This window comes from Ruegeria marisflavi, assembly GCF_025673445.1.
GTDB lineage: Bacteria > Pseudomonadota > Alphaproteobacteria > Rhodobacterales > Rhodobacteraceae > Ruegeria_B > Ruegeria_B marisflavi.
Map to the genome: position 1 here is coordinate 278066 of NZ_JAOVQN010000001.1, position 57168 is coordinate 335233.

General features: G+C 63.8%; 52 protein-coding genes (2 of these 52 only partly in view). 20 read left to right on the forward strand and 32 right to left on the reverse strand.

Going from position 1 to position 57168, the window contains the following annotated elements; translation table 11 throughout:
* The 3 genes from flhA to OEZ49_RS01350 form a co-directional block, all read right to left on the reverse strand.
* Positions 1–210, reverse strand: the 5' end (the start) of a protein-coding gene (gene flhA / locus OEZ49_RS01340; protein ID WP_397545641.1) for a flagellar biosynthesis protein FlhA. Its footprint begins 1863 nt before the window's first position; 210 of the gene's 2073 nt are visible here — the first part of the coding sequence; the start codon lies at positions 208–210; its stop codon lies off the left edge, out of view.
* A gap of 25 nt (positions 211–235) precedes the next feature.
* On the reverse strand, positions 236–952 hold the full coding sequence (locus OEZ49_RS01345) for a transglycosylase SLT domain-containing protein (protein ID WP_263386642.1): 717 nt from the start codon (positions 950–952) through the stop codon (positions 236–238).
* A 61-nt stretch (positions 953–1013) separates the two neighbouring features.
* Positions 1014–1637 carry a TetR/AcrR family transcriptional regulator gene (locus tag OEZ49_RS01350; protein ID WP_263386643.1) on the reverse strand — a complete coding sequence of 208 codons (624 nt, stop codon included), beginning with the start codon at positions 1635–1637 and terminating at the stop codon, positions 1014–1016.
* Between the two features lie 104 nt (positions 1638–1741).
* Here OEZ49_RS01350 and OEZ49_RS01355 point away from each other — a divergent pair, with 104 nt between their 5' ends.
* Genes OEZ49_RS01355 through OEZ49_RS01370 form a run of 4 tightly spaced genes read left to right on the forward strand, consistent with a single transcriptional unit; the run spans position 1742 to position 8074 of the window.
* Entirely contained in the window at positions 1742–3310 is a 1569-nt protein-coding gene (locus OEZ49_RS01355) for a trimethylamine methyltransferase family protein (protein WP_263386644.1), read from the forward strand.
* A gap of 9 nt (positions 3311–3319) precedes the next feature.
* Positions 3320–5365, forward strand: a complete 2046-nt coding sequence (locus tag OEZ49_RS01360; protein ID WP_263386645.1) for an NADH:flavin oxidoreductase — start codon at positions 3320–3322, stop codon at positions 5363–5365.
* A gap of 1 nt (position 5366) precedes the next feature.
* Entirely contained in the window at positions 5367–6098 is a 732-nt protein-coding gene (locus OEZ49_RS01365; protein ID WP_263386646.1) for an NAD(P)-binding domain-containing protein, read from the forward strand.
* Positions 6095–8074 (forward strand): oxidoreductase, encoded by a 1980-nt coding sequence (locus OEZ49_RS01370; RefSeq protein WP_263386647.1) that lies wholly within the window; start codon positions 6095–6097, stop codon positions 8072–8074. Before OEZ49_RS01365 ends, OEZ49_RS01370 begins: the two co-directional genes overlap by 4 nt.
* Positions 8075–8083: 9 nt before the next feature.
* On the opposite strand, the gene OEZ49_RS01375 is transcribed toward OEZ49_RS01370, so the two are convergent.
* From OEZ49_RS01375 to OEZ49_RS01405, 7 genes are all read right to left on the reverse strand, one after another.
* On the reverse strand, positions 8084–9208 hold the full coding sequence (locus tag OEZ49_RS01375; RefSeq protein WP_263386648.1) for an LptF/LptG family permease: 1125 nt from the start codon (positions 9206–9208) through the stop codon (positions 8084–8086).
* An 86-nt stretch (positions 9209–9294) separates the two neighbouring features.
* Positions 9295–10719 carry an amidase gene (locus OEZ49_RS01380; protein ID WP_263386649.1) on the reverse strand — a complete coding sequence of 475 codons (1425 nt, stop codon included), beginning with the start codon at positions 10717–10719 and terminating at the stop codon, positions 9295–9297.
* A gap of 11 nt (positions 10720–10730) precedes the next feature.
* Positions 10731–11942 carry a serine hydrolase domain-containing protein gene (locus OEZ49_RS01385; RefSeq protein ID WP_263386650.1) on the reverse strand — a complete coding sequence of 404 codons (1212 nt, stop codon included), beginning with the start codon at positions 11940–11942 and terminating at the stop codon, positions 10731–10733.
* An 84-nt stretch (positions 11943–12026) separates the two neighbouring features.
* A complete protein-coding gene (locus OEZ49_RS01390; RefSeq protein WP_263386651.1) occupies positions 12027–13049 on the reverse strand; it encodes an ABC transporter substrate-binding protein in 1023 nt (340 codons plus the stop codon).
* Between the two features lie 65 nt (positions 13050–13114).
* Positions 13115–13939 (reverse strand): ABC transporter permease, encoded by an 825-nt coding sequence (locus OEZ49_RS01395; protein WP_263386652.1) that lies wholly within the window; start codon positions 13937–13939, stop codon positions 13115–13117.
* Positions 13932–14864: an ABC transporter permease gene (locus OEZ49_RS01400; protein WP_397545642.1), complete on the reverse strand. Its 933-nt coding sequence runs from the start codon at positions 14862–14864 to the stop codon at positions 13932–13934. The genes OEZ49_RS01395 and OEZ49_RS01400 overlap by 8 nt, the downstream gene beginning before the upstream one ends.
* A 4-nt stretch (positions 14865–14868) precedes the next feature.
* Entirely contained in the window at positions 14869–15930 is a 1062-nt protein-coding gene (locus tag OEZ49_RS01405) for an ABC transporter ATP-binding protein (RefSeq protein WP_263386653.1), read from the reverse strand.
* Positions 15931–16048: 118 nt separating this feature from the next.
* Here OEZ49_RS01405 and OEZ49_RS01410 point away from each other — a divergent pair, with 118 nt between their 5' ends.
* On the forward strand, positions 16049–16762 hold the full coding sequence (locus tag OEZ49_RS01410) for a TetR/AcrR family transcriptional regulator (RefSeq protein ID WP_263386654.1): 714 nt from the start codon (positions 16049–16051) through the stop codon (positions 16760–16762).
* Positions 16759–18423: an amidohydrolase gene (locus OEZ49_RS01415; protein ID WP_263386655.1), complete on the forward strand. Its 1665-nt coding sequence runs from the start codon at positions 16759–16761 to the stop codon at positions 18421–18423. Before OEZ49_RS01410 ends, OEZ49_RS01415 begins: the two co-directional genes overlap by 4 nt.
* A 2-nt stretch (positions 18424–18425) precedes the next feature.
* Here the strand turns inward: OEZ49_RS01415 and OEZ49_RS01420 are convergent, their stop codons facing one another.
* On the reverse strand, positions 18426–19142 hold the full coding sequence (locus OEZ49_RS01420; RefSeq protein ID WP_263386656.1) for a type 1 glutamine amidotransferase: 717 nt from the start codon (positions 19140–19142) through the stop codon (positions 18426–18428).
* Positions 19143–19261: 119 nt separating this feature from the next.
* Here OEZ49_RS01420 and smpB point away from each other — a divergent pair, with 119 nt between their 5' ends.
* On the forward strand, positions 19262–19738 hold the full coding sequence (smpB, locus tag OEZ49_RS01425; RefSeq protein ID WP_164130809.1) for an SsrA-binding protein SmpB: 477 nt from the start codon (positions 19262–19264) through the stop codon (positions 19736–19738).
* Positions 19739–19934: 196 nt separating this feature from the next.
* Here smpB and OEZ49_RS01430 read toward each other — a convergent pair whose 3' ends face one another.
* From OEZ49_RS01430 to OEZ49_RS01450, 5 genes are all read right to left on the reverse strand, one after another.
* The gene (locus OEZ49_RS01430; RefSeq protein WP_263386657.1) at positions 19935–21803 is read right to left on the reverse strand and encodes an adenylate/guanylate cyclase domain-containing protein; all 1869 of its coding nucleotides are present in this window, start codon (positions 21801–21803) and stop codon (positions 19935–19937) included.
* Between the two features lie 71 nt (positions 21804–21874).
* A complete protein-coding gene (locus OEZ49_RS01435) occupies positions 21875–22225 on the reverse strand; it encodes a DUF2794 domain-containing protein (protein ID WP_164130813.1) in 351 nt (116 codons plus the stop codon).
* Between the two features lie 30 nt (positions 22226–22255).
* Positions 22256–22744, reverse strand: coding sequence for a hypothetical protein (locus OEZ49_RS01440; RefSeq protein ID WP_263386658.1), 489 nt, complete (start codon positions 22742–22744; stop codon positions 22256–22258).
* Positions 22729–23424 (reverse strand): ArsR/SmtB family transcription factor, encoded by a 696-nt coding sequence (locus OEZ49_RS01445; protein ID WP_203583099.1) that lies wholly within the window; start codon positions 23422–23424, stop codon positions 22729–22731. Before OEZ49_RS01445 ends, OEZ49_RS01440 begins: the two co-directional genes overlap by 16 nt.
* A gap of 64 nt (positions 23425–23488) precedes the next feature.
* Positions 23489–25141: a DNA polymerase Y family protein gene (locus tag OEZ49_RS01450; protein ID WP_263386659.1), complete on the reverse strand. Its 1653-nt coding sequence runs from the start codon at positions 25139–25141 to the stop codon at positions 23489–23491.
* Between the two features lie 60 nt (positions 25142–25201).
* Between OEZ49_RS01450 and OEZ49_RS01455 the strand changes: the two genes are divergently transcribed.
* The 3 genes from OEZ49_RS01455 to OEZ49_RS01465 all read left to right on the forward strand — a co-directional run bounded on the left by OEZ49_RS01455 (position 25202) and on the right by OEZ49_RS01465 (position 29297).
* Entirely contained in the window at positions 25202–25654 is a 453-nt protein-coding gene (locus OEZ49_RS01455; RefSeq protein ID WP_263386660.1) for a c-type cytochrome, read from the forward strand.
* Positions 25655–25736: 82 nt separating this feature from the next.
* Entirely contained in the window at positions 25737–28631 is a 2895-nt protein-coding gene (locus tag OEZ49_RS01460) for an error-prone DNA polymerase (RefSeq protein WP_263386661.1), read from the forward strand.
* A 120-nt stretch (positions 28632–28751) separates the two neighbouring features.
* The gene (locus tag OEZ49_RS01465) at positions 28752–29297 is read left to right on the forward strand and encodes a hypothetical protein (protein WP_263386662.1); all 546 of its coding nucleotides are present in this window, start codon (positions 28752–28754) and stop codon (positions 29295–29297) included.
* Positions 29298–29449: 152 nt separating this feature from the next.
* Here the strand turns inward: OEZ49_RS01465 and OEZ49_RS01470 are convergent, their stop codons facing one another.
* Both OEZ49_RS01470 and OEZ49_RS01475 read right to left on the reverse strand, forming a co-directional pair.
* Entirely contained in the window at positions 29450–30313 is an 864-nt protein-coding gene (locus OEZ49_RS01470) for a DMT family transporter (protein WP_263386663.1), read from the reverse strand.
* Positions 30314–30316: 3 nt separating this feature from the next.
* A complete protein-coding gene (locus tag OEZ49_RS01475; protein ID WP_263386664.1) occupies positions 30317–31102 on the reverse strand; it encodes a phosphodiesterase in 786 nt (261 codons plus the stop codon).
* 313 nt (positions 31103–31415) lie between these two features.
* Here OEZ49_RS01475 and gpmI point away from each other — a divergent pair, with 313 nt between their 5' ends.
* From gpmI to OEZ49_RS01490, 3 genes are read left to right on the forward strand one after another with little or no spacing between them, the layout of a single operon-like run.
* Positions 31416–32933 carry a 2,3-bisphosphoglycerate-independent phosphoglycerate mutase gene (gene gpmI, locus OEZ49_RS01480; protein ID WP_263386665.1) on the forward strand — a complete coding sequence of 506 codons (1518 nt, stop codon included), beginning with the start codon at positions 31416–31418 and terminating at the stop codon, positions 32931–32933.
* Positions 32930–34066 carry a murein hydrolase activator EnvC family protein gene (locus tag OEZ49_RS01485; protein WP_263386666.1) on the forward strand — a complete coding sequence of 379 codons (1137 nt, stop codon included), beginning with the start codon at positions 32930–32932 and terminating at the stop codon, positions 34064–34066. The genes gpmI and OEZ49_RS01485 overlap by 4 nt, the downstream gene beginning before the upstream one ends.
* Positions 34067–34072: 6 nt before the next feature.
* Positions 34073–35404 carry a S41 family peptidase gene (locus OEZ49_RS01490; protein ID WP_263386667.1) on the forward strand — a complete coding sequence of 444 codons (1332 nt, stop codon included), beginning with the start codon at positions 34073–34075 and terminating at the stop codon, positions 35402–35404.
* A 76-nt stretch (positions 35405–35480) separates the two neighbouring features.
* On the opposite strand, the gene OEZ49_RS01495 is transcribed toward OEZ49_RS01490, so the two are convergent.
* Positions 35481–35858 carry a hypothetical protein gene (locus tag OEZ49_RS01495; RefSeq protein ID WP_263386668.1) on the reverse strand — a complete coding sequence of 126 codons (378 nt, stop codon included), beginning with the start codon at positions 35856–35858 and terminating at the stop codon, positions 35481–35483.
* Between the two features lie 13 nt (positions 35859–35871).
* Complete coding sequence (locus OEZ49_RS01500) at positions 35872–36633, reverse strand: DUF6478 family protein (RefSeq protein WP_263386669.1); 762 nt, start codon at positions 36631–36633, stop codon at positions 35872–35874.
* A gap of 272 nt (positions 36634–36905) precedes the next feature.
* Between OEZ49_RS01500 and OEZ49_RS01505 the strand changes: the two genes are divergently transcribed.
* Genes OEZ49_RS01505 through OEZ49_RS01520 form a run of 4 tightly spaced genes read left to right on the forward strand, consistent with a single transcriptional unit; the run spans position 36906 to position 43194 of the window.
* The gene (locus OEZ49_RS01505) at positions 36906–40022 is read left to right on the forward strand and encodes an ABC transporter transmembrane domain-containing protein (RefSeq protein WP_263386670.1); all 3117 of its coding nucleotides are present in this window, start codon (positions 36906–36908) and stop codon (positions 40020–40022) included.
* Entirely contained in the window at positions 40015–40905 is an 891-nt protein-coding gene (locus OEZ49_RS01510; protein ID WP_263386671.1) for a CPBP family intramembrane glutamic endopeptidase, read from the forward strand. The genes OEZ49_RS01505 and OEZ49_RS01510 overlap by 8 nt, the downstream gene beginning before the upstream one ends.
* A 58-nt stretch (positions 40906–40963) precedes the next feature.
* On the forward strand, positions 40964–41923 hold the full coding sequence (gene accD, locus OEZ49_RS01515; RefSeq protein ID WP_263386672.1) for an acetyl-CoA carboxylase, carboxyltransferase subunit beta: 960 nt from the start codon (positions 40964–40966) through the stop codon (positions 41921–41923).
* Positions 41920–43194, forward strand: a complete 1275-nt coding sequence (locus OEZ49_RS01520; RefSeq protein ID WP_263386673.1) for a bifunctional folylpolyglutamate synthase/dihydrofolate synthase — start codon at positions 41920–41922, stop codon at positions 43192–43194. The genes accD and OEZ49_RS01520 overlap by 4 nt, the downstream gene beginning before the upstream one ends.
* A 92-nt stretch (positions 43195–43286) precedes the next feature.
* Here OEZ49_RS01520 and OEZ49_RS01525 read toward each other — a convergent pair whose 3' ends face one another.
* The 4 genes from OEZ49_RS01525 to OEZ49_RS01540 all read right to left on the reverse strand — a co-directional run bounded on the left by OEZ49_RS01525 (position 43287) and on the right by OEZ49_RS01540 (position 46472).
* Entirely contained in the window at positions 43287–43478 is a 192-nt protein-coding gene (locus OEZ49_RS01525; RefSeq protein WP_263386674.1) for a hypothetical protein, read from the reverse strand.
* Positions 43479–43525: 47 nt separating this feature from the next.
* Positions 43526–43705 (reverse strand): hypothetical protein, encoded by a 180-nt coding sequence (locus OEZ49_RS01530; RefSeq protein ID WP_263386675.1) that lies wholly within the window; start codon positions 43703–43705, stop codon positions 43526–43528.
* A 488-nt stretch (positions 43706–44193) separates the two neighbouring features.
* On the reverse strand, positions 44194–45216 hold the full coding sequence (locus OEZ49_RS01535) for an aspartate-semialdehyde dehydrogenase (RefSeq protein WP_263386676.1): 1023 nt from the start codon (positions 45214–45216) through the stop codon (positions 44194–44196).
* 83 nt (positions 45217–45299) lie between these two features.
* Positions 45300–46472, reverse strand: coding sequence for an MFS transporter (locus OEZ49_RS01540; RefSeq protein WP_263386677.1), 1173 nt, complete (start codon positions 46470–46472; stop codon positions 45300–45302).
* Positions 46473–46608: 136 nt separating this feature from the next.
* Here OEZ49_RS01540 and OEZ49_RS01545 point away from each other — a divergent pair, with 136 nt between their 5' ends.
* Positions 46609–47754, forward strand: a complete 1146-nt coding sequence (locus OEZ49_RS01545) for a DUF3095 domain-containing protein (RefSeq protein WP_263386678.1) — start codon at positions 46609–46611, stop codon at positions 47752–47754.
* Here the strand turns inward: OEZ49_RS01545 and OEZ49_RS01550 are convergent.
* From OEZ49_RS01550 to hpaD, 8 genes are all read right to left on the reverse strand, one after another.
* Complete coding sequence (locus OEZ49_RS01550; protein ID WP_263386679.1) at positions 47751–48803, reverse strand: branched-chain amino acid ABC transporter permease; 1053 nt, start codon at positions 48801–48803, stop codon at positions 47751–47753. The genes OEZ49_RS01545 and OEZ49_RS01550 overlap by 4 nt on opposite strands.
* A complete protein-coding gene (locus OEZ49_RS01555) occupies positions 48800–49831 on the reverse strand; it encodes a branched-chain amino acid ABC transporter permease (RefSeq protein WP_263386680.1) in 1032 nt (343 codons plus the stop codon). The genes OEZ49_RS01550 and OEZ49_RS01555 overlap by 4 nt, the downstream gene beginning before the upstream one ends.
* A gap of 60 nt (positions 49832–49891) precedes the next feature.
* Entirely contained in the window at positions 49892–50614 is a 723-nt protein-coding gene (locus OEZ49_RS01560) for an ABC transporter ATP-binding protein (protein ID WP_263386681.1), read from the reverse strand.
* Entirely contained in the window at positions 50607–51371 is a 765-nt protein-coding gene (locus OEZ49_RS01565; RefSeq protein ID WP_263386682.1) for an ABC transporter ATP-binding protein, read from the reverse strand. The genes OEZ49_RS01560 and OEZ49_RS01565 overlap by 8 nt, the downstream gene beginning before the upstream one ends.
* A gap of 72 nt (positions 51372–51443) precedes the next feature.
* Positions 51444–52619 (reverse strand): substrate-binding domain-containing protein, encoded by a 1176-nt coding sequence (locus tag OEZ49_RS01570; RefSeq protein WP_263386683.1) that lies wholly within the window; start codon positions 52617–52619, stop codon positions 51444–51446.
* 147 nt (positions 52620–52766) lie between these two features.
* On the reverse strand, positions 52767–53537 hold the full coding sequence (locus OEZ49_RS01575; RefSeq protein ID WP_263386684.1) for an HpcH/HpaI aldolase/citrate lyase family protein: 771 nt from the start codon (positions 53535–53537) through the stop codon (positions 52767–52769).
* A 63-nt stretch (positions 53538–53600) separates the two neighbouring features.
* Entirely contained in the window at positions 53601–55010 is a 1410-nt protein-coding gene (locus OEZ49_RS01580; protein ID WP_263386685.1) for a pyridoxal phosphate-dependent decarboxylase family protein, read from the reverse strand.
* Positions 55011–55031: 21 nt separating this feature from the next.
* Positions 55032–56012 carry a 3,4-dihydroxyphenylacetate 2,3-dioxygenase gene (hpaD, locus tag OEZ49_RS01585; RefSeq protein WP_263386686.1) on the reverse strand — a complete coding sequence of 327 codons (981 nt, stop codon included), beginning with the start codon at positions 56010–56012 and terminating at the stop codon, positions 55032–55034.
* A 133-nt stretch (positions 56013–56145) separates the two neighbouring features.
* Here hpaD and hpaR point away from each other — a divergent pair, with 133 nt between their 5' ends.
* The gene (hpaR, locus tag OEZ49_RS01590) at positions 56146–56583 is read left to right on the forward strand and encodes a homoprotocatechuate degradation operon regulator HpaR (RefSeq protein ID WP_263386687.1); all 438 of its coding nucleotides are present in this window, start codon (positions 56146–56148) and stop codon (positions 56581–56583) included.
* A gap of 454 nt (positions 56584–57037) precedes the next feature.
* Positions 57038–57168 carry the start of a cupin domain-containing protein gene (locus tag OEZ49_RS01595; protein ID WP_263386688.1) on the forward strand. 904 nt of this gene lie beyond the right edge of the window, so only the first 131 of its 1035 coding nucleotides appear in the window; the start codon lies at positions 57038–57040; its stop codon lies beyond the right edge, outside the window.

Genomic DNA, 57168 nt, shown 5'->3' on the forward strand with positions numbered 1-57168 from the left:
CATCAGCGAGGCCAGCAGGATGGTCGGAAAGGACGAGAAATCCAGCGGCCGCTCGATGAACAGGGTCAGGGTAAAGATTAGGATCGCCAGCGCGAAAGAGGCCGCCAGCCCGATATCCAGCACCCAGGCGGGCATCGGCAGGATCATCATCACGATGATCGCCATCAGCGCCAGCGACAGCAGAACTGTCGGGCTGAACAGCGTTCTCATGTCAATTTTCGGCAAGGCGGCGATCCTAGTTGAACGGGATAAAGGCACGGCCGGCCTGGCCTGTGGCGACAAGCGAGCCCAGGCGCGTTCCGCCCGCAGGCGTCTGGCCGCCAAGGGCGATCAGCGGCCGCGCCCGCGCGGCGGTCAGCGATCCGGTACGGGGTTCCGGGGCGGCATCTTCCAGCCGGACCCGCGTTGTTTCGAAACGGGCGGCATAGGCATCTGCCAGCGACTGGGTGCGCGAATGAAATGCGCCCGCCGCCGCCTTCCACGAACCCAGCTCGCCATAGAGGTCCTTGAGAAAGCGGGCGGCGTAATCGGCGTTGATCTCGGGGTCGAACATATCGTCGATCGAGCGGAAGGCCTGGCTGTGCCAGCGGTAATTGATCTGGAAACAGCCCAAGTCGAAACTGCGCGCGCCCGATTTGAACCGCTCAAAGACATATGTCTGCGCGGCGGTCTGCGAGGGGAACCAGTGACCGACGCCCTCCATGTTGACGGTCCAGGGCCAGGGTTCCAGCGCGCCGCCGCTGCTGCGCCCGGTTTCGACCCGGGTGATCGCGCGCAGTACGTCAAGCGGCACGTCATGCGCGCGCGCCGCGCGCCGGGCCGCCATGTCGCACAGGCCCGAGGTGCCGGGATCGACCGTTGCCGCCGCCGGATCGGCCAGTGCAAGCATCCACAAGACCGCCAGCCGCATCGCGGGCGCAAGAATGGTATTCGAGATGCATTGTCTGGGCATTCTGCCTGTCCGGGATTCTTCCGCTCCCCGGGACGTTATCGGCAGGTCCGTTTACAACGGGTTAGCGCGGGCCGGATTCCGGGTGCCGCGACATGAACCGGTCGATGTCGGTCTCTGACGGGGCAACGCCGGTGAACACCTCGACATAGTCGGGCATATTGGCCAGCCGGGTCTCGGGGTTTTCCTCGATCCGCATCGAGATATAGCCGACCTGAGTGTACATCACCGTCATCGCCCGCACATTGGCCTGCTGAGCGGAATAGCCGAACCGCAGGAACATCGCGGCGACCGCGTTCTGCCGCGCCAGATCGGCCTGGTCGAGCCGCGCCTGAAGCCCGGCGTCGTTGCGCGCCCAGTTGCGAATCGCCAGATCCAGCCGGGCATCGAACAATGCGTCGTCCAGCCAGCAATCGAACAGGTTGAACATCGCCTCGACGATGCTTTCGGCAAAGGCCTCGGTCCGGGCCACCAGATTGCCGGTGTTCTTTTCCTCCCAGCGGCGCACCATCGCCTCCAGCAGGGCCTCACGATCCTTGAAATGCCAATAGAATCCGGTGCGCGCGACGCCCAGTTTCTGCGCCAGCGGCATGATCTTGACCGCTTCGACCCCGCTCTCGGTCAGCAGGTCATAGGCAGCCGTCAGCCAGGCGGCCTCGGTGCTGGAGGGTTTGGGCGCGATTGTCATGGCGCAAGATCTAGCATCCTCGACACTACTGCACAAGTTACTTGACACAAGTGTCGAGTCACGCACAGATAGATCAGTTTCGCTGTTTATCGCAGGTTTCACCCATGACCGATCAGACGCCCCCCAGGTCGCGGCGCGCGCGCCGCAGTTCCGACAAATCCAACCGGTCGGCCGAACCGGGACAGAACCTGCATCTGCGGGTGCCCTATATCACCCGCAAGATCCCGACCTACGATCTGCTGGGCGAAGAAGCGCTGGAGAAAATCGAGGCCACCGCCGACCGTATCCTGGCCGAGATCGGGATCGAGTTGCGCGACGACGAAGAGAGCATGACGCTCTACAAGAAGGCGGGCGCGCAGGTGACCGAACTGCGCGCCAACACCTGGAATGTCCGGTTCGAGCCGGGCATGCTGCGCGAGATTCTGAAAACCGCGCCCGCGCGCTTTACCCAGCATGCCCGCAACCCGGCCAACAATGTCGATATCGGCGGCGACGCGATGGTGTTCGCGCCCGCCTATGGCTCGCCCTTCGTGATGGACATGGACAATGGCCGCCGCTACGGCACCATTCAGGACTTCCGGAACCTGATCAAGCTGGGCCAGTCCTCGCCCTGGCTGCACCATTCCGGCGGCACCATCTGCGAGCCGACGGATATCCCGGTGAACAAGCGGCACCTGGACATGGTCTATGCCCACATGCGCTATTCCGACCGCGCCTTTCTGGGTTCGATCACCGCGCCCGAACGCGCCGCCGACAGTATCGAGATGTGCCGCATCCTGTTCGGGGCGGATTTTGTCGACCGGAACTGCGTCATCATGGGCAATTTCAACACCACCTCGCCGCTGGTGATCGACGGGGTCACGGCGGCGGGCATCCGTACCTATGCGGCGGCGGGGCAGGGGTCGATCCACCTGCCGTTCCTCTTGGGTGGCGCCGTGTCGCCGCTGACCATGGCGGGGGCCGTGGCGCAATGCCTGGCCGAATCCATGGCCTCCTGCGCCATCGCCCAGCTGACCCGCCCGGGGGCGCCGGCCATTCTGGCCGGGTTCCTGTCGTCGATGAGCTTGCGCACGGGCAGCCCCACCTTTGGCACGCCGGAACCGGCGCTGGGTTCGCTGGTGATGGGCCAACTGGCGCGCCGTCTGAACATGCCGCTGCGCTGTGCCGGCAATTTCTCGACCTCCAAGGCACCCGACGGGCAGGCCATGCAGCAGGCGATGATGTCGATGATGTCGGCGGTGCAGGGCGGCGCGAACTACATCCTGCATTCGGCCGGTTTCGTCGATGGTCTGCTCAGCATGTCCTACGAGAAATTCGTGATGGACACCGACATGTGCGGGGCGCTGCATTCCTATCTGGCCGGGATCGAGGTGAACGAGGATACGCTTGGCTTCGACGCGCTGGCGCAGAATGGCCCGGGCGAGCATATGTTCGGCACCGACCACACCCTGCGCCACTATGAAACCGCCTATTGGGATAGCGGGTTGAACGACGACCAGACCCACGAGACCTGGTTCGAACAGGGCAGCGCCGACTATGCCATCCGCGCCAACAAGCGCTGGAAGGATATCCTGAACGCCTATGAGGCACCGGCGATGGACGACGCGACCGACGAGGCGCTGCGCGAGTTCATCGATCGCAAGAAAGCCTCCATGCCCGATGCCTGGTACTGAGGAAACCCCATGTCTCGCGACCCGCTGCTGCAACCCTATCAGCTGAAACACCTGACCCTGAAAAACCGGATCATGACCACCAGTCATGAACCGGCCTATCCCGAGGACGGCCTGCCCAAGGACCGCTATCGCGCCTATCACGTCGAACGCGCCAAGGCGGGCGTGGCGATGACCATGACCGCCGGGTCCGCCTCGGTCAGCCGCGACAGCCCGCCGGTGTTCAACAACATCCTCGTCTGGCGTGACGAAGTGGTGGGCTGGATGAAGAAACTGGCCGACGAATGCCACGACCATGGCTGCGCGGTGATGATCCAGCTCACCCATCTGGGCCGCCGCACCGGCTGGGACAAGGGCGCATGGCTGCCTTCGGTCAGCTCGACATCCGACCGGGAACCGGCGCACCGCAGGTTTCCGAAACTGGCCGAGGAATGGGACATCTCCCGCATCATCGGCGATTTCGCCGATGCCGCCGAAAAGATGAAACTGGCAGGGCTCGACGGGGTCGAGATCATGACCCATGGCCACCTGCTGGACCAGTTCATGTCACCGCTCAGCAACGAGCTCGACGGCCCCTATGGCAAGGCAACGCTGCAAACCCGGATGCAACTGACGCTCGATATCATCGACGCGGTGCGCAAGCGTGTGGGCGACGATTTTATCGTCGGCACCCGCTTTGCCCCCGACGAGGCGCAGACGGGCGGCATCACCGAAGAGATGGGCATGCAGATCGCCCATATGTTCAAGGCGACCGGGCAGCTCGATTATCTCAATATCAACCGGGGCCGGATCCATACCGACCCGGCGATGACCGACATGATCCCGGTACAGGGGATGAAGGCCTCACCGCATCTCGATTTCGCCGGGCGGGTCCGGGCCGAGGTGGGCATGCCCACCTTCCACGCTTCGAAAATCCCCGATGTCGCCACCGCGCGCCATGCCATTGTCACCGGGCAGCTCGACATGGTGGGCATGACCCGTGCCCATATGGCTGATCCCTATCTTGTGCAAAAGATCGTCGAAGGGCGCGAACACGATATCCGCCCCTGTGTCGGCGCCACTTATTGCCTGGACCGGATCTATCAGGCGGGCGAGGCGCTGTGCATCCACAACCCCGCCACCGGGCGCGAACTGACCATGCCGCATCAGATACCGGCGGCGGAGACCCGCAAGCGGGTCGTGATTGTGGGTGCCGGTCCGGCGGGACTCGAGGCCGCCCGCGTTGCCGCCGAGCGCGGCCACCATGTGACCGTGTTCGAGGCCCAGCCCGACCCCGGTGGCCAGATCCGCTTGACCACGCAGAACCCGCGCCGCCGCGAGATGATCGGCATCGTCGACTGGCGCATGGCGCAATGCGCCGCCCGCGATGTCGAGTTCCATTTCAACACCTGGGCCGAGGCGGCGGATGTGACCGCGCTGAACCCCGATGTGGTGATCGTCGCCACTGGCGGCCTGCCCAACACGAAACTCTTCGAATCCGGGCATGAGAACGACCTGCTGGTCAGCGCCTGGGACATGATCTCGGGCGATGTGAAACCAGGGCGCGAGGTGCTGATCTATGACGAAAGCGGCGATCACCCGGGCGTGATGGCGGCCGAGATTGCCGCCAATGCGGGCGCCAAGGTCGAGGTGATGACCCCCGACCGCAGCTTTGCCCCCGATATCATGGGCATGAACCTGGTGCCCTATATGCGCGCGCTTCAGGACAAGGATGTGACCTTTACCGTCACCCGCCGCCTGCTGGACGTGACCCGCGACGGGAACCGGCTGCGGGCGAAAATCGGTACCGATTACAGCAGCTTCACCAAGGACCAGACCTATGACCAGGTGGTGGTGAACTATGGCACCATGCCGATGGCCGACCTCTATTTCGAACTCAGACCGCTGTCGCGCAACGGCGGCGAGGTCGACTATCAGGCGCTGATCGACGGGCATCCGCAGAGGATCGAAACCAATCCCGATGGTGCGTTCCAGCTGTTCCGCATCGGCGACGCGGTCAGCGCCCGCAACACCCATGCCGCGATCTATGACGCGCTGAGGCTGGTGAAGGATATCTGACATGCGCATCGGGGTGATCGGAACCGGAACCATCGCAACCGCCGTCGTCCACGGCATCGCGGGCGACGGGCATGCGATCACCGTATCCGACCGCAGCGCGGCCAATGCGCAGGCACTGGCCGCCGCTTACCCCAATGTCCGGGTCGCCTCCAATCAGGCGGTTGTCGAGGAAAGCGATATCGTCATCCTCGGGCTGATGGCCGAAAAGGCGTCGGGCATCCTTGGTGCCTTGACCTTTCGCGCCGATCAGCAGGTGATCACCCTGATGGCGGGCGCCACGCTGGAGGAGGTGGCGCAGATGGTCGCCCCCGCCCGCGCCGCCGCGATCATGATGCCCTTTCCGGGCATCGCACAGGGCGGCTCGCCCATCATGATGCAGGGCGATGCCGATCTGGTCCGCGCATTGTTTGGCGCGCGCAACCAGGTCTTTGCGCTGAAGGACGCCGCCGAGATGGCGGCCTATCTCTGCGCCCAGGCGGTGCTGTCGCCGGTGGCCCGGATGGTCAGCGATGCGGCGGGCTGGCTCGCTAGCCGCGTCTCTGACCCCGCTCAGGGAGAGGCGTTCCTGCGTGCGCTCGTGGCCTCCAGCCTTGCGGGCACCGACTGCGCCAGCCTGATCGAGGCGCTCAATACGCCGGGCGGCTATAACCAGCGCCTGCGCCTGCATATGGAGGGCGCGGGCATGGGCGACAGCCTGCGTGCAGGGCTTGATAGGCTGGAGCAAGACGCATGAGTTTCAAGCACATCTTCGCCCCGGTTCAGCTGCGGCACAAAAAGCTGAAGAACCGCATCGTGTTCGGCGCCCATACCACCAACATGGCCCATGACGGCCTGCCGGGCGACCAGCATCTGGCCTATTACGAGGAACGCGCCATGGGCGGCGCCGCGATGATCGTGGTCGAGCCGATGCCGGTCCATGCCGCCGCCGTTCTGACACGCGGCAATTTCCGCCACTCCAGCGATGACGTCATCCCGCATTTCGCCCGCATCACCGAGGCGTGCAAGGCGCATGGCACGGTGATGATCCAGCAGCTCTATCATGTCGGCGCGCATGGCGACTGGGACAATTCCTGGCACGCCAACTGGTCGCCCTCGGGCGGGCCCAGCTATCACGACAACGATGGCAGCCACGCCATGACCGAGGATGAGATCGAGGAAACCATTCAGGGTTTTGTCGATGCCGCGATCCGCTGCCAGAAAGCGGGTTTCGACGGGGTCGAAGTCTGGGCCGCCTATCACTGCCTGCTCGACCAGTTCTGGACGCCGTTTTCCAACCAGCGCAGCGACCAATGGGGCGGCTCTCTTGCAAACCGCACCCGGCTTTCGCGCGAAATCATGGCGCGTATCCGGGCCGCCTGCGGCCCCGATTTCATCATCGGCCTGTCGGTGAACGACGATTCTGACAAGCCCGTCTGCCTCAGCCATGACGAGATGGTCGAGATCGTGGCGCTCCACGACGCCCAAGGCTTGATGGATTATGTCACCGTCGGCGCGGGCAGCTATTTCGACTTCTACAAGCTTTTGCCCAGCTTTCAGTATGCCGAAAACCTCGGCGCCGATCTGGCCGAGCGGCTGAAACAGGCGAACCTGACCGCGCTGGTCACGGCCGAGGCCAATATCCGCACCCCCGACAACGCCAACACCGTGCTGGGGGCCGGTCGGGCCGATCTGGTGTCGATCGTGCGCGGTCAGATCGCCGACCCGCATCTCGTGGCCAAGGCCGAACGCGGCGCGGCGCAGGACATTCGCGGCTGCCTGTCGTGCAACCAGCAATGCTGGGGCCGGCGCGGGCGCGATTACTATATCTCCTGCCTCGTGAACCCCTCGGCCGGGCATGAATACATCTGGGGTGGCGACCGGTTCACGCCCGCGCAGACCCCCAAAACCGTACTGGTGGTGGGCGGCGGCCCTGCCGGGCTGGAATGCGCCCGGGTGGCTGCCGAACGCGGGCACCGGGTGATCCTGGCCGAGGCGGGGCCGGAACTCGGCGGACAATTCCGGCTCGCCGGGCTGCAACCGCGCCGTGCCCAGATCACCGACCTGATCGGCTGGTACGAACGGCAGCTGCGCCAGCTTCAGGTCGAAATCCGGTTTAACACCTATATGGATGCCCAGGACGTCGCCGCCATCGGGGCCGACCATGTGATACTGGCCACCGGCTCCGCCCCGCCGGAAACGGGGTTCCAAAAGGCGCTGCCGCATGTGGCCCGCCTGCCGGGGATCGAACGCGGGCAGGTCTGGTCCATCCACGACGTGATGACCCGCGCCGCCCGGCTGGGGGACCATGTCGTGCTGCTGGACGAGGCAGGCAACTGGCGCGGTATCGGCACCGCCTGGCATCTGGCGGAAAAAGGCCACAAGGTCACCATCGTCACCCCCGACCCGATGATCGGGCGCGAACTGGCCCGCTCGGCCACCGATTTCCCCGCCCGCGCCACGCTGGCCGGGCTGGGGGTGTGTTTTGTCACGGAAAGCGCCCTGACAGGGTGGGGCGACGCAGGCGCCGCGATCCTGTCGCTGCTGACCGGCGAGACCGAAACCATCGCCGCCGACAGTCTGGTTCTGGCCACCGCCAACACCCCCGAAACCGGTCTGGCACAAGAGCTGCGGGAGATGGGGACAAAGGCCACCAGCATCGGCGACGCTGCCGCCCCGCGACTGGCCGCCGCCGCCATACACGAGGGCCGCAAGACCGGACTGTCGCTCTGACCCGGCGCCTCAGGCCAGCTCGGGCGCCCTGCGCCTCGGCCGGATCGGTCGCCCCGCGATCCTGAGAAACAGCACAGACACCGCGATACCGCCAAGCGCCGGCATATGTTGCAGCCACCACAGGTTCGGATGCTCGGTCACCGTCGCGGAAGCGACCCCGCGCAGCCCCTCGATCGCAACAAGCAGCGCAAACGCACCCAGCAATTGCGGCCACAGCCCAAAGCGCGAGAACGTGCCCAGCATTAGGGTCGAGAACCCGACCATGGCTACCGCCACGCTGATGGCCAGCCAAGACAGCCGCTCTTGCAACTCTTCCACGATGTCTCCATGGGCATAGGTATCGGCACCGGGCCCGCCCAGCCGTGCCCGATTCAGCTCCAGCGTCGGAATACCACGAATGTCCCGCGCCCGGACCTCGTCCCGCTTGGCCAGCGCCGAAATGTCATAAGTGAAATCGCTGAACACCGTGGTCGACAGCAGCTTGGTCTTTGTATCCATCTGCAAGGCCGTGCCTTCGACCATCACCAGCGCCACCTGCTCGCCACTGCGCGCCAGAAAGGCCTTGGAACTGGTATAGGTCACCACCTGTTCCGGTCGCCGCCGGTCCGACAGGTAGACATCGCTCAGCGTGCCGTCGCGGCCGATATTGCCGATGTAGACGGTGACACCCTTGACCGGATGCATGAACTGCCCGTCATTCAGCAGTTGCGCCGTCATGTCGCCCGCCACTTCGGCCTGCCGTGCCTCCAGCCGTTGCAGCGAGGCGGGGCGCAGGTAAAGCGTGATCGTGCCCAGCATCACCGCGCATATCAGCCCGAACAGAACCACGGGACGGGCCAGCCGCATCGGGCTGGTTCCGGTGGCCAGCATCACCGTCAGCTCGCTTTCGCGGTTCAGCCGGTTGGTGACATAGACGGTGGCGGCAAAGGCCGCCATCGGCATCACCGTGCGGATGAGCGAGGGCAGCGACAGCGCGGTGAACTCCAGCGCCACCATGGCCGTCTGGCCGCTGCTGATCAGCTTGTCGAACAGGCTGACCGCCTTGCTGATCCAGAACACGCCGACCAAGACAAAGGCAAAAAACCCGCACAACACCAGCAACTGGCGCAGGAAATATCCATCGAATTTCGACATGCAGTCTTTCGCCTTGGCTGTCCGGATGCGGCACCATAAGCCATGGCTGAGGAATGCGAAACTCACATTTCCGGGGCAGTTCCCGCTTAGGTCAGTTTTGGCCTGCCTGCCGCATCCGCGAACCAGCCGCCCTGCGCCGCCTCATAGGCCATCGCCGCCTGGAACACCACCTCGTCGCTATAGGTCGGCCCGACGATCTGTATGCCGGTCGGCACGCCATTTCCGGCAAAGCCCGACGGCACCGAGATCACCGGGCAGCGGCTCATCATATTGAAGGGCGTCGTCATCACCCAGCCCAACTCGGGCCGCACCGATATACCTTCAATCTCCAGTCCCTCGGTCGACGGGTCGAAATCGGCCCGCACGGCGGGCAAAGCGTTGGTGGGGCAGATCAGGCAATTGTACCGTTCCAGCAGCGGCCCCAGCTTCTTGTAGCTTTCGCCCGCCACTTGCAGCGAGCGCACGAAATCGCGCGCGGTGGAACTCAGCGAGCTTTCCGCGAAGGCCCGGCAATAGGTCGTCATCAGGTCGCCATGGCTCTCCAGCTCTTCGGACAGGGCGCCGCCAAAGATATGGGTCAGATAGGCCCAGCAGGCCTCGGACACTTCCGCGCCCCAGCCGATCTCGACCTCCTCCACCGTCGCGCCCAGGTCGCGGAACACCTGCGCCGCCGCTTGCGTGTTGCGCCGCACGTCCTCGGACACAGCGAAACTGCCCAGATCCATCGACAGCGCGATCTTCCAGCCGCGAATGTCGGGATAACTGTCGGGCAGCACCAGCTTGGGCTTCAGGGTCGAGATATCCAGCGGGTTCGGCCCGCTCATCAGGTTTTGGAGCAGGATTGCATCCGACACCGAACGTGCCAACGGCCCGGTATGGCAGTAGAAATCCAGGTTGAAGGGGATGTCGTCGGGGTTGCGCCCATAGGGCGGCTTGTACCCCACCAGCCCGCAGCAGGAGGCCGGGATGCGGATCGACCCACCGATATCCGACCCGGTGGCCAGCGTCGTCGTGCCCGCCGCCAGCGCTGCCGCCGATCCGCCCGACGACCCGCCGGGGGTGAACTCGGGGTTCCACGGATTGCGCGTCACCCCCCACAGCCGCGACCAGGTGAACCCGGCGCAGGAAAATTCGGGCGTCGCCGTGCGCGCATGCACGATGGCGCCCGAGGCCAGAATGGGCTGGTTCATGGGCGAGGTATGGTCGGCCACGAAATCCTGCATGATCAGCGAGCCGCTCGACGTGGGCTTGCCCGCGATCATGCTCTCGTCCTTGATCGCCACCGCCAGCCCGTCCAGCGGGCCATTCGGCGCGCCCTTGGTCCAGCGCGCCTCGGCGGCGCGGGCCAGGTCCATCGCCTCGTCGAAATGGGTATGGGTAAAGGCGTTGACGGTCTCCGCCGTGGCCTCGGCCCGGGCGATCTGCGCCGACAGCAACTCGACCGGCGACAGGCTCTTGTCGGCGAACCGGGCCAGAGCCTCGGTCGCGGTAAGATAGATCAGGTCCGACATGTCTTTCCCTTTCAGCTGAGTGCGGCGGCAATCGCGTCGATTGCCCGCATGGTGTTGGAATGGCGGCTATCCGACAGCGACTCGGGCCAGCTCGACTGGCAGGCGACCACCAGCTCGTGCTCAGGGTCGACGTAGATGACCTGCCCATAAATCCCCAAGCTGATATGGACGGGCCGGGCGACGTCGCGGATCCAGAACATGTTGCGATAGCGCCCGTTGGGCATGAACTCGCGGCTCTGATCGTCGAATCGCCCGTGGTCGCCCCGGCGTACATCCTCGATCCAGGCGCTTGGGATAACCTGCCGCCCACCGGCGCGGCCGTCGTCCAGCATGGTCTGACCGAACCGGGCGCAATCGCGCAGGCTGGCACAGATGCCGCCATCGGCCAGCGGGGTGCCGTTGCGGTCGACGGTGACATAGGCCCCGGTCTCGGCGCCCATCGGCGCCCACAACACCTCGGACACCGTCCGGGCAAAGGATTGCCCGCTCACCCGCGCGATCAGCACGCCCAAGAGATCGGTCTCGATCGAGCGATAGCTGAACCGCGCCCCATGCGCGGCCTCGCATTCGGTCAGCGACAAAATGTAATCCCACGTGTTGTCCGGACAGGACCCCGGCGCCATATGCGCTGGCAACGGCTTCCACCCCGAGGCATATTCCAGCCGCGCCACATCGCAATCGGGATCCTCGTAATCCTCGACGAACCGAACGCCGGTGGTCATGTCCAGCACCTGTTGCAGCGTCGCGCCTTTCCAGCCCGTCGCCGCCAGTTCGGGCAGGTATTCCGTCATCGGGGCTGCGGGGTCCAGCAGGCCCCGGTCGATCAGGATGCCGACGGTGGTCGCGGTGATCGACTTCGACACCGACATCAGCAGATGTCGCGACCCGCGCGTCATCCCGTTATGATAGCTTTCGTGCAGAATGCGGCCCCGATGCGCCACCAGGAACCCGTCGGCATAGTCCGCGAGCAGATCCGCCAGCGTCATCGGCTTGCCGTCCCAGCCGGTGAACGCGACACCCGACAGGTCCTGCGGCGCCTCTTGCCACTCCAGCGCGTCGGGTCCGCGCGCGATCTCTTCGGTCGGTACACACATGCGGATGTTCTGGAAGGTCCAGCGGTTCCAGGGTGCCCGATCCCAGTCATAGGGTGGCAGGCGCCAGCCAAGCGGCTCCTTGCCCCGCAGGATCGGCGCCTGCGGGTCGGCATTGCGATAGAAGGTCATTGTTCCTCTCAGAAGGCTGTCGCCCCGTTCGAAAAAAGGGCCAGCGAAAGGGCCCGCAACCGGGCCCTTTCCTGTCTCACAACCTTACTTCTGAAGGTCGGTCCAGATCCGGGTATAGAGCGCCTGTGTCTCCGGCGCGCAGGTGCCGTTGAACTTGCCCACAGACTTCAGCTCTTCGGGGATCACGATCTCGGGCGCGGTTTTCATGTCCTCGGGCATGAACGCCTCGGACCCCGCGATCCCGTTGGCATAACGCGCAAATTCCGAGATCAGCGCGGCGTTTTCCGGGGCCATGACAAAGTTCTGGAATGCCTTGGCCTCGTCCATGTTCTTGGCATCCTTCAGAACCGCGACCGAATCCATCCACAGTGGATAGCCTTCCTTGGGATAGCCATAAGCGATCGCCTCGTTCTGCAACCGCATCCGGAAGGTCGAGCCGTTCCAGTTTACACCCGCCCAAAGGTCTTCCTTGGCGAATTTCTCCAGGTTGCCGTAATCCATGCCCAGCCAGTGCTGCTTGGCATTCACTAGCGTCTCGTGAACCTTTTTCAGCACTTCCTTGTCGTCGGTGCAAGGTTCGCCGCCGTGATACATGATCGCCATGACCATCACGTCGCCCATCTCCGGCACCACGTTGATCTTGCCGCGCAGTTCTTCGGGCGGATCCAGGAAGATGGCAGAGGTGTTGATATCGCCGCTGTAGTACTTGGTGTTCACCACAACGCCGGTGGTGCCCCACTGCCATGGCACGGTGTAATGCCGGCCAGGGTCCCAATCCACATCGACCCACTTGGCGTCCATGTTCTTGAAGTTTTCCATCTGGTCGGGGCGGGTTTCGGCCAACAGTCCCTCGGAAATCCAGATCGGCACATAGGTATGGGTCGGCACCACGATGTCGAACCCGTGACCGCCCGCCTTGACCTTGGCCAGCGCGGTGTCGTTGCTGTCGTAATCGGTGATCGTCACCTTGATGCCGGTCTCGGCCTCGAATTTCTCGATCAGCTTGGGGTTGGTGTAGTTGCCCCAGTTATAGATGTTCAGTTCCTTGGCATAGGCGCCTCCGGCCATCAGGGCCAGCGCGGATGCCGCGGCAAGTACGTGTCTCATGGATGTTCTCTCCTTGTTGGTCCGTTCACGTTTGGTCCCGGCTCTCGCGGCCGGTTGAAATGCGCCTAGCCCCGTTTCGAGGTCAGGCGGAAAAACAGCGATACCAGGATCGCGCCCGCCAGCAGGATCACGGTCGAGATCGCGTTGACCTCGGGCGTGACCACGCGGCGCAATTGCCCCAGCATATAGGTGGGCAGGGTCTCCTGCCCGGCGGATTTGACGAATTCGGTGATCACCACGTCATCCAGCGAGATGACAAAGGCCAGCATCAGCCCGGCCACGATCCCCGGCCACATCAACGGCAGGGTTACCCGGCGAAAGGTCAGCCAGCGCGAGGCATAAAGATCCTGCGCCGCGGTCTCCAGCGACAGGTCCATGGTCTCCAGCCGGGCGCGGATCGGCAGATAGGCAAAGGGCACGCAGAACGCGGTATGGGCCACGATCAGGTAGATCATGCTGGTATGCCCGGTCCAGACCTTGATGGCCGCGAACACGATCAACAGCGCCACGGCGGTGACGATCTCGGGCACCATCAGCGGCTGGTTGATCAGCGCATAAATCATCGTCTTGCCGGGGAAATGGCGGGTCCGGGTGGTGGCCAGCGCCGCCATCGTGGCGGCCACCGTCGCCACCGAGGCCGCGACCAGCGCCAGGAACAGCGACCGCACGGCGGCATCCTGCACCGCCTCGTTGGCGACGGCCTGCTGGTACCAGCGCAGGCTGAACCCCTCCCAGATCGCCATCGAGGTGCCGGCGTTGAACGAAAAGGTGACCAGGATCGCGATCGGCGCGTAAAGCGTGATCAGGGTAAAGATGGCCACGATGGCGAAGCCCGGCAGGGTGCGGACCGAATAGCCCTTTGGCGGTTTCTGCGTGCGGGATTCAGTCATCTGATTGCTCCCTCGATGTCACCCGGACATACCACATCAGCGCGATCATCACCGCCGCCATCAGCATCAGCGACAGCGCCGCTCCCAGCGGCCAGTTTCGGCCCTGACCGAACTGCAACTCGATCAGGTTGCCGAACATCAGGTTCTTGCCGCCGCCCAGCACCCGGGGCGTCACATAGGCGCCCAGCGACGGGATGAAGACCAGGATCGAGCCCGCGATGATGCCCGGCTTGATCAGCGGCAGGATCACCCGGCGGAACGCGGTCCAACGCCCGGCATACAGGTCATGCGCCGCCTCGACGAGGCGGAAATCCAGCTTGTCCACCGCCGCATAGACCGGCAGCACCATCAGCGGCAGGTACACATAGGTCATGCCGAAGCCGATGGCGAAATTGGTGAACATCATCTGGATCGGCGCGTCGATGATCCCCAGTTTCAGCAGGACAAGGTTGATCACCCCTTCGGACCGCAACAGCTCCTGAATGGCGATGGTCCGCACCAGCAGGTTGGTCCAGAACGGCACGGTGATCAGGAACAGCCAGAACTCGCGCTTGCCGGGTGGCTGGGTGGCGATGAACCACGCCGTCGGCACGCCAAAGATCAACGTCAGCACCGTGGTGATCAGCGACAGCGAGAACGACCGCCAGAAGATCGACAGATGCGCATCGGCCCAGATCAGCGTGTCGTCAAAGATGTCCCGCTGCACCAGAGTGTTCATCCAGCCTTCCAACGAGAATTTCCAAACGACATTGCCGTAATCGCCCGGCGTCAGAAAGGAATAGACCACCATCACCATGAGCGGCCCCGCCGCCGCCAGTGTGATGATGACCACGGCCGGCAATGCCAGCATCCAGCGGCTGCGGTTGTCGGCGGCCTGGGCTTCGGCTTCCAGCTCTCCGGGGCGATATGCGGCCTGTTCGCTCATGCGCCTAGTCCACCAGCACCGTGACCGCGCCCGGCGCCACCGACACGCCCACCTGCGCACCCGTCTCCAGCAGGCCGCTGGCCCCGGGCAGGTTCGACGCGCGGGCCTTGATCGCCTCGCCGGTCTTCAGTTTCAAATGCGCCACGGTCGCTTCGCCGGAATAGACCACGTTTTCCACCGTGGCGATCAGTGCGGCGCCTTCGGCGCCGGTTCCTGCCACGGTCACATGTTCGGGCCGGATCAGCACGCTGACCTTGCCGTCGGCCACGCCTTGCGGCGGTTCGACCGTGAATGTTCCGCCCGCCTCCAGCGTCACCGACCCGGCCGACAACTGCCCGTTCAAAAAGTTCGATTCGCCGATGAAGTTCGCCACGAACCGTTCCGAGGGCCGCTCGTAGATCTCGCGCGGGTTCCCGATTTGCAGGATGCGCCCGCCGCTCATCACCGCGATGCGGTCCGACATGGTCAGCGCTTCTTCCTGGTCATGGGTCACAAAGACAAAGGTGATCCCGGTCTCGCTCTGCAACCGCTTCAACTCGATCTGCATCTCCTTGCGCAGCTTCAGATCCAGCGCGCTCAGCGGCTCGTCCAGCAACAGCACCTCGGGGTGCGGCGCCAGCGCCCGGGCCAGCGCCACCCGCTGCTGCTGCCCGCCCGATATCTCCGAGGTCTTGCGATGCTTCAGCTCTTCCATCCGCACCAGCCGCAGCATCTCGTCGACTGTCTTTGCGATCTCGTCCTTGGGCTTGCCCAGCATCTCCAGCCCAAAGGCGATATTGCCCGCCACGCTCATATGCGGGAACAGGGCATAGTTCTGGAACACCGTGTTCACCGGCCGCTGGTTTGGCGGCAGCCGGGTGATGTCGCGCCCGCTCAGCCGGATGGCGCCGATGGTCGGCGGTTCGAACCCCGCGATCAGGCGCAGCAATGTGGTCTTGCCGCAGCCCGACGGCCCCAGCAGCGTAAAGAACTCGTTTTCCCGGATCGTGACACTGACATCGCGCAACGCGGTAAACGCGGCATCGCCCGCGCCAAAAGTCTTCGTCACCTTGTCGATTTCGATCATGAATGGCCTTTGGTTTGCTGCGGGCAGATCACATGCTCGCATTAAAGTGCTATTGACAAAAATATTTTAGTCAATAAAAAAATTTTCTTAGAAAAACTTTTTTGCATGGGAAATCGACTTGGCATTCGAGCGCCCAAATAGTGATCAGGTCGACCCGGGCGACAGCTCCGAAACCGGTCTGCGCGGTCGTAAGAAGGCTCGGCGCAGGCAAGAGATTCTGGATGCCGCCGGGCACCTGTTCGCGGTCAACGGCTTCGATGCAACGACACTGGCCGACATCGCGCAGGAGACCGGGGTTTCGCCGCCCACGGTGTCCAACTACTTCGGGTCCAAGGAAAACATCCTCAGCGCGCTGATCTTCGAAGGGGCAGAGCGCGAGCGGACCAACCACATGAACCTGCCACGGGAAACCGGCCAGCCCTTTGCCGAGGTTCTGGGTGCCTTCCTTGTCGACCTGACGGCCAAGACCATGCAGATCGCCGGAAAGCGGGTCTGGCGCTATGCCGAGGCGGCCAATATCCGCCGCCCGCAATCCGAGTTCGAACGCCAGTTCACCAATTCGGATCAAGAGCTCCGCAAGCTGATCGGTACGTTCATGAGCGATTACGACATGGTGCTGCGCAATGGCACAGCGCCTGACCCGGATGTGCTGTCGCGGCTGTTCTATGACACCTGGACCATGTGCTATTTCTCTTACATCAAGAATGACGCGATGACGTTCGACACCCATCGGGCCGAGGTCATGCAGGCCATTGCCGCGCTGGTCGCCCTCGTGTTCGACGACGGCTTCGCCGCCACCTCTCCCCTCAAACGCACAAAGGAAGCTCGATGAGCAACGCCGATCTGGTGATCCTGAACGGTCGGGTCCTGACGATGGATCCAGCCACCCCCCGGGCCGAGGCGCTTGCCATCTCGGGCGGGCGCATTCTGGCGGTCGGCTCAAACGCCGATATCGCCGCACTGGCCGCCCCCGGCGCGCGCCGGATCGACGCGCAGGGCGGCACCGTTCTGCCCGGCCTGGTCGAGGCGCATCTGCATCTTTTCGCCGGAGCCTTCGGCCAGCGTTTCCTGCAACTCGACGGTGTGCACGGCCTGGCCGCGCTGCGCGACAAGGTGCAGGCCTATGCCAAGGCCAATCCGCAAGAGGCGCTGCTGATCTGCAAGGCCGCCGATTACAACCTGTTCGGCGAGGGCGTCACCACCACCCGCCAACTGCTCGACCAGGCGCTGGCCGACCGGCCGCTGATCCTGTTTGCGGGCGATCACCATACCGCCTGGGCCAACACCGCCGCGCTGACCGCCGCCGGTCTGATGCATGGCCGCGACACCCCGCCCGGCAACGAGGTGGTGATGGCCCCCGACGGCACCGCCGCGGGCGAGCTGCGCGAACACGCAGCTTTTGACCCGGTAATGGTGTTGCGCTCCTCGGGCGGGCGCGAAAGCCTGGGCCTCTTGGGCGTCGAACCTGAAACGCCGCCTACCCCGGCACAGCGCGCCGCCGATCTGGCGGTGATGCGCGACGGGCTGAAACTCTGCGCCTCCTACGGCTTCACCAGCCTGCACAACATGGACGGCAACCGTTACCAGCTCGATCTGCTGCGCGAGATCGAACAGGCGGGCGACCTGATCTGCCGCACCGAGATCCCGTTCCACCTGACCCCGTCGAAACCGGTCTCGTCGCTGGCCGAGGCATCGGAACTGGCGGCCGAATTCGCCACCGACCGGCTCAGCGCGCGGCGGGTCAAGATGTTCATGGACGGGGTGGTCGACAGCTCCACCGCCGTCATGGTCGAGGATTACGCCGACCGCCCCGGCTGGCGCGGCGAACCGCTGCATTCGGCCGAACGCTTCACCGAGGCTGCCATCGAAGCCGACCGGCGCGGCCTGCAAATCTCGGTCCATGCCATCGGCGACGGCGCGGTGCGCCGGGTGCTCGACGGCTACGAGGCCGCGCGCCGCGCCAACGGCCCGCGCGATTCGCGCCACCGGATCGAACATATCGAGGTGCTGCACCCCGACGACCTGCCGCGCTTCCGCGAACTGGGCGTGGTCGCCTCGATGCAGCCGCCGCACCCGCCCGGCGCGATGGATTTCCCGCTCGATCCCTGGACCACAAAGGTGGGCGCGGCGCGCTGGCCCTGGGCCTTTCCGGTCTCCTACCTGCGGGCGCAGGGCGTGCCCATCGCCTTCGCCTCGGACTGGCCGGTCTCGGACCTGAACCCGATGCGCGGGGTCAAGGCGGCGGTGATGCGCCAGCCCTGGCGCGACGGCGATCCCGCCCATGCCTGCACCCTGCATGAAGCGCTGCATGGCTACACCTGGGGCGGCGCCTATGCCGGGTTTGCCGAGGATCGCACCGGCAAGCTGGCCACAGGCTACCTCGCCGATATCGTGATCATGGACCGAGACCTTGAGGCGATCCCGCCCGAGGAGCTGGACCAGGCCCGCGCGGCCATAACCCTCAGCGAGGGCGTCCCGATCTGGGAGGCGTAACCTCAGCCAAGGCCGGCGCGGGCCCGCGCCAGCCAATTGGTAAACAGCGTCTCGGCCAGATGTGACAGCTCGGCCTCGTGCCGCTCCAGCATCTCGATCATCACCCGCTCCGGGTCGGGGCCCAGCTTCGGTGTCAGATCCTCGATCACGCCGGGGCTGGCGAACCAGTCACGCATCGTCGCGGTGTCGATCTCGGGATGAAACTGCACCGAGCCCACCGCGCCCTTCCCGGTCATGTGCTGGTTGCCGCAATCGCCGGTCTCGGCCAGCGGCGCATAGCCCGGCGGCAGCGCCTTGATCTCGGCCGAATGCCAGCTGAACACGGGGAATTCCTCGGGCAGCCCCTCCAGCAACCCCGCCTGCGGCCCGGACCGGCGCACCGGGATCACCCCGAACTCCGCCACCTCGGCCGGCCCCACCTCGCCGCCCAACGCGGCAGCAAGCAACTGGTGACCGAAACAGATCCCGAAATAGGGCTTGCCCGCCTCGACCGCGCGGCGGATCAGGTCCAGCTCGTCCACCAACCAAGGATATTTGTCGGTCTCCCAGACCTGCATCACCCCGCCCAGCACCCAGAGCGCGTCGAATGTATCGAGCGCGGGCAGGCGCGTGGCCTCGGGCATCAGCACGGCTCGTGTCCCGATCCCCTCGCGCGCGAACAGCGCCCGGAACCGCCCGGCATGTTCAAACTCCGCATGTTGCAGGATCAATACGCGCATCCGCCTTGCCTCGCCCCGGTCCGTTTACCCCGTTTGTGCAGCGGCGCTCGGCGGCTGGCAACTCGAAACCGCGCCACCCCGCTTGCAAGGGCGCCTGAACGCGCCTAAATCTGCCCCCCATGGCCAAGCAAAAGATAGACCCGAACTACAAGGTGATTGCCGAGAACCGGCGCGCGCGCTTCGATTACGCGATCGAGGACGACGTCGAATGCGGCATCGTGCTCGAAGGGTCCGAGGTCAAGGCGCTGCGCGGCAGCGGCACCAATATCGCTGACAGTTACGCCGCCGTGGAAAACGGCGAACTCTGGCTGGTCAACTCCTACATCCCGCCCTACGGACAGGCCAAGATGTTCCGCCACGAGGAGCGCCGCCGCCGCAAGCTCCTCGTCTCGCGCAAGCAGCTGGCCGATTTCTGGAACGCGACCCAGCGCAAGGGCATGACGCTGGTGCCGCTGGTGCTCTATTTCAATCACAAGGGCATCGCCAAGATGAAGCTCGGCATCGCCAAGGGCAAGAAGATCCACGACAAGCGCGAAACCGAGGCCAAGCGCGACTGGAACCGCCAGAAACAGCGCCTGCTCAAGGAAAACTCCTGACCGGGCATGCGGCAGAGCGCGAGCTGGGGGGCCAGCCCCCCAGACCCCCCGGAGTATTTCCGACCAGAAAGAAGCAAGAGCGATCAGGGTTTCTTTCTGGTGCCAAATACTCCTGCCGGAGGCGTCCGCCCGGGCCACAGGCGGGACGTCAAGCGGCCTTGAGCATCCCGATCAGCATACGCTCCGTCCCCGCCACTCAGTTCTCGGGAATCCCGGCCTGAACCAGCGCATCCAGGTATCTTTCCAGGAATGTCTGGTTCCTGTGGGTTGCCCGAATCTGCCTGAAATAGGCGGCGCTGGCTTGCGGAAAGATTGCAAGCATCTTCCGGGCCTCCTTGCGCGCCTCTTCCATCTTGCCCTCGAAAACAGCGGCGACCACCAACACGGACTGCGCCTGGGGCTTGGCCCGGACATCCTTCATGTCGGATGCCAGAACCTCGCGCGCCAGTTTCCTGGCCTCGTCGTAGAGGCCCAGTTCCAGACGGGCATAGGTGACGGAGGCAGGCAGCCACTCGGGATAGTCGGGCTCCAGCCGCATGCCCCGCTCCATCAGCTCCAGCCCCTCGCGTGGCTGTCCGGATGTCGCCTTGACCAGCCCGCCCAGCGCGTTTGCGTCGGCGCTGCCCGGCGCCAGCGCAATCGCCTTGTCGGCCAGCGCGATGGCCTCGTCATGTTGGCCCACTACTTGCGTCAGGATCGCGGCCAGGGTGTAAAAATCCCCGTATTCTTCCAGTTCGATGGCATGTGAGGAAAAATCCATCGCCTTTTGCCAATCCGTTGCCGGATCGTTGGGCAGGCCAAGCGTTAGCTTCTGCCAGAAAAGCCAGCCCATAAGGTAGTTTGTGTTCGCCCGGTCGGGATCCTTGCGATAGAGCGCGCCCCAAAGGCGTTCGGCATTCGCATGACCTTCGGGGCTGAACTTCTGAAACTCGGCCCGACCCTGGACCATGGCGACATAATTCTCGAAACTGCCCGACCTTTCGAGCCATGTCCGGGTGCCTTCTCCCACCGTCAACGATACCGAAAGCTCCTCGAACACGCGCCGGGATATCCCGTCCTGCAAGGCAAGTAGGTCGCCCATGCTGCTGTCTTCGCGGATCGACCAGATCTGCTGACCCTTGATCGCGTCGGCCAGTTCGGTGGTCACCCGCAGCGTCTCGCCAGAGCGCAACACGCTGCCACTGAGAATATAGCGCACGCCAAGGTCGCGGGCGACGTCAGTCGCGTTCACCTGCCGGTTCTTGTACCCGTTCATCGTCGAATGCGCGATCACCAGCATGTCGGGTGAAAACGACAGGGTTGAAGTTACGCTTTCGGTGATCGCATCCGCCACCCAGCCCTGCGATCCCGCCTCGCCGCGCGTTTCAAAGGGCAACACCGCGATTGACGGCTTTTTCGGCAGTTCCAGCGCCATTTCCTCCGGATCGACCGGGGTGAAATCCGGCCGCGTCCAGACCCAGCCCAGCACACCAAGCGCGACCGCCGCAGCAAGCAAGACCAGCGCCGGGCGCGCAAACCGCCCCTGCATGGCCCCTCCATGGGGTGCAACAGGGCCATCCGTGACCTGAAACACCCGCACCGGGGTCGAGATATTCTTCAGCCGTTTCTCGCCCAGCGGCCGGTACCCGACCTCGACCTGCGATTTCAGCATGTCATGGGCGGTGCCCGAGACCACGATGCCGCCCGGTTCGGCCAGCGCCTCCAGCCGCGCGGCGATGTTCACCCCATCGCCATAGATATCGCCCTCGTCGAACACCACGTCGCCCAGATTGATGGCGATGCGGTAGCGGATGCGCCGGTCCTCGGGCACCTCCGCCTCGCGCGCAATCATGGCGCGCTGGACCAGCACGGCGGCCTGCATCGCCTCGACGACCGAGTTGAACTCGGCGATCAGCCCGTCGCCGGTCAGCTTGATGATCCGCCCGTGGTGGTCGCGGATGGTGGGGTCGATCAGCTCCAGCCGGTGCCGTTTCTGCCGCGCCAGCGTGCCCGCCTCGTCCAGCTCGACCAGGCGGCTGAAGCCGACCATGTCGGCGGCCAGGATTGCAGCGATACGCCGTTCCATCTTGCCCCCTCCAACACCCGGCCGCGATTAACCGTTGGCGGTCCTCTGGCCGGGCAGGATATGCTCCGGCGTCAGTCCGGGTTCACCACCCGGATCAGCTTGCGTTCCAGCACCCGCAGCACCGATTTCAGATCGTGACCACGCTTAAGGATACGTCCGTCCATGCCCACAACCGCATACATACCCTGTCGCCCCCGCAGGCGCGGTCGCTTTTCGATGCGGTAGAGCGGGTGTTCGGCGGTGCGCCGGAACACCGAGAACACCGCCACGTCGGTCAGGTTGGAAATGCCGTAATCGCGCCATTCGCCGGCGGCCACCATGCGGCCATACACGCCAAGGATGACGGACAATTCGCGCCTGTCAAAGGCGACCTGAGTCTGGGCCGGGCCCGCGGGATACGGGCTGGGAGGCTGCATGTTCATGTTTACAGCTTGCCGCAATTTGCGGGCAAATCAAGCCTCCCGCGTATCCTCTGTGCCGGGCTGAGGCGTGCCGGGCACGCCGCGCCGATGCGCGTCGGGCACCCAATCGGCATCGGCGCGGTTCCAGAACCGGTTCGGATTGTCCTGATCCAGCCCCCGGATATGGCGGGTGCGCAGGGCGGCCACCACCTGGATCACCGGCTCCTCGTAGGGATGCGCGCGATAGATCGCGCGGATCACCCGTTCCAGCCGCGCGGCTCCTTCGGGCAGGAAGAAGCTCAGCTCGAGACAGGGTACCTCGACCGCCACCTCGGTGGCCGCGTTCACCCCGCCGGGCAGCGAGCGAAAGCGCTGCACGCCGCCGGTCTCGTGGCTGACCTGATCGTAATCGCCCCATTGCAACGGGTCCTCCGCCAGGATCGCCGCCCGCAGGGCGGCCGCCTCTGGCGCGGGCACCTGCACCATCACCCGATACCCCGCCTCGGCGGTGAACCGCTCCGAGCTCAGGCGGGGCAGCATTGTCCGCCCTCCCAGCGCAGCCCGAGGATCTGGCGCAGCGCTGCCGCCCCGGCAGGGGTCACATCCAGGCCCCGCTCGCCCCGGATGCGCCGCAGCCATCCGGCGGTCAGACCGTGGGTCAGGATCTCGCGCCCGATGGGGCCCGCCACATGCGGCAGCCGCTCGGTCCAGTCCAGGCAGGGCCGCGCCAGCGGCGCCCGCCCGCTCAGGCTGACCCCCAGTTTCGCCCAGCGTTCCGAGGGTACCGCACGGTATTGCGCCCCATCCGGCAGCAGGTCGCCCGAGGCCAGCAGGGCCTGCGCGATCCCCACCCCCAGCCGCCCGGCTAGGTGGTCGTAACAGCTGCGCGCCTCCAGCATCTTCAGCCGCGCGCCCTTGCGCTGCTGCGCGCGGTACAGGTGATCGCTCGGCGCCAGCGCCGACAGGGTTTCCAGCGCCTCGGCCACTTCCGGCCCCGCGATCCGGTGATAGAGGCACCGGCCGCTGCGCGCCGCGCTGATCAGCCCGGCCTCCTCCAGCCGCCGCAGATGCGCGGTGGCGGTCTGCGGCGTGATACCGGCGGCGCTGGCCAGCTCCTTGTTGGTATAGGCGCGGCCGTCCATCAGTTCGCACAGCATCCGCGCGCGGCTGGTATCGGCAAGGGCGGCGCCCAGGATATCGAGGCGAGGGGTCAGGGTCATGTCCACAACCTAACCCGCCCGCCCCGCGTGCCCCAGCAAAAACACTTCGCCCGCGGCCTGATCGTCAGGCAAAGGACCCCTGGCAGAACCATCCGGGCGACATCGTGCCGCCATGGGCATAGAACAGCCACAGCCGGTCGCCCTGTTCCGTCACCACCACCCAATAGTCGCGCACCCCGCTGCGCCATTCGGGATCGTCCAGCCACCATTCCGGCGCGATCCGCTCCGGCCCGGTGGCCGTGGCCAGCGCCCAGTTGCGCCCGCGCCAGCGGAACCCGGCGGGCACCGCCGGGCTGTCGGGCGCCATCACCGGTTCGGGCCGCCACAACAGCAGCGGGCGCGGGCGCGGCGGCGCGGGCCAGTTGTCCGCCGGCTCCGACCAGGCGGCGGCCAGTACCTTGGCCGTCTTTTCGGGAATATGCGAGGCCGCCGGATGCATCCGGGTGATCGCCTCCAGCCCGACCCGCGCGCCCAGCTTCCCGATCAGGTCGTCCAGCGCGGTATTGCCCGCCAGCCGGTCACGCACCGCGCGCCCGGCCTCGGCATGGCCCGACAGGGTCCGGGCATGCACCGGCTCGGTCTGCACCGCCGCCAGCCGCAGCATGTCGATCCCGTATCCCGCGTCGATCCGCTCCAGCTTCATCTCCAGCAGGTGCCGGATGCGATGGGGGTCGAACGTGGGCCGGGCCAGCCCGATCTCGATCACCTCGGCGGCCTGGTCGACCCGGTGCGCCTCCAGCCGCAGGGTCCGCGCGCCGCGCCCCTTGTCCTCCAGCCGCGCGCAGAGCGCGGGCAGCACCCGGTCGATGGCGGCCAGCACGTCCTCGGTCAGCCCGATCGGATTGGGCAGGGTCATCCGCACCGCGAACCGGTCGGGCGCGCGCGCGGGCGACACCGGCTCGGGCGCGCTGCCCATCGCTTGATCCAACCGCAGCACCAGCCCCCGCCCGAACCGCCGCGCCAGCGCGGCGCGCGGCTGGCCCAGCAGGTCGCCGATCCGCCGCAGGCCCAGACGGCCCAGCTGCGCCACCGTGTCGGGCTCCAGCCGCAGCGCCGCCACCGGCAGCGGCCCCAGCACGCCATGGCATTGTCCCGGCGCCGCGATCCGCGCGCCGCCGCCCGGGGTTACCACCTGCGGCGCGGCGCCGCCCTTGGTCCAGTGCCGCCGCTTTCCGGCGCGGGCGCGGGTGGCGCGCGCCTCCTGCGCGATGGCGTCGCCGGATCGGTCCGATCCCGGCTGCTGACCGGCATAGCGCGCCAGCGCCCAGGCCGCGCCCAGCGTGTCGGCGATACCCATCCGCACGCTCAGTCCCATGTCGGCGCAATCGCCCTCGACCACGCCCAACAGCGCCGTCTCGCCGCCGAACAGATGCGCGCAGCCGGTCAGCTCCACCACCAGCCCGTCGGGCGGCTCCTCGGCCACCCAGGGGCTGAACTTGCCCGCCCAGCGCCTGAGCGCGGTCAGGAACAGCTGTTCGGCGGGCGGGTTGCGGGGCCGGGTGAGCAGCCCGCCGCACATCGCATGGGCATCGCGCACCGGCTGGCCCACGCGCAGCCCTGCCGCCTCGGCCGCCGCGTTTAACGCGCTGATAACCTGCATGTTGGACTGTTCCTCGACCACGGCCAGAGGGCCCGCATGCAGGCCGCGTTCGGCCCGCATCACCCGTTCCGCGCCCAGGCGGGGAAACCACAGCGAAAGGATACGGCGTTTGGACATGCGGCAGACATCTTCTTGTTCACTTTTTGTTCTTAATCCCGAATCGCCGAGCCTGTCGAGATGAGGCGGCACCTGGTCGAGCTGGCGATCTGCGCCTTGCTGGCCGCCTGGCTTCTGTCCGGCGTCCGCGCCGACGAGCCCGTGGTCCGGGACGAGGCGGTGCTGGCACGCCAGGCCACGATGAAATCGGCCAAGGCGGCGCTGGCCGTCCTGGGTGAGATGAGCGCGCTGCGCCGCCATTTCGACCGGGCCGCCGCCCGCGCCGCCCGCGCCCGGCTGCTGGAGGCGCTCTCCGACCTGCCCGATCGGTTCGAACAGCCCTATTTCGACAGGCACACCCGCGCCCGCCCCGAGATATGGGGGAACTGGCCCGCCTTCCTGCGCAGCGCCGAAGCCGCGCGCCAGGCGGCCCGGGGGCTGCGCACCAACAACCTGCCCGCGCTGCGCCGCAGCCTGCCGGCGGTGATGTCGGCCTGTCTGGCCTGCCACAGCCGCTACCGGACAGGGCAATAAGGACTAAAGAGCCGGAATGCGCCGGGCCAATACGGATGGGTCTCGAAAGGAGAACAAAACGTGAATATAATCGCGATTCGCCATGTATGCCGAATTGTCGATCACCTCGAATTTCACCTTTCTCACCGGGGCCTCGCACCCCGAGGAGTATATGGAGCGCGCGGTTCTGCTGGGCCTGCCCGCCATCGCCATCGCCGATGACAACTCGGTGGCGGGTATCGTGCGCGCCCATACCCGCGCCCGCGAGATCGCGCGCCGGGTGCAGGAACGGCTGGACTGGGAGGCGGCGCATACGCCCATCGGCCCGCCCTGTCCCGCACATCTGCCGAAACCGCCCTCGTTTCCCGTCCACGCGGTGCCGCGCCTGATCCCTGCGGCGCGGCTGCTGTTCACCGATGCTCCCCCGGTCACCGTGCTGCCGGTGAACCGGCAGGGCTGGGCCAGTCTCTGCCGTATCCTGTCCACCGGGCGGCTCAGGGCGGAAAAGGGCGATTGCATCCTGCACCTGTCCGACCTCGAAGCGTTTGCGGGCGGACTCCACCTGCTGCTCTGGCCACGGGCGCTGCCCTCTCCGGGCGGCGCGGGCGGGGCCTGGCCACAGGTGCCACGGCTGGCGCGCCGCTTTGCCGGGCAGATGCACCTGCTGCTGACACCGCACTATGACGGGGCCGATGCCACCCGCCTCGCCGCGCTCGAGGCCGAGGCGCGCCGACTGGGCCTGCCGACCCTGGCCAGCGCGGCACCGCGCCTGCACCACGGCGCCCGCCGCAAGCTGGCCGATGTGCTGACCGCCATCCGCCTGCGCCGCCGGGTCGACCAGCTCGGCCGCGACGCGCTGGCCAATGGCGAACAGCGCCTGCGCTCAGGGCCCGAGATGCTGCGCCTGTTCCGGGGCCACGAGGGCGCGGTGGCCCGCGCCGGTGCGCTGAGCCAGGCGCTGACCTTCTCGCTCGATGAGCTGCGCTATGAATACCCCAGCGAGGTCAGCGGGTCCGAGACCCCTGTCGAGCGCCTGTCGCGGCTGGCGCATGAGGGGCTGACATGGCGCTATCCGGCGGGCGCGCCGGACCGCGTCAAGGGCATGCTGGCACATGAACTGGCGCTCATCGGCAAGCTGAAATACGAGCCCTATTTCCTCACCGTCCGCGACATCGTGCATTTCGCCCGGTCGCGCGGCATCCTCTGCCAGGGGCGCGGCAGCGCGGCCAATTCGGTGGTCTGCTACTGCCTTGGGGTGACCTCGGTCAGCCCCGAGATGGGCACCATGGTGTTCGAACGCTTCGTCTCCGAGGCGCGCGACGAACCTCCCGACATCGACGTCGATTTCGAACACGAACGGCGCGAGGAGGTGATCCAGCACATCTATGCCCGCTATGGCCGCCACCGCGCCGGGCTCTGCGCCACCGTCATCCATTACCGGGGCAAGCGCGCCATCCGCGAGGTGGGCCGCGCCATGGGCCTGACCGAGGACACGATCAGCGCGCTCAGCTCGCAGCTCTGGGGCTTCTTCTCGACCCAGGGGCTCGAGGCGCAGCGCATGCGCGAGATCGGGCTCGACCCGACCGACCGCCGCCTGCAACAGACCATGGCGCTGGTCTACGAGATCGTGGGCTTTCCCCGCCACCTCAGCCAGCATGTCGGCGGCTTCATCATCACCGAGGGGCGGCTCGACGAACTGGTGCCGATCGAGAACGCCACGATGGAGGACCGCACCGTCATCTGCTGGGACAAGGACGATATCGACAGCCTCGGCATCCTCAAGGTCGATGTGCTCAGCCTTGGCATGCTCACCTGCATCCGCAAGGCCTTCGATCTGATCGCGCGGCATCATCAGGCCGACTATACGCTGGCCACCCTGCCGCCCGAGGATCCGGCGGTCTATGACATGCTCTGCCGCGCCGACTCGGTCGGCGTGTTCCAGGTCGAAAGCCGGGCACAGATGAACTTCCTGCCCCGCATGCGGCCGCGCAATTTCTACGATCTGGTGATCGAGGTCGCCATCATCCGCCCCGGCCCCATCCAGGGCGACATGGTGCATCCCTATATCCGCCGCCGGAATGGCGAGGAAAAGGTCGAGTTTCCCTCGGACGCGCTGGGCGAGGTGCTGGGCAAGACGCTGGGCGTGCCGCTGTTCCAGGAACAGGCGATGCAGATCGCCATCGTCGGCGCGGGCTTCACCCCCGAACAGGCCGACAGGTTGCGCCGTTCGCTTGCCACCTTCAAGAAACACGGCTCTGTCAGCGAGTTCCGCGCGCTCTTCCTGCGCGGCATGGCCCGCAACGGCTATGACCCGGATTTTGCCGAGCGCTGCTTTTCCCAGATCGAGGGGTTCGGCAGCTATGGCTTTCCCGAAAGCCATGCCGCCTCCTTCGCGCTGCTGGTCTATGCCAGCGCCTGGATCAAGTGCCACCATCCCGGCATCTTCGCCTGCGCGCTTCTCAACAGCCAGCCGATGGGCTTCTACGCCCCGGCCCAGATCGTCCGCGACGCCCGCGAACACGGGGTCACGGTGCGCCCTGTCTGCATCAATTCCAGCTACTGGGACAATGTGATGGAACCCGACGGGCGCGGCGGGCTGGCGCTGCGGCTGGGCTTCCGCCAGATCAGGGGGCTCAGCGAAGAGGACGCCAGCTGGCTCACCGCCGCGCGCGGCAATGGCTATGGCACGGTCGAGGATGTCTGGCGGCGGGCGGGGCTGGGCCCCGCGATCCTGTCCCGGCTGGCCGAGGCCGATGCCTTCGCCGATTGCGGCCTCAGCCGCCGCGCCGCGCTCTGGGCCGCCAAGGCGATCACCACCGCCCGGCCGCTGCCGCTCTTCGCGCAGGATATCGACGGCGAGATGATCGACGAGCCCGCCGCGCATCTGCCGCAGATGGCGCTGGGCGAGCAGGTGGTCGAGGATTACGTCGCCATGCGCCTCAGCCTCAAGGCGCACCCGGTCGCGCTGCTCCGGCACCTGCTGACACCGGCGGCGTGAAAGGGAAGGGGAGAGGCCAGCGCCGGTATCCCAAGACCCAGCTACCAGTTTCTCGTAGGAAAAGCATGCAGGCGAACTTTAACATTCAGGGGACGGCAATCGAGTCGCAGACGAGGCCCCATGACCGGCGTTGCAGATATTATCTCCACCTACATCCTTGCAAAGGACAACAACCGACCTTGGTTGATGCAAAGGGCCTTTTCCGAGAGGGCTCGGTTGGAGATGGATGTAAGGACCGATGCAATCGCCTTCCCATCCGTTGCTGTCGGCTTGGATGAGATTACTCAAACGCTGGTCCGCCGGTTCTCTTCCGAAAACGAGAATGTCTATACATTCTGCCTGACCAAGGCGCCCACCGACGATGCACTACAGTTTACCTGTAACTGGTTGGTGGGAATGACGCGAAAGGAGACCGGCGAAGTCCGGGTCGGATGCGGATCATACGCGTGGACATTTCTGAACCAACCCGAACCCCTTGTTGGTGCACTCAAGATTACGATTGAGGTGATGGAGTTACTGGACCAGCACCATACACACAGCATCATGCGTTGGTTGTCAGCCCTTCCCTATCCCTGGTGTCCGGCCGAGGCGGCATTGCGGGGCGCACCTCGGTCAAGGGCGCTCGCACCGGTTACAGACTTTCTGGCGCAAGCTGTTCCAGGCTGACCATTGCGCATGGCGCGCACCACTGCCGGGCAAAGGAAACACCACTTCGACACCGGTTGGGTACAACCGGCTGTCGGCCATAGAATCAAGGCGCACCCGGGGGCGGGGCTGCGCCCCGCGATCCTGCCCTGGCGGGCCGAGGCGCCCGCTCGTCAGGACAGCGAGATCGACAGGACCCCCAGACCGATCAGGCTGGCCCAGCCGATCCGGTGCAGAAACCGGGGTTCCTTCAGCACCACCGCCGCCAGGATCACCGAAACCGGGATCGACGCCTGCCGCACGGCGCTGACCGTGGCGGCCTCGGCCCCTAGTCCAAAGGCGCTCAGGATCAGCAGGTACGACAGATAAGACGCGACCCCGGCAAAGACGATCCGCCCGGGCGCCAGCGCCCAACCCCGCACCACGCCCAGAAACGGCGCCTCGGCGGCGCGATCCTCCCAGGCGCGGATGCCCGACAGCATCAGCACCACCAGGATATAGGTAAAGAACAGAAAAGGCGCGGGCGAAACCTGCTGCATCGCCGCCGCATCGCTCAGCGAATAGGCGGCCGAGCCCAGCATCGCCAGCACCGCCAGGCCAAAGGCCCGGCGATCCTGCAACAGCCCGCCCGGCGATTTCTGGATCATCAGGCTGCCCAGCAGCACCAGCGCGATCCCCAAGAGGGCCAGCGAGGCATAGTCCCGCTCCAGCACCAGCCAGCTGAACGCGACGATGGCCACCGGCGAGGACCGGACGATCGGGTAATAGACCGACAGATTGCCCCGCCGCAGCGCCGACAGGGTGCCATAGTAATACAGGGCTAGCCCCAGCGCCGAGATGATCACAAACGGCCAGGTCTCCCGCGGCAGGCTCAGCGCGGTGCCGCTGATCCATGCATGGCCCGCCGCCAGCAGCACCCAGATCACCGACACACCGACATAGCACGACACCGGATGCGCCGCGCCCTTCAGCGTCAGGTCGCGCAAAGGGTGGGTCGCGGCCGAGACCAGGACGAGGGCGATCCAGTACGCCTCCATGCCTCAGGTCTGGTGCAGCGGGTTGCGCTGAAGGAAAGTGTTGAAATGCACCGTCATCTGATCGTCCGCGATCTGCACGATGCCATAGGCGGGCGGCTCGTCGCAGAACTCGCCCGCCACGCTGGCCGGGATCAGCGGCACCTGGTGGTTCAGGCTGGGCAGGCTGGTGAACGGGATGCCGCGCCAGTTCACATAGGTCATGCGATGCACATGCCCGTAGAACACGTGCCGGATATTGCGCCCATGCCCCAGTACCTCGGCAAAGGCATCCACATCGGCCAGGCGGATATCATCGACATAAGAAATGCCGATGCCAAAGGGCGGGTGGTGCAGGAACAGATAGGTGGGTCTGTCCCCGGCCTCCTCCAGCTGCGTGCGAAGCCAGCTCAGCCGCGCCGGGCACAACTGCCCGTCGTGATTGTCGCGCCCGTCGCGGGTGGTGTCGAGGAACAGGAAAACGCCTTCGCCGGTCTCGAACCGGTGCTGGATGAACCCGTGCTCGTCTTTCGGATGGTCTGGAAACACCGACAGGAACACGTCGCGGTCGTCGTGGTTGCCGATCATCAGGAAACAGGGAAGGGCGAAACGGTCGAGCCGAGCCTTGAGCACCCGGTAGGCCTCGGCCTCGGCAAACTCGGCCAGATCCCCCGAGATCACGCAGAACGCGGCGTCGCCATGCCAGCGCGCGATGTCATCCAGACAGGCATCCAGCCGCGTCGACGGCACCCCGCCATTCAACGGCTGACCGTCGCCGACAAGATGGGTGTCTGTAATGTGAATGAACTTCATCCGAACCTTCCCTGAATGCTTTCGGCGACCATGACTGACGACAGCCGTCACTTGCCGCCACTTGACCCGTGATTGCAAGCGGCGGCTTGCCGAAACACGACCGTTGGCGGTCGGAAAACTACGCCGGAGCCGCGACCTTGCGGTCGCTTTCGCGCCGGAAATACAAGCTGGAAAACCTGTACAAAACGGTCAATCGGATCCCGGAGTGCGGTACAAAACGGTCAATATCCTAAAATGTGCGGGACAAAAAAGCAGGTTCACCCCCGCGCGGCCACAGGGTAGAAGTCGCCAGAGCAGTTTCCGGAGACCTGAAATGACCGCCCCCAAACCCGTTGTCCTGTGCATTCTCGATGGCTGGGGCCTCTCCGACGACACCCGTGCCAACGCGCCATATCTGGCGCAGACCCCGACCTTTGACGCGATCATGAGCAAGGGACCGCACGCAAAACTGATCACCCACGGCCCCGACGTGGGCCTGCCCAGCGGGCAGATGGGCAACTCCGAGGTCGGCCACACCAATATCGGTGCCGGCCGGGTGGTGGCGATGGACCTTGGCCAGATCGACCTCGCGATCGAGGACGGGTCGTTTTTCGACAATGCGGCACTTCAGGATTTCATTGCAAAAACAAAGTCTTCCGGTGGGACGGCACATCTGATGGGGCTGGCCTCGGATGGGGGGGTGCATGGCCATATCAACCATATCGTGGCCGCGGCGCAGGCGATCACCCGTGCCGGAGTGCCGGTGGCGCTGCACGCCGTGACCGACGGGCGCGATGTGGCGCCGAGATCGGCCTATGGCTATGTCGCCGAGCTTGAAGACCACCTACCCAAAGGCGCTCGCATAGTCACCGTCACCGGGCGCTATTTCGCAATGGACCGCGATAACCGGTGGGAGCGGGTGCAGGAAGCCTATGATGCGATGATCAAGGGGCAGGGCCGTCAGGTCATGACCGCCCATTCGGCCATCGACCATGCCTATAATCAGTCAGAAAGCGACGAGTTTATCTCGGCCACTATTTTGAAGGGATATCAAGGTGTTAAGGATGGAGATGGCTTCTTTTGCCTGAACTTCCGCGCCGACCGCGCCCGCGAGATCCTGCGCGCCATCGGCGAGCCGGGCTTTGCCGATTTCGACACCGGCCGCCGCCCGGCGCTGGCCGCGCTCCTCGGGATGGTCGAGTATTCCGAGGGCCACAATGCCTATATGACCACGGTCTTTCCCAAGCGCGATATCGTCAACACGCTGGGCGAATGGGTTGCCAAACACGGGCGGCGCCAGTTCCGTTTGGCCGAGACCGAGAAATATCCCCATGTCACCTTCTTCCTGAATGGCGGCAAGGAAGCCCCCGAACCGGGCGAAGACCGGTTCATGCCGAAATCGCCCAAGGTGGCGACCTATGACCTGCAACCCGAGATGAGCGCGCCCGAAGTCACCGACAAGTTCGTCGAGGCAATCGGTGCGGGCTATGATCTGATCGTCACCAATTACGCCAACCCCGACATGGTCGGCCATACCGGCGATCTGAAAGCCGCGATCAAGGCCTGCGAGGCTGTAGATCAAGAACTTACACGCGTCATCGCCGCGCTCGAGCAGGCGGGCGGCGCCATGATCGTCACCGCCGATCACGGCAATTGCGAGATGATGATCGACCCGGTCACCGGTGGCCCGCATACTGCGCACACGCTGAACCCGGTTCCGGTGGCGCTGGTCGGCGGCCCAGCGGGGACCACTTTGCGTGACGGTCGCTTGAGCGATCTTGCCCCCACCGTTCTGGCGCTGATGGGCCTGCCGAAACCGCCCGAGATGACTGGCGAGAGCCTGCTGTCATGATCCGGCGCGCCGCCCTGTTGCTCGGCTTTGGCCTGTGGGCCGGAACGGCGGTTGCTGAGACCGACCCGGCCACGGCGGCCCGCCTGGCAGCGCAGATGCTTGAAGAGGCGTCGATCTCCCTCTCCGAAGCCGAAAGCGCTCGCGACAGGGTGCGTGCCCTGACTGATACCGTGCAGGCTTTCGAGGCCGGGCTTGCCGCCATGCGCGACGGGTTACGGCGTGTCAGCACTCGCGAAGGGCAGCTTTCGGCGCAACTCAAGGCGCGCGAAAACGAGGTTTCTCAACTGCTTGGCGTTTTGCAGACCATCGAAACCTCGCCGCCGCCCGTCCTGCTTTTACATCCCTCCGGCCCCCTGGGCGCGGCGCGCTCGGCCATGATGGTGGCCGAGGTGACACCAGCTCTGAAAGCGCAGGTTGACCGGCTGTCTCACGATCTGGACGAGGTGCGCACCCTACGCGAGTTGCAGCAGAGCGCCGCCGAAACCCTGCAAAAGGGTCTGGCTGGGATCCAGCAGGCGCGCGCCGATCTGAGCCAGGCGATTGCCGACCGAACCGACCTGCCGCGCCGCTTTACAGAAGACCCGGTGCGCACCGCGATCCTGGTCTCGTCGACCGAGACGCTGGATGGGTTCGCCAGCGGTCTGGCCGAGATTGCCGAGGGAGAGATTGCCGAGACCTCTGCCGATATCAGCGCGCTCAAAGGCAAACTGCCGCTGCCTGTGCAGGGGGTTCTGCTGCGCAAGGCCGGGCAGGCCGATGCTGCTGGCGTCACCCGCAGCGGCATATTGATTGCCACCAGACCCCGGGCGCTGGTCTCTGCGCCGTCGGCGGCTACCATACGGTATCGCGGCCCGCTCTTGGACCTTGGCAATGTGGTGATCCTGGAGCCGCAACCCGATCTGCTGATCGTGCTGTCCGGGCTGCAAGAGGTCTATGGGCACGCGGGCGAGGTCATTCCAGCGGGCTCGCCGGTTGGATTGATGGGCGGCGCAAACCAGGAAATTGGTGCAATTCTGTCAACAAGCGGTGATGGCACTGGTACAGAGCGTACAGAAACGCTCTATATAGAGATCAGAGAGGGCGAAAGCCCAGTGGACCCCGAAATGTGGTTTCGAACCGACAAGGATGGATAGACGAGCATGAGAAGATTCGTTGTGGCCGGTCTGGCCGGAACCCTGGCGGGTATCATTGCAACGACACAGGTGGCCGGTCCGCTGGTGGCGCAAGAGGCAAAGAGCAATTCCAAGGTCTACGAACAGTTGGACCTGTTTGGTGACATTTTCGAACGCATCCGTGCGCAGTACGTTGAAGAGGTTGACGCGGGCGAACTGATCGAGGCGGCGATCGACGGAATGCTGACCTCGCTCGATCCGCATTCCTCGTACCTGTCGCCCGAGGATGCGGCCCAGATGCGGGTGCAGACACGGGGTGAGTTCGGGGGGCTAGGGATCGAGGTCACCCAGGAAGAGGGCTTCGTCAAGGTCGTGTCGCCGATTGATGGCACCCCGGCCGATGAGGCTGGGATCGAGGCGGGCGATTTCATCACCCATGTGGATGGTGAAAGCGTGCTGGGCCTGACGCTGGACAAGGCGGTGGAACTGATGCGCGGCCCGGTGGGCAGCGAAATCGTGATAACCGTGGTGCGTGAGGGCGAGGATGAGCCTTTCGACGTTTCGATCATCCGCGACACCATCAAGCTGACCGCCGTGCGTGCCCGAACCCAGGGCACTTCGGTTGTTTTGCGGGTCACCACGTTCAATGACCAGACCTATCCTAACCTGGAAGAGGGGTTGAAGAAGCAGGTCGAAGCAGCAGGTGGTATCGACAAGATCAACGGTATCGTTCTTGACCTGCGTAACAATCCTGGCGGGTTGCTGACCCAGGCAATCAAGGTGTCGGACGCGTTCCTGAACAGCGGTGAAATCGTGTCGACTCGCGGCCGCAACCCTGAGGACGGCGAACGGTTCAACGCCACAGACGGAGATCTGGCGCAGGGCAAGCCGGTGGTCGTGTTGATCAATGGCGGCTCTGCCTCTGCGTCGGAAATTGTGGCAGGCGCGTTGCAAGATCATCGCAGGGCGATTGTCGTCGGGACCAAGAGCTTTGGCAAAGGGTCGGTCCAGACGGTGATGCCGCTGCGGGGCGATGGCGCCATGCGTCTGACCACCGCGCGTTATTACACGCCGTCAGGCCGCTCGATCCAGGCGCTGGGCGTTAGCCCGGACATTGTGGTTGAACAGCCGCGCCGCCGCCCTGAAGCCGAGGAGGAGTCAACGTCGCCCCGCGCCCGGTCCGAGGCCGATCTGCGTGGCCGTCTGAACAATGACAGCCTGAGCGAGGATGAAATCCGCCAGATCGAGGAGGATCGGGCCAAGGCCGAGGCCACCGCCGAACTGCGGCAGGAAGATTACCAACTGGCCTATGCGATCGACATACTCAAGGGCCTGTCGGCTTTCACACCGGCAAAGTAAGCCGCGCACCGTGAATACGACAGGAGCCGCGCCCGTCGGGCGCGGCTCCTGCGTTTCCAAGGCCGGTTTATCGGGGCTACATGGTCTCCAGACAATGACGCCGAAAGGCGCGCTTCAACATGTCCAGTTCGGCCCGCAACAGTTCGACTTCAGCGCGCAGATCGTCGGGCACGCTTTCTCCGGCGATGATGGTGAAGCTGCCTAGCTTCGCATCTGCATCGACGTCCCGGATCAGGAATGTCTGCACGCCGTCGGCGATGGCGTATTCTGGAACAGGAACGGTCAGGGTCCAGAACGTACTGTCGGTGCCTTCGACCAGTTCAACCCCGTCCACCGGTTGATCCAGATGCGTGACCTCGATCCGTGGCCGCTTGCCGGTGGTGGGTGCTCCGGCGATGCGCCCTTCCCATACCGAATTGCGGAACCGGATTTTGGTGAGTGTTAGTTCGCTCATGTCATGTTCCCGTTCACAAGGCGGCGCGGCGGTGCCGGCAGAACGTCAGGTCGCGGATCACCACCTGGTTCATTTCGGGTGCTTCAAAGATCAGGTCCAGCCAGATCTTTTCGATCCGCTTCTCGTTGAGCCGCGAATAGGCCAGATCGAATTCGACCATCACATCTTGTTCGTGCAGCGGCAATTCCCGAACGATCTGTTCGGTGTTGGGCCCGTGCCGGATGTTGAGACGGGCGAAGATCTCCAGCGGTTTTTCCGTTTCGATGATTGTATCCACCCGCAATAGGTGCGTGCGGGTCAATCCGTCCACCGCATCCTCAGGCAAGTCGATCACCAGCGACAGAAAGGATCCGTCGAACTTGAAAACGTCCATCCGCAAACCGTAGGGCGCCAGATCCGCTTCGCGCAGGTTGCGCAACTGCCGAAGTGTCAGCTCGGAGAATTCGCAGTCGTGAAACAGGGTCACCTCGGTTCCGAGCATGGAACGTGTCGGGACCGAGGACAGGCCCGGCGTCGGCAGCGGCCCGCGCCACATTTCCGGCCGCCAGGACCAATCAGTTCCGTGTGGTTTCGGAAAGTAGGATGACCCGATCAGTGGCAGGGCAAGACGGCCGTCTGCCACATTGATCAGACGGTCCAGATGGGCCCGAAGGTCACGGGCGTGATTGCGCTGGCGGCGCAACTCGGACAGCGGCGCGGCCAGCGAATTGCGCGCGGCTGCGCGCCAGCGCCGCATCTCGCGCAAGTGAAACAATCTGTCCAGTAGCCTGCCCATTTACGACCCGTCAAAAGTGGTGACTTGGTGTTTTCTCTGTTTAACGAAAGGATGTTAACTAATTAAGCCCAAGAACCGAGTTTGGGCGCATTTTTTGAAAAGGGCAGAAACAATCACGGGGTCAGCCGGGTTGTTGGCAAAGATGATGTCGGACCCGCACTGGTCGAAGCGCTTGAATTCGCAACCTTCAATGCTTACCGTCCTTATCTTGGGAGTAACCGCGTTTCAGACGCTGGGCCGTGAGTTTGCAGTGCGGTGACGAAAGGTGGGACATGGAGCCCAGTCTGTTTTCCTTCATCTGGAAGTACTCGAGGAAACAGCAACTCGCCCTGCTGGCCCTGACGCTGGTTTCCTTTCCTTTTCTCTATGCCTCTCTGGAACTGCCCAAGCGGATCATCAACGATGCCATTGGCGCCGAGTTGAACCGCATCACTGTCTGGGGCGTCGAACTGACCCAGATTCAGTACCTGTTTGCCCTTTGCCTGGCCTTTTTGGCCATGGTGCTGATCAGCGGACTGATGAAGATGAAACTCAACACCATGAAAGGGGTGTTGAGCGAACGGATGCTCCGGCGGTTGCGGTATATGCTGATCGGTCGGATGATGCGGTTTCCGCGCAGCTATTACCAGACTACCAGCCAAGGTGAGCTGGTTTCGATGATCACATCCGAGGCCGAACCTATGGGCGGGTTGATGGGCGATGCTATCGCCCAACCCGTGTTCCAGGCGGGCCAGATGCTGACAATCGTCACGTTCCTGTTCATGCAGAACGTCTGGTTCGGGCTTGCCTCAGTAGCGCTGATTCCTTTGCAGGCCTGGATCATCCCCAAGCTTCAGCGCCAGATCAACCTCTTGAACAAGGCCCGCATTCAGGAGGTCAGGCGGCTGAGTTCCGAGATCGGCGAAACCGCCGCCGGAATCTCGGATCTGCGTGCCAACGGCGGGTGGCGCTACCGGCTGGCGCAGGTGACCGATCGGCTCGGGCGGCTCTACGATATCCGGTTCAGGATCTATCAGAAGAAATTCTTCATGAAGTTTCTGAACAACCTGATTTCTCAGATGACTCCGTTCCTGTTCTATTCGGTGGGCGGTTATCTGGCGATCCAGGGGCAGATCACCGTGGGGGCGCTTGTGGCGGCGCTGGCGGCTTACAAGGACCTCTCCAGCCCGTGGAAGGAGCTTCTCGATTACTACAACCAGGTGCAGGATATGTCGTTGCGCTGGCAGGTGGTGACCGAACGGTTTGCGCCGCTCAACATGATCGAGGCCGAACTGTTCGAGGGCGAGCCGGAGACCATTCCGCGGCTGGATGGGCCGGTCGAGCTGCGCGATGTTACCGTGCGGGATCAGGATGGCAACACGATCCTGGAAGACATCAACCTGATTATTCCGCCCGGTGCGCGGGTTGCGGTTCAGTCTGATCGGCCGGCGGAACGCGCAGCACTTGCGCAGTTGCTGACCCGAGAGATCCTGCCAGCGCGGGGGCAGGTGCTGTTGTCTGGACACCCGATCAACGAATTGCATCAGTCCGTGATCGCGGCACGCATAGGGCATGCGCATTCCCGACCCTACCTGTTCGACGGAACGTTGGGTGACAATCTGATGATGCCGCTGCGCGTTCGCCCGAAACATGGCGACGCATACGCGATGCGACCGACGAGCCGGCAGATCGAGGCGCTTCAGGCGGGGAACAGTGGTGACGGGTTGGATGCGGACTGGATCGACCCGTCTCTCGCTGGGTTGGAGGATGTTGACCAGATCAGAGACTGGTGGTTTCAACTGGTCGAGGCGATGGGTACCGATGAGTTCATGTTTCGCCGCACTTTGCGGTCGATGATTGACGTTCGCGCCCATGGCGCACTTGCCGACGAGATCGTGGCGCTTCGCGATACCGTTGCTCACCGGTTGGCCGAGCGCGGTCTGGCTGATCTTGTCTACCGGTTTGATCCGGACCGTTTCAACCCGGCGGTACCGTTGGGCGGCAACCTCTTGTACGCTGCTCCCGCTCGCAAGATTTCCCAGGATCAACTGGTTTCGGATGGCCGATTCATCCAGATGCTGTACGAGGAAGGGCTGGCGGACGAGGCGATGTCGATGGCGCTGGGCGTTGTCGCGACATTGCGGCAGACTTTTGGCCGGGACGGGACCCAGCATCCGCTGTTCCGTAAACTCGGGCTGGAAGACGAGACCTATCTGCACCTGCTCGACATCGCGGACAGGCACGCGGCCCGCGGAGCACAGGCGCTGGGTACGGATGACCGGGCGCTGTTGATGACAGTTCCCTTCCTGCTTACCGCCGAGCAGATTGGCCCCGCGTTCCCAGAGGAATACAAGGAGAAGATCCTTGCCATACGCCGCACCCGTGCGGACCGGCTGCGCGGACTGGTTGGCAGCGATTTTGTTGCGGTTGACCCGTCCACCTATATTCCGCGCCTAACAGTTCTGGAAAACGCGCTTTTCGGACGCGTTTCCATCATGGCGGGCGCGCGTGCCGAAGAGATCGAAGACACCGTTGCCGAGATTATGAACGAAGCGGGGTTGAGGCGGAAACTGGCAGCCATCATCTACGATCTACCTGCGGGTCTGGGCGGCGCCAATCTGCCGACAGTGTTTCAGGAACGCGCGGCCTTTTCCCGGGCCGCAATCAAGCGGCCCGATATTCTGGTCCTGGACAAGGTGCTGGCCAGCCACGATTCGGAAAGCCGGCTGCGCACGCGCCAAAAGCTGCGCGACCTGCTGCCGGACGCGATCATCCTTTTTTTGGAAGACCGTTTTGCCCATCCCGAAGCTTATGATCTTTTCATCGATATCAGGCATGGCAGGATAGATGGCGTTTCCGATGTGCACCCGGATATGGGCGAAACAGCGGGGGTCGATCTGGATCGCAAGCTAAAGATCATCGCCGCAACCCCGCTATTTGCACGACTCGACACCCGCAACCAGCGGCTGCTGGCGTTTTCTGCGCAGTGGTACGATGTCTCGGCAGGCCAAGTGATCTTTTCGCATGGGCAAACGGCTGATGCGGCCTATCTTTGTCTCGAAGGTCGTGCCGCGCTGCGCTGGCCGGACGATGCCCCGGGTGAACGGCCGATTACACTGGTCGGGCCGGGACGGTTGATCGGAGATCTGTCGATTATCACGCGCCAACCCAGGCCGATGGACCTGATTTCCGAAACCGACAGCAAGTTCCTTCGGATCGGCGCGGAAGAGTTCAGGGCGGTGATCGAGCATGATGCCACCGTATCGCTACAGCTTCTTCAGACCGTTTCCGGGCACCTGGTCGAAGCGGGTGACATTCTGCGTGCCGCGCGCCTCAATATTACCGATTTTACCGACCCTAATATGAAAACTGGACTCCCCGATGCTCGAGGAGTTTCCCCGGATGCCTAAGCCAGACGCCTATGCCGCGCATGAGGCTTTGGTTGCGCCGGGCAGATTGAGGCCCGAGATATGGCGGCTGTTTCTGGGGTTGGTGTTGATCTCGGTGTTTGTGCTGGCCTGCAACACAGTGGTCCTGGCTGCGGTTTCCAGGTTTACCTCGCCAGTATGGGCGGAAAGCTTTCTGGCGGGAACGACGCCCTCAGGTCTTCTTCTGCTGTTGAGCAGTTTTCTGTTTGTTACCCTGGGCGTTGCCCTGGCCGCACGGGTTGTCAACAAGCGGAGGTTTTGGGGAATCCTGGGTCAACTGCATCTTGCGGTTTGGCAGTTTTGGCGGGTGTTCCGGACACTGGTTGGCCTTGGTGTGGTTCTGCTTGTCTTTCCGCCCTACGACATGGGTGAACCGCTGGAGGACAATCTGTCGCTCGGGCTCTGGCTGCCGCTGCTTCCATTGTCGCTTGTCGCCATCGGCATCCAGGCCAGTGCCGAGGAAATCCTGTTCCGGGGCTATGTTCAGCAGGCCATTGCTGCGCGGTTCCGGAGCCGGATTGTCTGGATGGTGCTACCATCCTTGCTGTTTGCCCTGGGACATTACTTGCCTGCCGAGGCGGGTGAAAACGCGCTGCTGATCGCGCTTTGGTCGTTTGTATTCGGAATGTTCACTGCCGATATCACGGCCCGGTCGGGTACGCTTGGCCCGGCCATTGCCATGCATCTGTTCAACAACATGGTGGCGCTGCTGATCGTCGCCTTGCCGGGCAGCCTCAGCGGGTTGTCGCTCTACCTGTTGCCCTATGACATGGCCGATACCGAAAGCCTGCGTGCCTGGCTGGCGGTCGACTTTGCGGTGATGTTCGTGGCCTGGCTTGCTGCGCGGGTTGCATTGCGTCGCTGATTGCATTTCCGGGCACATCGCCTTATCTGACCCGAGTGCAGCTTCACAGGGTTTCCAAATGAACTGGATCACGAACTATGTCCGGCCACGGATCAATTCGATCTTCTCTCGTCGCGAAGTGCCCGAGAACCTCTGGCAAAAATGCGATGAGTGCGGGACGATGCTATTCCACCGCGAGCTGGCAGAGAACCTGAACGTCTGCACGCAATGTGGTCACCACATGAACATTTCGCCGCGCGCCCGTTTCACGGGGCTGTTCGATGGTGGCGTGTTTGTCGAGGTGGACGTGCCCGAGCCGGTAGCCGATCCGCTGCATTTCCGCGACCAGAAGAAGTATCCTGACCGGATGAAAGCGGCCCAAAAGGGGTCCGGCGAGAAAGAGGCTATGCTGGTCGCCGCCGGCGAGATCGGCCGCACGCCGATCGTGGCGGCTGCACAGGACTTTTCCTTTATGGGCGGGTCGATGGGCATGTATGTGGGCAATGCCATCATCGCGGCGGCGCAAGAGGCGGTGAAGCTCAAGCGCCCGCTGATCCTGTTCTCGGCCGCTGGCGGCGCCCGCATGCAGGAGGGCATCCTGAGCCTGATGCAGATGCCGCGTTCCACGGTTGCCGTTCAGATGCTGAAAGAGGCGGGCCTGCCCTATATCGTCGTGTTGACCCATCCCACGACCGGTGGCGTGACGGCTTCCTATGCCATGTTGGGTGATGTGCATATCGCCGAACCCAATGCGCTGATCTGCTTTGCCGGGCCGCGCGTGATCGAACAAACCATCCGGGAAACTCTGCCCGAAGGGTTTCAGCGCGCCGAATACCTGCTGGATCACGGCATGCTGGACCGGGTCGTCAAGCGCACGGATTTGCGGGACGAGTTGATCACCATCACCCGGATGCTGATGAAACTGCCGCCCGTCGTGCGCGGGGAATTGCCGGCACCGGCGGTCAAGGCCGATGAACCAGCGGCCGAAAAAACCGCCGCGCCCAAACCCACCGAGTCCAAGGCTGCTGCCAAATCATGACCACACCCGGTTCCGATGTCATCCTTGAACGGATGATGGCGCTCCACCCCAAGATCATCGACCTGACGCTGGACCGGGTGTGGCGCCTGCTGGCCGCGCTGGATAATCCGCAGGACCGCCTACCGCCGGTGATCCATATCGCTGGCACCAATGGCAAGGGATCGACCCAGGCAATGATCCGCGCCGGGATCGAGGGCGCGGGCAAGTCGGCCCATGCCTATACCTCGCCGCACCTGGCGCGGTTCCATGAACGTATTCGGGTGACGGGAGAGCTGATCTCGGAGCCCGATCTGGTGGCGGTTCTGGACGAGTGCTATGCCGCGAATGATGGTGAGACGATCACTTATTTTGAGATCACCACCTGTGCAGCGTTGCTGACCTTCGCTCGGTCGCCTGCGGATTTCACACTGCTCGAAGTGGGCTTGGGCGGCAGGCTGGATGCAACCAATGTGATCGCGCGGCCTGCCTTGTCGATCATCACTCCGATCTCGATGGATCACGAACAATACCTGGGCGACACACTGGCCAAGATCGCTGGCGAAAAGGCCGGGATCATCAAGCGTGGCGTTCCGGTGGTGGTCGGTCCCCAGCCCGACGAGGTGATAGAGGTGATCGAAGCCACCGCTGCCCGTCTTGGCGCGCCTCTGATCGCCCATGGTCAGCACTGGCATGTGCGGGAAGAACACGGGCGGCTGGTGTTCGAAGATGAAACCGGCCTGTGTGACCTGCCCCTGCCAAACTTGCTTGGGGGGCACCAGATCCAGAACGCGGGCGCGGCGCTGGCGGCGTTGCGGCATCTGAACCTGGGTGAGGCTGCGTATGAGGCGGCCGTGACCAACGCCTATTGGCCCGCCCGGATGCAGCGGCTAAAGACCGGTCCACTGACAGAAATGGCACCCGAGGTCGAGCTGTGGCTTGACGGGGGACACAACCCGGCAGCGGGCAAGGTGCTAGCAGATTTGCTGGCGCGTCTCCCTGTGCGGCCTACTCACCTGATCTGTGGTATGCTCAACACCAAGGATGTTTCAGGGTATCTGCGGCCACTTGCAGGTCAGGCGGCGAGCCTTACGGCCGTTTCAATTCCGGGAGAAGCGAATACCCTGACGGCCGAGCAGACAGCGGCTGCTGCACGCGTTGTAGGGTTGGCTTCCTACACAGCGCCAGATGTGGCCACCGCGCTTGCCGGTATCGTGTCAACGGACCCGTCCGCGCGCGTTCTTATCTGCGGCTCTCTTTATCTGGCAGGCAATATTCTGCGCGAAAACGGTTGATCGCCCAGGCGATACACCCGAACGGCCGAAGCCTTGACACAAGAAAGGCGCCCGCAAGGCGCCTTTCCTGAACATTCGGCTGGGGTGGGATGTCAGGCTGCGATCCGCTCGTCATCGGCTCGGGCACGCACCGAGAAGAAAACCGGCGTCGCCTTTTGCCGCGCGCGATGTGCGAAGAAGTTCAGGACTTCCCCTTCATCTTCGGCGCCTTGCTTGGTGCGGCGCAGGTACTCCAATGCGGCGATGCGGTTCTGGCGGGCTTTCTGTGCGAGGGAGATGTTCATCTGGGTGCTCCTGATATTCTGAATTGCTGTTGTGTCTGTGGTTGGGCTCAGGCGGCGTCGCCGGATGTGCCCCATGGGTTGGTGACGAAGAAAACGCCGGTCGCGGTGCGCACGGGATGGGCCTGTGCCCGCCAATCGGCCATCGACAGGATGTTGTCCGACCGGCCGTGGCATTCGCCGGCCAGGTTTTTCGCTTCGGGGCGACGGAAGGTGATGATGGTTGCCATTTTCGTTTTCCTCTTTGTTCAGAGGCGATACCGCCTTGCATTTCGATCCTTGTGATCCAGGGCCGGGAATTTCCTCTCGCCGCCATGAACCGGACTTGTTACTCTTGTCTTGCCCTCGGGTATAGCTTGTCGGCGGTCACAACTTTACCGGTACCTCTTTTGAGGTCTGTTCCGGCTGCCGCTGCCGTTTAGGCCGAAGGATGAATTTCCTGATGCTTTGATGTTTGGCTGAGATTCGGTCGGGAATCGCGCATTATTGTGGCGAAAAAGTGAAAAATCACATTTAGAACAAAAGTTTGTCCACGTCTCGGCCTAAATTTGTCTTGTTCCAGACAGATTTTCGCTCATTGGGAAACGCACGGTTTCTCGAAGGAGTTCAGTGATTCTTTCGCGGAATCGCACAATCATTGATTGCGTCAGCTCTTAGGCAAAAGAAAACCGCCCCCATCCATCCGGACAGGAGCGGCGCATATCGTGCCAGGGCGGTGTCAGCCCTTCTTCAGAACCTCGCGGCCCAGTAACTCAGCGATCTGAACCGCGTTCAGCGCCGCGCCTTTGCGCAGGTTGTCGGACACACACCATAGATTCAGCCCGTTTTCGACGGTGGAATCCTGCCGGATGCGGCTGATGAAGGTGGCGAAATCGCCTACGCATTCCTTGGGCGTCACGTAGCCGCCGGGCTCGCGCTTGTCGATCACCATGATGCCAGGTGCTTCGCGCAGGATGTCGCGGGCCTCGTCCTCGTCCAGGAATTCCTCGAACTCGATGTTCACCGCCTCGGAATGGCCGACAAAGACCGGCACGCGCACGCAGGTTGCGGTGACCTTGATCGAGGGATCGACGATCTTCTTGGTCTCGGCGACCATCTTCCATTCCTCCTTGGTCGAGCCGTCTTCCATGAAGACGTCGATATGGGGAATAACGTTGAAGGCGATTTCCTTCTGGAACTTCTTCGGCGGCACGTCCGAGGTTGGGTTATAGACCGCCTTGGTCTGTTCCCAAAGCTCATCCATGCCTTCCTTGCCCGCGCCCGACACCGATTGATAGGTGGATACAACGACGCGCTTGATCGTGGCGCGGTCATGCAGCGGCTTCAGCGCCACCACCATCTGCGCAGTCGAGCAGTTCGGGTTGGCGATGATGTTCTTCTTGGCATAGCCGTGGATGGTATGCGGGTTCACCTCGGGCACGATCAGCGGAATGTCCGGGTCGTAGCGGTAGAGCGAGCTGTTGTCGATCACCACGCACCCCGCAGCCGCCGCCTTGGGCGCATAGACCTTGGTCGCGTCCGAACCGATGGCGAACAGCGCCATGTCCCAGCCGGTGAAGTCGAAAGTGTCCAGATCCTGGGTCTTGATCGTCTTGTCGCCAAAGCTGACTTCGGTGCCCAGGGATTTACGGCTTGCCAGCGCGGCAATTTCATCCACGGGGAACTGGCGCTCGGCCAGGATGTTCAGCATTTCGCGGCCCACATTGCCCGTGGCGCCAGCGACGACGACGCGATAACCCATTTTCTTGTTTCTCCAGATATACCCGGTCGCCTTGACCGGCGGCGGTTCCATACAGGGAAAGTGAGGGCGAGGAAAGGCCCCTGTCAGGCCAGACTGTCGCGGCTGAACAGATAGATCACGAGACCGGCCGCCAGAGACACCGCAAAAAAGGTCACGATTGCGGTATAGGGGGCGGCGGCGCCAGCAGCGGCATAGCTTTCGTGCAGGCGCCCGGTGACGAATTGCATCAGCCCCACGCCGCCAATGCCAAAGAGGTTGAGCAGAGTGACTCCGCGCCCCACTAGATGGGCCGGGATAAAGGCGCGGCCATGTGCCATGATAACCGGGAACGAGGCGCCGAGAAAGCCGATTGCCGCCAACAATGCAACCGAAGACCAGACGCCAAGGTCGATCCATAGAACCAGCAGGACCAGAGCCAGTACTCCGCCCAGGTTGCCGCCGAAGATCACCCATTTGCGGGTCCGCAGAATCCGGTCGAGTGGCCCATAGGCAAAGGTTCCCGCAATCATCGCCGCACCCATGATCAGCGTCGCTTGCCCGATCTGCCCGGTATCGAGGCCAAACACATCGCGCAGATAGGGCCCGGCCCACAGCCCGCGCAGCGCCGCTGCCGGTGCATAGGCCACCAGCATCAGCGGCAGGATGGTCCACAAGAGCGGCTGTTTCAGCAGGTCGAGAAGCGACCCCTTGCTGTCATGTTGCACCGTCTCGGGGTCGCGTACCGATAGCCAGATACCCGCTGCCACCGCCGCTGATATCGCGGCAAGCCCAGCGAGCGTTGCGCGCCATCCCATCAGCTCTACCGCCAACGCGGTGGGGTACGAGGCCACCAGATTGCCCACAGACCCCACGCCCAGCATGAGGGCGGCAAGCGTCGCGAACCGCGCGGGCGGGTATTCGCGGGCAAAGATGAAGTAAGAGGCCATCAGCACCGGTGAACAGCCGATCCCGATCATGACCATCGCGGCGCTGATATGCAGGGGTGCCGTGGCCGCCGCAAACAGCGCAGCACCTCCGCCGCCACCCACCAGCAGTAATGCCGCCGCCGTGCGGCGCGGCCCGATCCGGTCCAGCGCCCAGCCGACGGGTATCTGCATGGCAGCGAAAGTCAGGAACCATAGGCCCGAGGCAAAGGCCAGATCGTCGGGTTGCGCACCGATATCACGGGCCAGATCGGCGGTCAGCACCGCCAGAAATGCGCGAAAGAACTGGCTGAGCACATATGCCAGACACAGGATGAACAGACCGGCCTGCATTTGTTTTCCTCCTACCCGGGCACGCGCCCGATGGTTGACATGTTATCGGCTTGCGCACAAGCGCGCCGATGGTACAGCGAGGCACTGGATTTCGCCGCGCGGCTGCTATTTAGAATGGGAGTGTCGTGGGGGTCACATGGTTAACGGTTCGGATTCGTTTTACGCCTCGTTGCGCCCGGTGATGGATTTCCCCGAGCTGTCGGAGCCATCACGTTTCACGCCGCTTCCCGATGACTGGGTGCTTGGCACTGCTGATATCTTCGACAGCACCGGAGAGATTGCACGCGGTCGTTACAAGACCGTGAACATGGTTGGCGCTGCGGTGATTTCGGCCATGATCAACGCCATGGGCGACCTGCGATTCCCCTATGTGTTCGGCGGCGACGGCGCTGGTTTCGCAGTACCCGGTGACAGGGCCGGACAGGTGCGCGCGGTTTTGGCGGATCTGCGCCGCTGGGCGGAAGAGGAGTTCGGCATCGCCCTGCGCGCCGCGCTGGTGCCGGTGGCCGACATCCGCGCGGCCCGTCGGGATGTAAGGGTGGCCCGCTATGCGGCCTCTCATGGTGTCGATTATGCTATGTTCTCGGGCCGGGGGTTGGCCTGGGCCGAGGCACGGATGAAGGCCGGGGAGTTCACCGTTGACCCAGGTCCTCCCGGCGCGCAGCCGGATCTGACCGGGCTGTCGTGCCGCTGGTCCAACATGCGTGCCCGCAATGGGCAAATCCTGTCCTTGGTGGTACATCCAAGCGACAAGGCGACCGAGCGCGACTTTGCCGATCTGGCGCACCGCGTAGTTTCCGTCGCCAACGGCTTGGAGCGAGGCGGCCACCCGGTCCCGCCCGGCGGTCCGGGTGTGACCTGGCCACCGCCGGGCCTGTCGCTGGATGCGCATGTGTCGCGAGAGGGCCGCAATCTAGGCCTGCACAAACTGAAGCTCCTGGGCCAGAACCTGCTGATCTGGCTGTTGTTCCGTACCGGTCTGCGGCTGGGTGACTTTCAGCCCGGTCACTATGCCCGCATGGTCAGCCGCAACGCCGATTTCCGCAAGTTCGATGACGGGTTGAAGATGACCCTCGACTGCGACGCCGAAACCCGCGCACGGATCGAGGCGATCCTTGAAGAGGCCCGCCAACGCGGCAAGATCCGCTATGGCCTGTTTGCCCAGGACGAGGCGATGATGACCTGTTTCGTACCCTCGGCCATGCGCGACGATCACGTGCATTTCATCGACGGGGCGGCGGGGGGCTATGCCGCCGCCGCCGAGCGTATCCGCCGGGCCTAACCCCGCCGCAGACGCCCCACCACGCCGGTGGGAAAGAAGTAGACGCTGAGGATGAACAGAACACCCAGCCACAAGAGCCAGCGGTCGGCATCCAAAAGCTGCGGCAGCACCGGCACCCGCTCGACCAGCGACCCGGCGACACCCATCAGGTTCTGCAGATAGTTCTGCGCCAGCACCAGCAGCGTTGCTCCGATCACAGCGCCATACATGGTTCCCATGCCGCCGATCACCACCATCAGCAGTATGTCGATCATGATCTCCATGCTTAGCGTGGTATCCGGCCCCACGTAGCGCAGCCAGATCGCATAAAGACTGCCCGCCAGCGCCGCCACCGCTGCCGACAAGCAGGTCGCCGCAACCCGGTAATAGACCACCCGATAGCCGATCGCCTCGGCCCGGAAATCATTCTCGCGGATCGCCTGCAACACCCGGCCAAAAGGCGAGTTCACCACCCGCAGCAGCAGCAGGAACAGGACCAGGCTGCCAATGAACACCACGTAATAGGAGAGCAGCTTGCCGTTCAGCTTCACCCCGAACAGCTCGTCCCCGAACTTGAAGGCCGGGCCCAGCGCGCGCGGTGTCTTGAAGGTCAACCCATCCTCGCCCCCGGTCAGGCCCGACAGCTGGCTGACCAGAACGGCCACCGCCGAGGCCACCGCCAGCGTGATCATGGCAAAGAAGATCGCGCGCACCCGCAGGCTGAACAGGCCGATGACAAAGGCCAACCCCGCCGCCAGCAGCGCACCCGCGCCTGCGCCCACAAGGATCGCGTCGAATCCGCGCCCCATATGAGTCAGGGCCAGCGCGACCCCATAGGCACCGATGCCAAAGAACATGGTATGGGCGAAACTGACGATGCCACCATAGCCCAAGAGCAGATCGTAACTGGCCACCAGCACGATGAACACGCAGATCCGTGCCGCCGTGTCGACGGTACGCACGCCGGGAAACAGGAACGGCGCCAGCGCCAGACAGACCAGGATCAGCCCCAGAATCAGGGCCAGTACCCGAGAGCGGGGCATATCGCCCGAAAGAACAGCTTTGATCATTTTGCCTTCACCACCGGGATCATGCCCATCGGGCGCCACATCAGGATCGCGACCATCAGGCCGATATTGGAAATCAGCGCCACCTTGGGTTCCAGGAAGGCAACATAGTTCTGCATCAGGCCGACAAGCAGCGCGCCGATGAAACAGCCCTCGACACTGCCCAGCCCGCCGATGATGACGACGATAAAGATCAGGATCATCGCCTGATTGCCCATATGGGCACTTACCACCTCTTGATAGAGACCCCACATGACGCCACCCAGCCCGGCCAGCGCGGATCCGGCGATGAAGACACCAACAAACACCAGCCGCAGCCGGTAACCCAGCGCCTGCACCATCTCGCCATTTTCGACGCCGGCGCGCACGATCAGCCCGATCTTGGTGCGCCTGAGTGTCCAGCGCATACCCGCAAAGACCACAAGACCCAAGCCCACCGCCACCAGCCGGTATTTCTCCAGCGCGGCGCCGGCGAATGTGATCGCGCCCTTCAACGCCTCGGGGCGCGAGATATAGATCTCTTCGGGGCCCCAGAGCACGATGATCAGCTGCTCGACCACGATCAGCCCGCCCATGGTGACCAGGATCTGTTTCAGGTGATGGCCATAGACCGGCTCGACGATGACCTTTTCAAAGGCCCAGCCCATGGCGCCGGTGGCAAGCATCGCCCCGATCACTGCCAGTCCCATCGCTGCAAGGTTCAGCGCCAGCGAGGGCGCGCCGGTCATGCCGCCCAGCATGAGCAGCACCGAAACACCGACAAATGCGCCCACCGAGACAAACGCGCCATGACCGAAGTTGATGACATCCATCAGGCCAAACACCAGCGTCAGGCCCGAGGCCATGAGAAAGATCATCATCCCCATGGCCAGCCCTGACACCGTCAGAGTCAGCCAGGACGAGGTGTTCGGGATCGCCAGCAAACCGGCCACGACCAGCAGCGGCACCAGCAGCACCGGCATCCAGGGCGCCAACCGCTGCGCCAGCGACAGCCGCGCCATCGTGGGCGCGTGTTCCGGGGCCATGCTCATGACACGCCTCCAGCTTCTTTCTGGTCAAGAATACTCATCTCCAACCTCTTCCCGCGCATCTCAATGGGCCTCCATGCTCAGACCCATCAACCGCTCCTGTAGGGCGGCATCGGTGGCCAGTTCGCGCATCTCACCGGACCAGATGATGCGCCCGTCATCCATCACGCAGGCGCTGTCGCCCAGCGCCCGCGCGACCGAGAAATTCTGTTCCACCAGCAGGATCGAGGCACCCTGCGCCTTCAACTCGCGCAGCGCCCGGGCCATGGTCGACACGATGGCGGGCGCCAGCCCCTTGGTGGGCTCGTCGATCAGATAGAGCCTACGTTCCTCGACCATCGCGCGCGCGATCGACAGCATCTGTTTCTGTCCGCCCGAGAGGTTCCCGGCCTCGGACTTCCAGAATGTCTTGAGCGGCGGAAAGGCCTGGAACACCCAGTCGAGCCGGGCGCTGTCGATGGGGCCGGACACGGCGGCCAGTACCATGTTTTCCTCGACCGTGAGATTGGCAAAGATGCCCATATCCTCGGGCACAAACCCGACACCGGCCCGCGCGATGGCGGGTGTCGGCATCTGGGTGATGTCCTGCCCGTCCAGCAGGATCCGGCCCTGACGCGCACGCCAATGCCCGATGATCGTGCGCAAGGTGGTGGTCTTGCCAACCCCGTTGCGCCCCAAGAGCATCGTCACCGCGCCGCGCGGCACCTCCAGGTCTACCCCTTGCAGGATGTGATACTGGGCGATGTTGGTATAGACGCCCTCCAGCCGCAGGATCGGATCAGACATCTTCCAGCTCCCGGCCCATATAGGCCTCTTGCACCACGTCCGAGGCCATCACCGTGGCCGGATCGCCATCGGCGGCCAGCGCGCCGTTATGCAGCACGATGATGCGGTCGGCCAGCGTGCGGATCACGTCCATCTTGTGTTCCACCAGCAGGATCGTCCTGTCGCGCTGCTCTTTCAGCTCGGCAATCAGGTCCAGCACCACGGGCGCCTCGTCCACACTCATGCCCGCCGTGGGTTCGTCGAACATATACACGGCGGGGTCGAGCGCGATCAGCAGGGCGACCTCCAGCTTGCGCTGGTTGCCATGGCTCAGCTCGGACACGGTCTGGTCGCGGTTGTCGATCAGCCGCACTCGGTTCAGGATCGCTTCGGCGGCCTCGGTCAGTTCGGTGTGACGGCTGGCCATCGACCACAGGTTCATCCCCTGGCCTGCCTTGGACTGCACCACCAGGCGCACGTTTTCCAGCACGCTGAGATTGGGAAACAGGTTGGTCAGCTGGAACGCGCGCCCAATCCCGGCGCGGGTGCGTTGGGACACCGACTGGCCCGAGATATCACGCCCACGCAGCAGGACACGACCCGCGCTGGCCGGGATCTGGCCCGAGATCAGGTTGAAATAGGTGGTCTTGCCGGCACCGTTCGGACCCACGATCGCGGTGAGTTCCCCGGTGTGAAAGGCGCACGAGACCGCGTCCACGGCCACATGGCCGCCAAACCGCACGGTCAGCCCCTCGGTCGCCAGGATGGGGGATGTCATGGCTCTGTCTTCCGCTTGCAAAAAGGCCGGTCCCGGCGCGTAGCGCGCCATGGGACCGGCCAGGTCGGGGAGTTAGTTGTTGCGGATCGGGATCGGTAGGTCGTCGATCGTCAGTTCACGCACCAGTTCGGGGATGGCCCAGTCGACATTCGGGTCGACCTTGATCTTGAAGTGGTACATGGATTGCAGCGCCTGGTGATCCTCGGGGCGAAACATCATCTTGCCCTTGGGGGTCTCCCATTCCATGCCTTCCATGGCCGAGATCAGCGCCTCGGTATCGGTGGAACCTGCCTTCTTGATGGCCTCGATCACGGCGATACCAGCGGCCATGCCGCCTGCGGTGAAGAAATCGGGCGGGGTGCCGAAGCGGTCCTGATGGGTCTTGACCAGCCAGTCGTTCACCGGGTTCTGCGGGATCTCGTAATAATAATAGGTCGCGCCCTGCATGCCCGGGAAATCCTTGTAGGCCGCCATTGCCGCCAGGATGTTGCCGCCGGTCGCGATCTCGATGCCGAAACGGCTGGGATCCATCGCCTGGATCTTGCCCATCGGATTGCCGCCACCGGCCCAGATGATGAACAGGCGTTTTTCGCCGTCCAGATCCTTCATCGCGTTAAAGATACGCTCGGCCGCTGCGGTAAAGTCGGTGGTGTCGGTCGGCACGTATTCCTCGTGCACGACGCCCGAGCCTGCGCCCTCCAGTGCTTCCTTGAAGGCGGCGATGCCGTCGCGGCCAAAGGCGTAGTCCTGCGCCAGCGTCGCGATATGCACATTCTCGCCCGCCAGTGCGATGGCATTCGACACCGCGTCCTGGCTGCTGTTGCGTCCGGTTCGGAAGATATAGCGGTTCCAGTTGGCCCCGGTGATGGAATCCGCCACCGCCGGTTCGACGATCAGGATCTTTTCGTATTCCTCGGCCACCGGTAGCATCGCCAGCGCCACGCCCGAGCTGACCGGGCCCACGGCCAGATCGACCTCGTCGTCGCCATAGGCCTCTTCCAGCAGGGCTTTGCCGTTTTCCGGCTTCAGTTGGGTGTCTTTCTCGATCACCACGATCTTTTCGCCATTGATCTCCATCGACCCGCCGGTGGCATATTCCAGCCCCAGCATCAGGCCGTCATGAGACTGCTTGGCATAGGCTTCGAACGGGCCGGTCTTGCCATAGACATGGGCGATCTTGATGTCGGCGGCCGCTGCGGATGCCAGTGCCAATACCGACACCGCACCTGCGCACAAAATGCGTTTCATGTTTCTCCTCCCCGATGTGCGCCTTGGGTGTCGGCGCGTCGTGCTTAGAATGGCAACAGGCTAGTTGTGAGGAGCGGTTTCGGTCAATTATGCGGAAATACGTACCCGCGTCGGGTGCTGCGACAGTCTCCGGATGAACGCTGTGGATCAGGCGGATTTCCACTGTGCCGACAGCCGCCGCGCGGAATTGGCCAGCAGCATCACGTCCAGCCCGACAGCCACAAACTGGGCGCCCATATCCAGATAGGCTTGAGTCGCCTCGTCGGTGGTTCCCAGGATGCCCGACGCCTTGCCTGCTGCCTGAATACGTTCGATAGCATCGGCGATCACCGCGCGCACCTCGGGGGCCGCGCTGTTGCCCTGAAACCCCATGTCGGTGGACAGGTCGGCGGGTCCGATAAAGACACCGTCCACCCCGTCGACGGTCATGATCTCGTCCAGCGCCGCAATGCCGGCGCGGTTCTCGACCTGCACCAGCAGACAGATCTCCTGGTCAGCGGTCTGGATGTATTCGCTGATACTGCCAAACATGGTGGCCCGGGCCGCAGTGGCGCCGACACCGCGTACTCCATCGGGCGGATAGCGGCAGGCACGCACCAGTTGACGGGCCTGATCGGCGCTTTCCACGATGGGCACCAGGACCGTTTGCGCGCCCGCGTCCAGCACCTGCTTGATGATCCAGTCCTCGCCCACCGGCACCCGCACGACCGGATGCGACGGGCTGGCGGCCAGCGCGGTCAACTGGTCGCGGATCGAGCGGATGTCGTTGGGCGCATGCTCACCATCCACCACCAGCCAGTCAAAGCCGCAGGTTCCCATGATCTCGGCCACGCTGGGTTCGGCAAAGCTCATCCAGCAGCCGATCTGGCGTTTGCCCTCGGCAAGGGCCTGTTTGAACAAGTTCTTGGGAGCGGGCATTGTGGTCTCCTCTGGTCAGGTCTTGGGGTCAGCCTGCGTCAGCGCACAGGTCCCGTCCAGCATTCAGGGCAGAGCGCGAGCGATTTCTGTGATTACGTCAAAGGCCATCATCACATCGGTCTCGGTGGTTTCGAACTGCCCAGCCTGGAACCGGATCACAAGCGCGCCATCGACGCGGGTCTGGGTCAGGTAGATACGCCCGTCATCGTTGATCGCATTGACCAAACGCTGGTTCAACTCGTCCGGGTCGGATCTGTCGCGCAGATAGCGGAAGGTCCAGAGCGACCACATCGGCGGCGTCACGATCTCGAAATCCGGCTCGGCAGCCAGCCGGTCATGCAATGCGCTCGACCAGGCGATATGGTTGCGCAGCCTCTGGCGCAGCCCCTCCATCCCATAGCTGCGCATCAGGAACCACAGTTTCAGCGCCCGGAACCGGCGACCCAGCGGCACCGACCATTCCGAATAGTTGATAACCCCGTCGCGCCCGTGGGTCTTGAGATACTCGGGTTGGATCGCCAGTGTACGCACCAGATCGTCGGGGTTCTTCAGGAAATGCGCCGAACAGTCGAACTGCACCCCCAGCCATTTATGGGGGTTGAACACGATACTGTCGGCGCGCGCGATGCCGGGCCAGTAATGGCGGAACTCGGGGCAGATCATCGCCGACCCGGCCCAGGCCGCGTCCACATGGGTATAGAGTCCGTATGTCTCGGCCACATCCAGACAGCGATCCACCGGGTCGGTGGCCCCCGTACCGGTGCCGCCCACGCACAGGATCAGGCCTGCCGGGTGCAGCCCCGCCGCAAGATCGGTCTTGATCGCTGCCTCGAGCGCGCCGGGGTTCATGCCACGCCAGTCGCCCTTGATCGGCACACGCACCAGATTGTCCTGGCCGATCCCTGCCACCCAGATGGCGCGATCGATCGAGGTATGAACCTCGGACGAGCAATAGACACGCAACGGTTTCTGGCCGAACAGCCCCTGCCGGTTCCCCTGCCAGTCCAGCGCCTTTTCCCTAAGTGTCAGCACTGCCGCCAGGGTCGCGGATGAGGCACTGTCCTGGATTACGCCTGCGAACCCTTCGGGCAGATCCAATGCCTGACGCAGCCAGTCCATCATCCGCGTTTCCATTTCGGTCGCGGCGGGTGAGGTCTGCCACAGCATGCATTGCGGCGCGATGGCCGAGGCTAGGAACTCGGCCAGGACCGAGGGAGCAGATGCGTTCGAGTTGAAATAGGCAAAGAAGCGCGGGTGCTGCCAATGGGTGATCCCGGGCATCACGATATCATCGAAATCGCGAAAGATATCTTCCATCGCTTCGGGAGTCTCGGGCGGTGTTGCGGGCAGGGCGTTCAACACTGCGCCCGGCTCTGTCCGGGCGCGCACGGGGCGGTCGCCCACGGTCAGGTGATAATCCTGCGTCCAGTCGGCAACTCTGCGGCCCCAATCGGCGAATTCATCCCATTTCATCTGTCGTATCCTCGCCTGCCCTCAGGGGGCAATGATCGGTTGCGCCTTGAGGGCGCTCGGCGCTGGTTCGGCGCCTTCGAAGGTTGACCCTTCTTCGAACCAGCTTTTGGGCGCGGGTGCCCCCCATAGCGTTTGGCGCTGCGGGTCGGTGAGCGACCAGCGGATCGGTTCCAGATCCGGATCGACCGTCTGATAGTCCGAACAATAGATCTCGATCCGGTGCCCGTCAGGGTCGCGGACATAAAGGAAGAAGGCGTTCGAGATCCCGTGCCGCCCCGGCCCGCGCTCGATATTGGCGACATAGCCGGTGGTGCTCATCAGATCGAGCAGGTCGATGATGTTGAGCGGGGTCGGCACCCAGAAGGCGGTGTGATGCAGGCGCGGGCCCAGCCCGTTGGTAAAGGCCACGTCATGCACGCCGCCCTTGCGGTGCATCCAGGCGGCCCAGAGGCGGCCGCTTTCGTCATCTTCGGTGTATTCGGTGACGCGAAACCCCATCTCGCCATAAAAGGCGACACTGGCATCCACATCGGCCGAGAACATGTTGAAATGGTCGATCCTGAGCGGCTTTACCCCGTTATAGAGCCGGTATTGCTGATGGATCGGTGGCAGCCTGTCCATCCGCACATAGAATTCCAGCGGAATGCCCCAAGGATCGCGGGTGCGCAGCGTCCGGCCCATATGCGGGCGCTCGACCCAGGCGGTGGGTAAAGATTTTTCGGCGAAAAAGCTTTCGGCCCGCTCCAGGTCTGGTTCGTCATACAGCTTGAAGCCCAGCACGCCGACATCGGCCGTATCGGCCTGAACCAGAACGATGCAGTGGTGACCGCGCTCTTCCATCGCGCGCAGATACAGACGCCCTGTCTCTTCATGCGTAACCTGAAGACCCAGGATGTCGATATAGAAGGCGCGGCTGGCCGCCAGGTCCCTCACCCGGTATTCCACATGGCTGAGACGCACGATGTTGAACGGCGGGTACAGGTTCGGTGCGGGAACTGGCATGTGAGTCCTGCTTGGCTGAGGGTTGATTTTGATTAACATGTGAAATTAATTTCACCTTGTCAAATCCGTTTTGACCGGCGTCCTGAGGCCATTCGCCCGTTGCGGGGCGCTGAGATTTCGGCAAGACTTCGTTATGAACTCCGATTTGCCCTTAACTTCAAGGTCCTTGCCGATCGCGCTGCTCAGGGCGCGCGAACGTGTCATGGGGCCGATCCGTGCCATTCTGATGGATGTCGGGATTACCGAACAACAATGGCGCGTCCTTCGTGTCCTCGAAGAGGAGGGACCACAGGATCCGACTCGAATCGCGGATCAGGCGTGTCTGCTGTTGCCCAGCCTGACCCGGATCCTTCAGAAACTGGAAGAGAAGGATTTGATCACGCGGCAACCTGATCCCGGTGACAGGCGCAAACAGATTGTCAATATCACGCCGGCTGGAGCCAAGATCATTCGCGATAACCTGGGCGCCAGCCAGGCTGTGTTTGATGATATCCGAACGCAGTTGGGGGCCGATCGCTTCGAAACACTGCTTGATCTTCTAAATGAGCTCTATCAGGAAAAATCCGTCTGAGTCCGGGGAGATAGGAGAATCTGCCGGAGAGGAGGGGGTTCTCTCCGGCAGAGGGGTCAGGCTAGAAGTAGCTGCGCCGCCTGACCTTCCAGCAGAAATCGGACGCAATGGTCACCGTCCATGCCGCTGGGTCGTCGGAACATCTGCGGGCCGGTAGGGACGGCACCTTTGATAACTGAACGGGACGAGGGGGTCTGCCCGTCAGAACGATGTTCCGAGATCTCAGTTTGTCTCTGTCTCACCTTTTCTAATCAGAAAGACGCACAACCAAAGGTGGCGCAATATCGATTTTAACGCTTTGATGCATAAAGGCAAGGATTGCGCGAAAAAGTGCCGATGCAATTTTTGGTTGCAGGCAGGATGCCGCGTATGGCCGTTGAGCGCGGTTCCTGGACAAGCCTGTTGCCAGAGCGTTAGACCAGCCTAAGATGGCGGCATCACTTCGAGGGGGAAAATGACCGAGCAGCTTGGCACACTAGAGGAACTGCCGCAGGACTATCGGGATCAGATGGCTGCGGCAGGTGTTGCGCCGCTTTGGCCGATGATGCGCAATGTGCTGCCGCATGATGCGCCGAAGCCCGTGAC

Coding starts and splice junctions, on each gene's coding strand:
- OEZ49_RS01505 (WP_263386670.1), top strand. CDS start 36,906: ATGGAGCCCAGTCTGTTTTCCTTCATCTGGAAGTACTCGAGGAAACAG.
- OEZ49_RS01510 (WP_263386671.1), top strand. CDS start 40,015: ATGCCTAAGCCAGACGCCTATGCCGCGCATGAGGCTTTGGTTGCGCCG.
- OEZ49_RS01460 (WP_263386661.1), top strand. CDS start 25,737: ATGTATGCCGAATTGTCGATCACCTCGAATTTCACCTTTCTCACCGGG.
- hpaD (WP_263386686.1), bottom strand. CDS start 56,012: ATGCCAGTTCCCGCACCGAACCTGTACCCGCCGTTCAACATCGTGCGT.
- OEZ49_RS01555 (WP_263386680.1), bottom strand. CDS start 49,831: ATGAGCATGGCCCCGGAACACGCGCCCACGATGGCGCGGCTGTCGCTG.
- OEZ49_RS01370 (WP_263386647.1), top strand. CDS start 6,095: ATGAGTTTCAAGCACATCTTCGCCCCGGTTCAGCTGCGGCACAAAAAG.
- OEZ49_RS01520 (WP_263386673.1), top strand. CDS start 41,920: ATGACCACACCCGGTTCCGATGTCATCCTTGAACGGATGATGGCGCTC.
- OEZ49_RS01415 (WP_263386655.1), top strand. CDS start 16,759: ATGAGCAACGCCGATCTGGTGATCCTGAACGGTCGGGTCCTGACGATG.
- gpmI (WP_263386665.1), top strand. CDS start 31,416: ATGACCGCCCCCAAACCCGTTGTCCTGTGCATTCTCGATGGCTGGGGC.
- OEZ49_RS01375 (WP_263386648.1), bottom strand. CDS start 9,208: ATGTCGAAATTCGATGGATATTTCCTGCGCCAGTTGCTGGTGTTGTGC.
- OEZ49_RS01455 (WP_263386660.1), top strand. CDS start 25,202: ATGAGGCGGCACCTGGTCGAGCTGGCGATCTGCGCCTTGCTGGCCGCC.
- OEZ49_RS01355 (WP_263386644.1), top strand. CDS start 1,742: ATGACCGATCAGACGCCCCCCAGGTCGCGGCGCGCGCGCCGCAGTTCC.
- OEZ49_RS01560 (WP_263386681.1), bottom strand. CDS start 50,614: ATGTCTGATCCGATCCTGCGGCTGGAGGGCGTCTATACCAACATCGCC.
- OEZ49_RS01345 (WP_263386642.1), bottom strand. CDS start 952: ATGCCCAGACAATGCATCTCGAATACCATTCTTGCGCCCGCGATGCGG.
- OEZ49_RS01530 (WP_263386675.1), bottom strand. CDS start 43,705: ATGGCAACCATCATCACCTTCCGTCGCCCCGAAGCGAAAAACCTGGCC.
- OEZ49_RS01545 (WP_263386678.1), top strand. CDS start 46,609: ATGGTTAACGGTTCGGATTCGTTTTACGCCTCGTTGCGCCCGGTGATG.
- OEZ49_RS01435 (WP_164130813.1), bottom strand. CDS start 22,225: ATGAACATGCAGCCTCCCAGCCCGTATCCCGCGGGCCCGGCCCAGACT.
- OEZ49_RS01570 (WP_263386683.1), bottom strand. CDS start 52,619: ATGAAACGCATTTTGTGCGCAGGTGCGGTGTCGGTATTGGCACTGGCA.
- OEZ49_RS01580 (WP_263386685.1), bottom strand. CDS start 55,010: ATGAAATGGGATGAATTCGCCGATTGGGGCCGCAGAGTTGCCGACTGG.
- OEZ49_RS01365 (WP_263386646.1), top strand. CDS start 5,367: ATGCGCATCGGGGTGATCGGAACCGGAACCATCGCAACCGCCGTCGTC.
- OEZ49_RS01440 (WP_263386658.1), bottom strand. CDS start 22,744: ATGCTGCCCCGCCTGAGCTCGGAGCGGTTCACCGCCGAGGCGGGGTAT.
- OEZ49_RS01550 (WP_263386679.1), bottom strand. CDS start 48,803: ATGATCAAAGCTGTTCTTTCGGGCGATATGCCCCGCTCTCGGGTACTG.
- OEZ49_RS01450 (WP_263386659.1), bottom strand. CDS start 25,141: ATGTCCAAACGCCGTATCCTTTCGCTGTGGTTTCCCCGCCTGGGCGCG.
- OEZ49_RS01565 (WP_263386682.1), bottom strand. CDS start 51,371: ATGACATCCCCCATCCTGGCGACCGAGGGGCTGACCGTGCGGTTTGGC.
- OEZ49_RS01470 (WP_263386663.1), bottom strand. CDS start 30,313: ATGGAGGCGTACTGGATCGCCCTCGTCCTGGTCTCGGCCGCGACCCAC.
- OEZ49_RS01385 (WP_263386650.1), bottom strand. CDS start 11,942: ATGACCTTCTATCGCAATGCCGACCCGCAGGCGCCGATCCTGCGGGGC.
- smpB (WP_164130809.1), top strand. CDS start 19,262: ATGGCCAAGCAAAAGATAGACCCGAACTACAAGGTGATTGCCGAGAAC.
- OEZ49_RS01390 (WP_263386651.1), bottom strand. CDS start 13,049: ATGAGACACGTACTTGCCGCGGCATCCGCGCTGGCCCTGATGGCCGGA.
- OEZ49_RS01420 (WP_263386656.1), bottom strand. CDS start 19,142: ATGCGCGTATTGATCCTGCAACATGCGGAGTTTGAACATGCCGGGCGG.
- OEZ49_RS01430 (WP_263386657.1), bottom strand. CDS start 21,803: ATGGAACGGCGTATCGCTGCAATCCTGGCCGCCGACATGGTCGGCTTC.
- OEZ49_RS01490 (WP_263386667.1), top strand. CDS start 34,073: ATGAGAAGATTCGTTGTGGCCGGTCTGGCCGGAACCCTGGCGGGTATC.
- OEZ49_RS01380 (WP_263386649.1), bottom strand. CDS start 10,719: ATGTCGGACCTGATCTATCTTACCGCGACCGAGGCTCTGGCCCGGTTC.
- OEZ49_RS01465 (WP_263386662.1), top strand. CDS start 28,752: ATGACCGGCGTTGCAGATATTATCTCCACCTACATCCTTGCAAAGGAC.
- OEZ49_RS01400 (WP_397545642.1), bottom strand. CDS start 14,864: ATGAGCGAACAGGCCGCATATCGCCCCGGAGAGCTGGAAGCCGAAGCC.
- OEZ49_RS01495 (WP_263386668.1), bottom strand. CDS start 35,858: ATGAGCGAACTAACACTCACCAAAATCCGGTTCCGCAATTCGGTATGG.
- OEZ49_RS01575 (WP_263386684.1), bottom strand. CDS start 53,537: ATGCCCGCTCCCAAGAACTTGTTCAAACAGGCCCTTGCCGAGGGCAAA.
- OEZ49_RS01395 (WP_263386652.1), bottom strand. CDS start 13,939: ATGACTGAATCCCGCACGCAGAAACCGCCAAAGGGCTATTCGGTCCGC.
- OEZ49_RS01350 (WP_263386643.1), bottom strand. CDS start 1,637: ATGACAATCGCGCCCAAACCCTCCAGCACCGAGGCCGCCTGGCTGACG.
- hpaR (WP_263386687.1), top strand. CDS start 56,146: ATGAACTCCGATTTGCCCTTAACTTCAAGGTCCTTGCCGATCGCGCTG.
- OEZ49_RS01540 (WP_263386677.1), bottom strand. CDS start 46,472: ATGCAGGCCGGTCTGTTCATCCTGTGTCTGGCATATGTGCTCAGCCAG.
- OEZ49_RS01475 (WP_263386664.1), bottom strand. CDS start 31,102: ATGAAGTTCATTCACATTACAGACACCCATCTTGTCGGCGACGGTCAG.
- OEZ49_RS01500 (WP_263386669.1), bottom strand. CDS start 36,633: ATGGGCAGGCTACTGGACAGATTGTTTCACTTGCGCGAGATGCGGCGC.
- OEZ49_RS01405 (WP_263386653.1), bottom strand. CDS start 15,930: ATGATCGAAATCGACAAGGTGACGAAGACTTTTGGCGCGGGCGATGCC.
- OEZ49_RS01445 (WP_203583099.1), bottom strand. CDS start 23,424: ATGACCCTGACCCCTCGCCTCGATATCCTGGGCGCCGCCCTTGCCGAT.
- accD (WP_263386672.1), top strand. CDS start 40,964: ATGAACTGGATCACGAACTATGTCCGGCCACGGATCAATTCGATCTTC.
- OEZ49_RS01360 (WP_263386645.1), top strand. CDS start 3,320: ATGTCTCGCGACCCGCTGCTGCAACCCTATCAGCTGAAACACCTGACC.
- OEZ49_RS01525 (WP_263386674.1), bottom strand. CDS start 43,478: ATGAACATCTCCCTCGCACAGAAAGCCCGCCAGAACCGCATCGCCGCA.
- OEZ49_RS01535 (WP_263386676.1), bottom strand. CDS start 45,216: ATGGGTTATCGCGTCGTCGTCGCTGGCGCCACGGGCAATGTGGGCCGC.
- OEZ49_RS01485 (WP_263386666.1), top strand. CDS start 32,930: ATGATCCGGCGCGCCGCCCTGTTGCTCGGCTTTGGCCTGTGGGCCGGA.